Genomic DNA, 53,103 nt, shown 5'->3' with positions numbered 1-53,103 from the left:
ACAACGAAGGACGCGTCAAGCTCGACGACAAGTCCCTCATCAGCAACAACGACCCCACCAACTGCGCCAACACCGTCGAGGACTGCTTCAACTGACCTGACGGTCCGGGGTATGCGACCGGCCCCCCGCCACTGTGACGTGGCGGGGGGCCGGTCGGCCGTACGGTCAGCTCTGGACGAACACCGCGACGCTGCGCGCGGGCACCGTGAACGTGCCGGCGCCCCTGTCGAACGACGCGGTACGCAGCTCCGGGTCGGCCGAGTTCCGCAGCACCGGGTGCAGCGCCACGTTCGCCCCACGCAGCCCGGTGACTGTCTGCTTCGCCGTCTCCGGGGTGGCGTTGAAGACGACTGTCACCGACTTCCACTTCCCGTCCAGTCCGCGCGCGTCGAGCGTCATGGTGAGCACGCCCGGCGTCTCCTTCGTGCCGGACAGCGGGAACGCCACCCGCTTCTGCACCTGCTCGGCGGTGTCGAGGCCGAACACCGGCGAGGACCGGCGGATGCGCAGCAGCTCCGCGTACCGGGCGTCGGCCAGGTCGATCGCCGCGCAGTCCGGCACCAGCGACGGATCGGCCAGCAGCGGCTTCGCGTACGACCACTTGTCCTTGTTGTCGGCCTCCGGTGGCAGACCGGCGCCGAACCCGTTGCCCTGGGCGCAGTCCCACCGGATCTGGTTGAACCAGTCACCGGAGTTGTACGAGTTGCGGTCCAGCGACTTCGAGCGCAACCGCTCCGAGCCGGTGGTGACGAACCCGGCGCCCTGCCCGAGCGCGGTGGTCGACAGCGCGAGCACCTGCATCCGGGCCCGATCCTGCGCCGAGGTCCCCTGCGGCAGCTTGTACGCCAGCGCGTCGTAAAGGATCTCGTTGTCGTGGGCGTCGACGTAGGTGACCGCCTCGCCCGGCGCGGCGGTGTACCCGGCCGGAGCGCCGTTGTAGTCGACCTGCGCGCCGGTGACCCGCTTGCCGGTGGAGTCGGTGAACCGGTAGCCGCGCAGGTTACCGGTCAGCCCCACCTTGATCAGGTCGTGCTGGTGCAGCAGCCGGGCCCGCTGCTCGGCGGCCGAGCCGTTCACCTCGTCACCGTTCGGGTCGGTGTAGAGGCCGGAGGCGAAGCCCTGCACCCGCGGGTTGGCGTCGAACGGGCCGCCGCCGCGAACCGCGTCGCGGAGCCGGTCGTTGAACGTGCCGATGCCGGTGCCGGCCATGTTGGCCTGGGTGGCCTGGGTGAACCGGGCGTCGTCGGCGACCTCGCCGAAGTTCCAGCCCTCGCCGTAGAGCAGGATCCTCCGCCCGTCCACGCCGTCGCGGGCGAGCGTGAGCTTGTCCAGCGCGGCCCGTACGGCCAGGATGTTCGCCTTCGGGTGGTGGCCCATCAGGTCGAACCGGAAACCGTCGACCTTGTACGCCTTGGCCCAGGTGACCAGCGAGTCCACCACGAGCTTGCCCATCATGGCGTGCTCCGGGGCGGTGTTGGCGCAGCAGGTGGAGTTGGCGACGGTCCCGTCCTCCAGCAACCGGTGGTAGTAGCCCGGCACCACCTGGTCGAGCACCGACTTCGGGTCGGCGCCGGCGGCCGAGGTGTGGTTGTAGACCACGTCCATGACCACCCGCAGGCCGGCCTTGTTCACTCCGGCGACCATCTGGCGGAACTCGGTGGTGCGCTTCGCGCCGTTCGGGTCGGTGGCGTACCCGCCCTCGGGCACCGTGTAGTGCAGCGGGTCGTACCCCCAGTTGTAGCCGTCGGTGCCGGCGACCGCCGCGACGCACTTCTGCTGCTTGTCGGAGTCCGGCGGCAGCGCGGCCAGGTCGCAGTCCGGCCGGGCCTGGTCGGCCCGCTTCTCCGGGATGGTGGCGAAGTCGAAGGCCGGCAGCAGGTGCAGGTGGTTGACCCCGGCGTCGCCGAGCTTGCGCAGGTGCTTCATGCCGGCGGTGTCCGGGTCGGTGAACGCCAGGTAGGTGCCCCGCCGGTCGGCCGGGACGGTGGTGTCGGCGATGGAGAAGTCCCGCACCGACAGCTCGGAGATCTGCACCTTCGCCGCCGGCGGCGCGGCCGGTTTGCGCAGGTCGGCCCAGCCGGCCGGCGCGAGCGCCGGGTCGGTCAGGTCGACGATCTGGCTGTGTGTGGAGTCCGGCGCGAGCGCCACGGAGTACGGGTCGGTCACCGACGCGGTGACCATCTTCTGCGTGGCCGGCTGCCACGCCTGCACCCGGTAGCGGTAGTAGCGGCCGTTCCACGCCTTCGTGCCGCGCACCGACCAGACGCCGGTGCGGTCGTCGCGGCGCATCGCCACGGTGGCCGGCTGCGCCGTGGGCGAGTCGAACAGTTCCAGCGACACCGTGCGCGCGGTCGGCGCCCACACCGCCAGCGTGGGCACCCGTCCGGCGAACGTCGGGCCGAGCTTCGCGCCGGTCGCCGCCGCGTAGACGTCGTCGAGCACGCCGGGGATCTGCACGCCGGTGGCGGCGAGCAGCGCGCCCTCGGCGTCCCGCTCGGTGACCACGATCTGGCCGCGCAGCGCCGCCGGCACCTTGCCCAGGTCGGCGCGGTCCAGCGAGAAGGCGCGATAGGCCCAGAGATGGGGGTACGCCTGCCGTTGCGCCTCGGTCAACCCGTTGCGCTGCGCCCGCAGCGGGATCGTGGTGTACGTGCCGGTCAGCTCGCCGTCGGCGAGGCCGATCCCACCGGCCGGGGCGACGGCCAGCGCGTACCGCCTGCCGTCGGTCGGCCCGGTGGCCCAGGCGACTGTGGACCTGTCGATCCACTGCGCCTTCTGCTTGGTCAGGTCGAGATCCTTGGCGGCGCCGGACGTGGTGGTCGGCAGCAGCCGCCCCTTCACGCCGGCGAGCAGCCACACCTCGCGTCCGGCGGAGGCGAAGTCGAGCCGCTGGTCCTCGGGCTGGTCCTTCTCGTCGCCGGAATGAATGATGTAGCTCAGCCCGGTCGCCCCGGCGGCGAGGGGCACCCGGAACACCGCGCCGTACGCGTCGATCTTCTCCGGCTTGAGCGGGGCGGCCCAGTCGGTCGGGTTCGCCGCGCCGTCCCACAGGTGCAGGCCCCAGCCGTCGTACTTCCCGTCGGCCTTGCGCCAGTGGATCAGCGCGGTGTCCTGGGCGACGGGCGGGTCGGGTTCGCCGGTGGCGGCCTGCCTCGTCGGGTAGACCGCCGGGTCGCCCTGCTTGACCCAGACCTCGCCGGTGGCAGTCACGTCGATGGTGCGGTCGTTCGCCACGTCCTTGTTGCCGTCGCCGTCGATCACGAGGAAACCGACCGACTTCGCGCCGGGCTTGAGCTTTACCCAGGCGAACCGGCCGTAGGAGTCCTCACCGGCGAACGGCTGCCCGGCGGGCCACTGCGTCACGTACGCCGGGTCGATGTCGCCCCAGGCGTAGAGCCGCCAGTCGTCGTACCCGCCGGCCGGGCGCTGGTAGTGCACGATCGCCCAGTCCCGCGACGCGCCCTGCGCCGGGGTGCCGACCGTGCCGGTGGCGCGGGCGGTGGCGGTGCGGCCCTTGCCGTCGCGGACCACCGCCTTGTACTCCACCCGGGTGCCGCCGGGCAGGCCGGTCAGGTCGTGGTGCACGGTGTACGGCGCGCGGTGCGCGCTGCCGAGCAGCGTCCACTTCCCGCCCGCGACCCGGGCGGCGAACGTGACCGAGGCGAGCGGGTCGCCGGTGACCTGGGCGGTGACGGCGACCTTGCCGGGGACCGGGTCGCCGCCCGGCTCGGTAATCGTGATCTTCGGGGCCCCGGCCTGCGGGATCGCCCGGTCGGCCTTGAGCACCAGCGCCGACATGGCCGGCACGGTGACGCTCAGCTTGCCGTCCGTGCCGGCCGTCGCGCCCGCGGCGCCGCCGTACACGCCGGTGAAGCGGGCGCCGGCCGACCAGGTGTCCACTGTGACAGTCTGCGGTGTCGCGGCGTTGTTCACCGCCGCCACGTACTCGATCCGGTCGGCGGGCAGCACGCGGGAGAACGCGAAGACGCCCGGTCCGTCAGCCGCGTACCGGGTCACCTGCACGCCGTCGCGCAGCGCCGGGTGCGCCGCCCGCAGCTCGCCCAGCTCGGCGATCGTCCGGTAGAGCGGGTGGCGGGTGTCGTACTGGTCGGCGGCGTGGGTGCGGGTGGTGCCGATCAGGTCGTCGTCGAGGTAGTCGGCGGTCCGCGAGGCGAACATGTCCTGCCGGGCGTCCTTGTCGCCGCCCGGCCCGGTGAAGCCCTGCTCGTCACCGGAGTAGACGACCGGCTGGCCGCGGGTGAGGAACATGAGCTGGTGGGCGAGCCGGCTGCGGCTCAACTGGGTGGCGTCGTCACCGCCGGCGGCGGCGACGAACGAGCCGATCCGGCCCATGTCGTGGTTGCCCAGGAACGTGGTGAGCCGGTTGGCGTTCGTGTCCCGCGCCGAGTACAGGTCGTCCTTGGCGTAGACGTCGGCGAGCGTCCTGGCCGAGCCGTCGGCGGCGGCGTACCCGCGTGCCGCCTCCTGGAAGGAGAAGTCGAGCGTGGCGGGCAGCCCGCCCTGCCGTACGTACGTCGACTGGATCTCCTGCTCGGCGCTGTAGACCTCGCCGAACATGAAGAAGTCCTTCTTGCCGGCCTTCTTCGCGGCGGCGTCGATTCCGCCGGCGAACTGCGGCCAGAAGTCGAGGTTGGTGTGCTTGACGGTGTCGAGGCGGAAACCGTCCACGCCGACCTTGCCGATCCACTGGGCGTAGATGTCGGTCATGCCGCGAACCACCTCGGGACGCTCGGTCCACAGGTCGTCAAGGCCGAAGAAGTCGCCGTACTCGCTGTTCTCCCCGGCGAAGGTGGAGTCACCGCGGTTGTGGTACATGGTCGGGTCGTTGAGCCACGCCGGCACCTTGACCTTCGCGTCGGCCGGGGTGGCGAACACCGGGGTGTACGGGAACGACTTGTCGTTCACCGCCGGGAACCTGCGCGTACCGTCGGCGTAGTTGCGGTCCTCGAAGGGGCGCCCCTGCGCGTCGCGGTAGGGGGCGGTCTTCTTGTCCACGTAACCGTACTTGTCCTCGGCGTACCGGATCACGTCGGCGGTGTGGTTGACGATGATGTCCAGGTAGACCTTGATGCCCCGCCGGTGGGCCAGGTCGACCAGCTTCTTCAACTCGGCGTTGGTGCCGAAGTGCGGGTCGACCTGGGTGAAGTCGGTGATCCAGTAGCCGTGGTAGCCGGCCGAGACGTCCGCGCCGGTGCCCTGCACCGGCCGGTTCTTGAAGATCGGGGCGAGCCAGATGGCGGTGGTGCCGAGACCCTGGATGTAGTCCATCCGGTCGATCAGGCCCTTGAGGTCGCCGCCGTGGTAGAAGCCCTTGTCGGCCGGGTCGAGGCCGGTGGTGAGCCGGCCGCCGGTCAGGCCGCCGGTGTCGTTGCGCCTGTCGCCGTTGGCGAAGCGGTCGGGCAGGACGAAGTAGAACTGCTCGGCCTTCGCCGTGTTGGTGGCGGCCTTGAGGAGTGCGTCAGGGGACGGCTCGCGGTTCCACTGGGGAGCGTTGCCGGCGGCCAGGACGTCGGGGGTGGCGGCCGGTCCGGCGGCGTCGGCGCCGAGCTGGTGGAGGGCCACCGGGACGCCGACGAGAGTGAGCACGAGGGAGGTGACCAGGGCGAGCAGCGCCTTGGGGGATATCGGCGGGGGTTTCATCGACGGCCTTTCTCTGGTCGCTGATTCGCCCGCACGCTAGCCCTTGCCGAAACATTCTGCAATACCTTGCAAACCATGCCGCAACAAAGCAGTTACCTTGCAAGGGAGGCGCATATGCCGGCCCCGCCCCGGGGTGCCGGACCTACCGCTCGGCGCAGGGCGTGCCGTCAACGGTGCAGCTCGCCGGCCGCGTGCCGGCACGCTCGATGTGGAAGCGCACCGGCAACGACTGCCCGGGGGCCAGGTCAAATCCGCTGCGGTAGGTGAACACGCCGTCGGCGAAGCCGAAGACGCCCTGCTCGGCGCCCTCGACCCAGGCGGTGACCAGCCGGCCACCGGGGAAGACCGCCCGCACCGTCCAGCCGTGCGGCGTACGCGCGGTGTTGACGAGCAGCACCTCAGAGATGAAACCGCCGTCGAAGGAGCTCATCACGCTGTACCGGCCGGCCACCGCCGAGGAGGGCGCGGGCGGCGAGGGCGGAGGCGGCGGGGGCAGCACCGGCCGGGCCACGCCCCGCGGGCTCGGCGGCGGCGCGGCGGGCGTCGGCCGTGCGGGCAGCATCGTGGACCGGGGTGACAGGCCCGGCACCGGCGCGGTGGCGGCGACCGGCGAGGGGCCGGTGGCGCTGACCGCCGTGGGCGTCAGCGGCATGCCGGGCAGCGACATCACCGGATCGGCCGGTCCGGCCGACGGGAACGTGCTGCGGCCCCGCACCGAACCGAGCGCCACCACCAGCAGGACCACCATCACGAGCACCCCGGCGGCGACGAGGATCCAGGGGGACGAGGTCATGGCGGCCCCGGGCTGCGGTCCGGGACGACGCGTGCGGGACATGGTCCTCCTGTCGGGGTCCGGGCCAGAGTAGCCACCCGGACCGGGTCGCGGCGAGCATCGCTGTCGAGCCCTGCCGCACGGCACCGCACACCTGATACCTTGCACGCCGATCAATGACCACAATGGCTCGTCGAGCCGGTAGGACGGTTGGCCAGTGACTGAGTGGCAGGGCAGTATCCGGCGGGCGTCCGCGGCCGACGCCGCCGCCGTGACAGCGATTCTCGCCGAGGCGTTCATGCGGGATCCGGTGAGCGGCTGGGTCTTCCCCGACGACGACCACCGCGCGCGGGTCCATGCCGCCTTCTTCGGACCGTTCGTCGCGCTGGCGCTGCGCACCGGTGAGGTGTACGTCGCCGGTGACGGGCTGGGGGCCACGCTGTGGCTGCCCACCGGCGAGGGCCACGACGCCGAGGACAGCGGCGAGTTCGACGGGATGGAGGCCGCGATCGGCGCGGAGGCCATGAAGCGGTTCGCCGTGCTGGACGAGATGATGAGCGCCCGGCACCCGGGTGAGCCGCACTGGTACCTGCCCTTCATCGGCGTGCACCCGGACCATCACGGCAAGGGCGTCGGGTCGGCACTGCTGCGTAACAGGCTGGCCGAGCTGGATCAGGCCGGCACGGCGGCGTACCTGGAGGCCAGTTCGCCGCGCAACGCCGCGCTCTACGAGCGGCTCGGGTTCCGGCGCCGCCCGGTCACGCTCGACCTGCCGGAGGGCCCCAGCCTCTACCCGATGTGGCGCGACCCGGCCTGACCGGTGCCGTCCCGCCCCGGCTCGGCCCGGGGCGGGACGTCATCGCCGTACCGTGGTGGTGCTGACGTCGAGCGCGCCCACGACGGCGGCCAGCAGCCCGTCGAGCTGCGCCGGCAGGAACCGGCGGCAGTCGCGCATCCGCGTGGCCACCTGCGGGTCGAAGATGTGCGCGGCCAGCCCGACCGCCTCGGCGAGCGTCGCCAGCAGCAGCGTGCCCGGGTCCAGCTCGGCCGGGGACGAGTGCATCAGCATCGCGGTCAGCCGCACCCGCGGTGAGGCCGCCTGGTTCGGGTCGTTGGCCGGCCAGCGCACCGCGCGGCCGATCAGCTTGCCCTGCTCGCGGCGGAGCACGCCGGCGGTGACCAGCCGGGTGCCCACCCGTTCGTTGATGTTGAGCTGGGTCCGCAGGTAGCGGATCCACAGCCGGGCCGGATGCGCTCCCTCGCGGCGCAGGATCTCGGTGATCAGCAGGTCGGTGAGCGGCTCCTGCCACAGCCGCGGATCCACCGCGGCGATCCCCCCTCCGTCGAGGGCGATCCGGCCCTCGAACATCAGCTCGGCGAGCGCGGCGCCGGCCAGCCCGCACTCCAGCCGGTCGACGGCGACGTGTGGCTTGCCGGTGAACTCGTCATGTCCGATAAGGAACAGCGCATCCGCAAGCCGGTAAGTGGCCTGCGCCCCGGGGTAGGTCATGGTCCATCCTCGAACGGTGGCCGTGATCGTCGACACGGGACGGTACGGCATGACCACGCACAGCTCAATTCCGCCGGATCACGCGCACCCCAATCGATATCGAAGCGGGGTTGTCACAATACGTGATCACCAATACCCTGCTTCAGGTTGTTCCGAAGTAGACACCTCAATCCCCTTACCCCCTCCCCTGGAGAAGCCTTGTCCTCCGATCCGTTCTTCTCCGACGGTGGGCTGCGCCGCGGTCGTCTCGGCACCGCTCACCTCGTCTTCTTCACCGTCGCGGCGTCCGCCCCGCTGACCGTTCTCGGCGGTGGTGTGACCACCATGTACGCGGTCAGCGGCAACATCGGCGCCGCGCTCGGATACGTGCTGCTCGCCGCCGTGCTCGCCGTCTTCGCCACCGGCTACGCCGCGATGAGCCGGTACGTCGCAAACGCGGGCGCGTTCTACGCGTACATCGCCAACGGCCTCGGCCGGGCCGGCGGGGTGGCCGGCTCGGCGGTCGCGCTGGCCGCGTACAACGCGATCCAGATCGGTCTGTACGGCCTGCTCGGCGCGATCCTGGGCGACTTCATGGACGCCAAGACCGGCATCAGCCTCGACTGGTGGGTCTGGGCGCTGCTGGCCTGGGTGTTCATCGGCGCGCTCGGTGTGCTGCGCATCGACCTCAACGCCACGGTGCTCGCGGTGCTGCTCATCCTCGAGTGCGTGGCCGTGCTGATCTTCGACCTGGTGGCCTTCGCCAACCCGGACGGCGGTGCCGTGACCACCGCGGGCATCAGCCCCGGCCACCTGTTCGGCGCCGGCTTCGGCGCGGTGCTCGCGTTCACCATCGCCTCCTTCACCGGATTCGAGAGCGGCGCCATCTACAGCGAGGAGGTCAAGGACCCGCGGCGCACCGTGGCCCGGGCCACCTACATCGCTGTCGCGTTCACCGGCCTGTTCTACGCCTTCTCCGCCTGGGCGCTCACAGTGCTCACCGGCCCGGAGAACGCACCGGCGGCGAGCGCCGAGGCCGGTCCGGGCATCATCTTCGGCGCGCTCGACCAGTACACCGGCGCCGTCGTCGCGGACATCGCCAACGTCCTGTTCATCACCAGCGTGCTGGCCGCCCTGCTGTCGTTCCACAACGGCGTGGCGCGCTACCTGTTCGCGCTCGGCCGGGAGCGGGTCCTGCCGCGCTTCCTCGGCGCCACCTCCAGCCGCAGCGGCGCGCCGGTCGCGGGCTCGGTGGTCCAGAGCGTCCTGGCGGTGGTGGTGTTCCTGGCGTTCGCGATGACCGGCCGTGACCCGGTCATCGACCTGTTCACCTGGCTGTCCGGCGCGGCCGCTGTGGGTGTCGTGCTGCTGATGACGCTCACCTCGGCCGCCGTCGTCGGCTTCTTCCGCGGCCGTCCCGGCCCGGAGAGCGCGTGGCAGCGGTCGATCGCTCCGGCGCTCGGCACGATCCTGCTCACCGCCGTGCTGCTGGTGCTGCTGTTCAACTTCGACGCGCTGCTCGCCCCCGACACCGCGAGCTACCTGAAGTGGCTGCTGCCGGCGATCCCGGTGGCGGCGGGCGTGCTCGGCCTGCTGTGGGGCGTGGTGCTGCGCACCAGCCGGCCGGAGACGTACCGCCGGATCGGCCAGGTCACCGAGGAGGGCCTGCACGAGCCCGGCCTGCACCCGGCCCCCGAGGCCGAGCGCTGGGCCGGCGCCCACCACCGCTGAGACCGCTGTGGCGGCCGGCCCGCGCGGCCGGCCGCCACAGCGGCACGATCAGGCGGTACGGATGACGGTGCAGATCATCGGGCCGTCGTCGGTGGCCCGCAGCAGGTAGCGGTAGCGCTCGCCGGGCACCGCGCCGCCCTGGCTGTCCAGGAACTCCCAGCGCACCGCCACCTCGGTGAGCAGCGCCGAGATCTGCTGTACGTCCTCGATCTGCGCGTTGGCGGCGACGAGTTCCCGCTCCTGGTAGTCGGGGGCGGCGCCGACGAAGCTGAGTGCCACCGCCGCGGGCGAGGTGAACGAGAAGCTGTAGGTGTCGGCGACCACCAGCCCGGGCAGGGCGTAGCAGCCGGCGATGGCCGGCACGTCGGCGGTGGTCAGCGCCACGCCGTACCGGTCGAAGAAGTCGGTGAGCGTGTCGAGGTCGGTGGAAGCCGTCACGACGCTCCTCATTACCGGCCCGCGCCGGCGGCAAACCTTCCTCAGCGCGACGGGACCCGCACCTCGATCTCGGCGCCGAGGTGCGCGCCGCCGCTGAGGCCCAGGTCGTCGCCGCTCCAGAACCGGCCCGGGTCGTACCAGTTGGGCCGCCGGCCGGCGGGCAGCAGACCCATCGCCTCGTAGGTCACCGCCACCACCTCGGCGCAGTACGCCGTCTCCAGCGCGTTGTCGCTGTTCCTACCCCCGTCCGCGGTCTCGCCCCCGTCCACACTTCCGCCTCCGTCACCGGTGCGGCCCCGGTCGCCGATCCTTCCCGTGACGGCACCGAGGTTCAGGCGGCGCGGATCCGGCAGCCGGCCCCGGGCCCACCGCCAGGCGAGCTGCGCGGTGGACGGGAACGGCGTCCCGTCCAGCCGTGCCACGGTACGCAGCACCGCCTCCTCCATCGCGGTGTCGGCCGGCGGTTCGAGCTGGCGCAGCCAGCCCCGCTGGCCGTACCGGTTGGCCCAGACGCAGACCGCGTCCCGCAGGTCGTGCAACTGCACCCCGCGCTGGTGGGTGCCGGTCCACATGTCCGGCAGCGTTCGGCCCAGCTCGGCGTGCCACATCAGCGGCGGCATGTCGTCGAGCACCACGGCCATGCCCACGTGGTTCACCGGGCTGTTCGTGGTGAACTGGATGGCCCGGTCGGGCACGCTGCGTCCGCGGAACACCCACAGATCGCCGGTGCGGGTCAGCTCCACGGCCTCGTCCAGGCTGATGCTCATGGAGGACTACCCTATGCGGATGCGGCAACGGATGCGGTGGTGGAAGGTACTCGGTCTCGCGGGTCTCGCCGGCGTCGCGGCGACCGGAGTGGTGGTGGCCCGGGCGGAACGGCGACGCCGGGCGTACACGCCGGAGGAGATCCGGGACCGGCTGCGCGAGCGGCACGCCAAGGCCTCCTCGTCCTGATCGGACGGTCGGATTCTCCTACCATCGCAACGATGGAGACCGTTTTCTGGGAGAGTCCGTTCGTCCTCGATCCCCCACCGGCCGCCGTGGAGCGGCACGGCGACGTCGACCTGCACGTGCCCACCGGCGACGGCCGGCATCCCGCGGTGGTCGTCGTGCACGGCGTACCGGGCCCGCCCGACGCCCCCGACGCGCGGGACTGGCCGCTCTACCGGGGTTACGGCGCGTTGCTCGCCGAGGCCGGCGTGCTGGCCGCGATCCCCCGGCTCACCGTGGCGAGCCCGGACGACATGTACGCGGTCGCCGCGCGGGTGGCCGACGCCGCCGCGCAGCTCCGCGCCGATCCGCGCGTCGATCCCGACCGGCTCGGCCTCTGGTTCTTCTCCGGCGCCGGCCTGCTGCTCGGTGACTGGCTCCGCGACCCGCCCGCCTGGCTGCGCGGCGTGGCCGCGACCTATCCGCTGCTGGCCCCGCTGCCCGGATGGCCGCCGGTCGACCCGCGCTTCCGCCCGATCGACGCCCTCGACCCGCCCGCCGACGCGGTCGTCGACGCCGCACGGGCGGAGGGCGCGGCGCGGCCGGCGGAGGGCGCGGCGCGATCGGCGGAGGGCGCGACGCGGCCGGCGCTCGTGCTGACCCGGGCCGGGCGGGAGCGGCCCGAGGTCGCCCCCACCATCGAGGCGTTCACCGCAGTCGCGCGGCGGCGCGGCATCCCGCTGCACGTGGTGGACGTGCCGAACGGGCAGCACGGCTTCGACGCGCTCGATCACACAGAGGAGTCCCGCGCCGCCGTCCGCACCGCCCGAGACACCCTGCTGACCCTCCTCACCACCCCCTGACCCCACCCCGCCCCCGTCCCGAGCGCAGGCCGCACAAGATCTTGGTACGAAACGGCCCCTCTGAGAGCCCCCGGGAGGGCCGTTTCGTACCAAGATCTCCACCGACTCACCGCTCTGCCTCGGTGATCATGAAGTTGACTGCGGTCTCTGTCTGATTTGTCGCCGCCAACTTCATGATCACCGGGCCGAGGGCGGGGGAGGGCGGAGGGCAAGGGCAGGGACGGGGGTAGGCGATCGGTCGGCGTCAGGGATCGCGCGCACCCCGCGCCACCCGGCGCACTCCGACCGGCCGGGCCCCGCCCGCGCTCCATCCCGCTCTCCTCCCCTGTCTCCCGCCCTCATCGCCATCGGTAATCAAGGAGTTTGGGTCACTGCGAGAGCCGCCGCAGGACGCGAACTCCTTGATCAACCGGGAAGGGCACCCCCCTGGGGGGCGAGGGCGGGAGGGGGGCGGGGTGGGTCAGCGGTCGGCTGCGCGGAGGGGGGTGGGCTCCTCGGGGGTCTCCACCGGCTCCAGGCGCTTGGCGCGGCGGCGCAGCCACGCGGTGCTGGCCACGCCAGCCAGCACCGCCAGCACCAGCCCGGCCCAGGAGATGTCCTTGAGCCAGTGCTCGGCGGCCTGCCCGACGTAGAACAACAGGTAGGTGGTGCCGAACGCCCAGACCAGCCCGCCTGCCGCGTTCGCGACCAGGAACCGGCGGTACGGCACGCGCAGCGCCCCGGCGAGCGGCCCGGCGAGGATGCGCAGCAGCGCGACGAACCGCCCGAAGAACACGGCCCAGACGCCGTGCCGGGCGAAGCTCAGCTCGGCGCGGGCCAGGTGTGCCGGGCCGAGGTGTTTCGGGAAGCGCCGGCCGAGCCGTTCCAGCAGGGGACGACCACCGCGCCGGCCCACCGCGTACCCGATGGAGTCGCCGACGATGGCGCCGGTGGCCGCGGCGGCGGCCACCCACTCGGGCCCGACCGCCCCGGTGGCGGCGAGCAGAGCGGCGCTGACCAGCACGATCTCGCCGGGGAGCGGGATACCCATGCTCTCCACGCCGATCACGCCGCCCACGAGCAGGCAGATCAGGGCCGGCGGGAGCGCGGCGAGCCAGTGCTGAACGTCGACCACCAGTCGACCCTACCCGCGCCGGGTCAGCCCGCGGGGGCCAGGAACTCCAGCCGGTTGCCGTGCGGGTCGTACGTGTGGAACCGCCGCATGCCGGGAATCTCGTCGTCGCCCCAGGTCACGGCGTGCCCGGCGGCGTCCAGGCGGGCGGCCAGTTCGTCCAGGTCGGTGCGCACGAGCGCGGGGTGCGCCTTGCGGGCGGGACGGAAGTCGTCCTCGACGCCCAGGTGCAGTTCGGCGTCGTACCCGGTGAACCAGCAACCACCGCGGGCGGCGAGGGCCGGGGGTTTGGGCTTCTCGGTGAGGCCGAGCAGGCCGGTGTAGAAGGAGCGGGACGCGTCCTCGGAGCCGCGGGGGCAGGCGAGCAGGACGTGATGGATCATGGTGGCACCTCCTCGTCCCGCAGCGTGGCACGAGGTTGCGTGAATAGCAAGACGGACGTACGGTTTTGTAGAGACCGACGCAGGTAAGTGTTGCCTAAGCAGGGCAGCGCCCCGGTCGGTGCGACAAACTGCTCAGGACTACTCACGGTCGCTGGTGTGAAGGAGTACGACGTGGCGAGCCTCGACACCTTCGGTGCGAAGACCCAGCTACGCGTCGGAGACGCGAGCTACGAGATTTTCAGGATCGACAAGGTGGAGGGCCACGAGCGGCTGCCCTACAGCTTGAAGATCCTGCTGGAGAACCTGCTGCGGACCGAGGACGGCGCGAACATCACCGCCGACCACATCCAGCAGCTCGGCGCGTGGGATGCCACCGCCGACCCGAGCGTGGAGATCCAGTTCACCCCGGCCCGGGTGCTGATGCAGGACTTCACCGGCGTGCCCTGCGTGGTCGACCTGGCCACCATGCGCGAGGCGGTACGTGACCTGGGCGGCGACGCCACAAAGGTCAACCCGCTGGCCCCGGCCGAGCTGGTCATCGACCACTCGGTCATCGCCGACCTGTTCGGCCGCGAGGACGCCTTCGAGCGCAACGTCGAGCTGGAGTACGAGCGCAACAAGGAGCGCTACCAGTTCCTGCGCTGGGGCCAGACCGCGTTCAACGAGTTCAAGGTCGTCCCGCCGGGCACCGGCATCGTGCACCAGGTCAACATCGAGTACCTGGCTCGTACGATCATGGAGCGCAACGGCCAGGCGTACCCGGACACGGTCGTCGGCACCGACTCGCACACCACCATGGTCAACGGCCTGGGCGTGCTGGGCTGGGGCGTCGGCGGCATCGAGGCCGAGGCCGCGATGCTCGGCCAGCCGGTCAGCATGCTGATCCCCCGGGTCGTCGGCTTCAAGCTCTCCGGCGAGATGCCGGCCGGCACCACCGCCACCGACCTGGTGCTGACCATCACCGAGATGCTGCGCAAGCACGGCGTGGTCGGCAAGTTCGTCGAGTTCTACGGCCCGGGCGTGAGCGCGGTGCCGCTGGCGAACCGCGCCACCATCGGCAACATGTCGCCGGAGTACGGCTCGACCGTGGCGATCTTCCCGATCGACGCCGAGACCATCCGCTACCTGGAGCTGACCGGCCGCGACGCACAGCAGGTCGCGCTGGTCGAGGCGTACGCCAAGGAGCAGGGCCTCTGGCACGACCCGGAGCGCGAGCCGGAGTACTCCGAGCGCCTGGAGCTGGACCTCGGCACCATCGAGCCGTCGCTCGCCGGCCCGAAGCGCCCGCAGGACCGGGTGCCCCTGGGCAGCGCCAAGACGCTGTTCCGCGCCGCGCTCAGCGACTACGTGGCAGCCGACGAGACCGGCGGCGACCCGGGCCGCAAGCCGGGCGTGCCGCAGCAGGAGAAGCCGTTCGGCACCGACGGCCCGGCCGACGAGGCGTCGGCCGAGTCCTTCCCGGCCAGCGACTCCCCCGCCAACGGCGTGAACGACCCGGCGGACGCGCCGCGCGACCTGGAGACCGCCGCGGTCGGCGCGGGCGGCCGGGCCAGCAATCCGGTACGCGTGACCGGCGCCGACGGCGTCGAGTACGAGCTGGACCACGGCGCCGTGGTGATCGCCGCGATCACCTCCTGCACCAACACCTCGAACCCGCAGGTCATGATCGGTGCCGCGCTGCTGGCCCGCAACGCGGTGGAGAAGGGCCTGGCCCGCAAGCCGTGGGTGAAGACCACCCTGGCGCCGGGCTCGAAGGTCGTCATGGACTACTACGACCGCGCCGGCCTGACCCCGTACCTGGAGAAGCTCGGCTTCAACCTGGTCGGCTACGGCTGCACCACCTGCATCGGCAACTCCGGCCCGCTGCCGGAGGAGGTCTCCGCCGCCGTCAACGACGGTGACCTGGCCGTCGTGTCGGTGCTGTCCGGCAACCGGAACTTCGAGGGCCGGATCAACCCGGACGTCAAGATGAACTACCTGGCGTCCCCGCCGCTGGTGGTCGCGTACGCGCTGGCCGGCACCATGGACATCGACCTGGCGAACGAGCCGATCGGTGAGGACGCCCAGGGCAACCCGGTGTTCCTGCGCGAGATCTGGCCGAACAGCGCCGAGATCCAGGACGTCATCGCCTCGGCGATCGGCGCGACCGGCTTCAGCGCCGCGTACGCCGACGTGTTCGCCGGTGACGAGCGCTGGCAGTCGCTGCCGACCCCGACCGGTGACACGTTCTCCTGGGACGGCGAGTCGACGTACGTGCGCAAGCCCCCGTACTTCGAGGGCATGCGGCAGGAGCCGACCCCGGTGCAGGACATCGCCGACGCGCGGGTGCTGGCCAAGCTGGGCGACTCGGTGACCACCGACCACATCTCCCCGGCCGGTTCGATCAAGGCGGACTCCCCCGCCGGCAAGTACCTGGCCGAGCACGGCGTGGCCCGGCACGAGTTCAACTCGTACGGCTCCCGCCGGGGCAACCACGAGGTGATGATCCGGGGCACGTTCGCCAACATCCGGCTGCGCAACCAGCTCGTCCCGGGTGTCGAGGGCGGCTTCACGGTCAACCACCTGACCGGCGAGCAGACCTCGATCTACGACGCCTCGATGGCCTACCAGGAGGCGGGCGTCCCGCTGGTCATCCTGGCAGGCAAGGAGTACGGCTCGGGTTCGTCGCGCGACTGGGCGGCAAAGGGCACGATGCTGCTGGGCGTGAAGGCGGTCATCGCCGAGTCGTACGAGCGGATCCACCGCTCGAACCTGATCGGCATGGGCGTGCTGCCGCTGCAGTTCCCGGGCGGCGAGACCGCCGAGTCGCTGGGCCTGACCGGCACGGAGACGTTCTCGATCAGCGGCGTCACCGCACTGAACGACGGCGACACCCCGCGCACCGTCAAGGTCACCACCGACAGCGGCGTGGAGTTCGACGCCGTGGTCCGCATCGACACCCCGGGTGAGGCGGACTACTACCGGCACGGCGGCATCCTGCAGTACGTGCTGCGCCGCATGATCGCGAGCTGAACCCGCGGGGTCAGGGACCACGCCGTGGTCCCTGACCCCGCGGCGGCGAAGCCGCCCGGAGGGATTCCTCCGGGCGGCTTTTGCGCTGTTCGCGTCCTCGCACGGGAGGTGCGAGGAGCGGTTCTGTCGGCTACGAGGTGTAGTTGTTGTCCCGGAAGTCCGCCGCGCACTTCAGCGAGTCGCCGAGATCGACGCATACCTTCACCCCGGCCGCGTGCACCCGGTTCGTGACGTCGACTCGCCGCTGAGCCCGGTCAGGCCAGGCGCGCGGCGTACACGTGCGCCGGATCCCCCGATTCGGACGTGGTCGCACGCTCGAAGCTCAGCCCGATCCGCTCCGCGACCCGCTTGGAGGGCGTGTTGTCCGGGTGGATGATCGCGACGAGGCGGTCGACGCCCAGCCGGTCGCGCGCGTGGTCGCGACACGCGGCCGCCGCCTCCGTGGCGAATCCGCGACCCCGCACCCGCCCGCAGGCGGTAACCGCGATTATGTCGAAATTGCAATTCGATGATGCCCCTCGCCCCCGATCGCACATCCGACACTGCAAACAATCGACGCCCATGATTCGTTGACACGCTCCGAATTCCGTCGATACGTTGCCGACATCGCGATGAACAACGGGGCGCTCCAGTTTCGATCCGAGAATCGAACACTGGGAAGGATTTCATGAAGACGACGATCAGACTTCTGGCCCTGCCGGCCCTGATCCTGCCGGCGATCCTCGCCGGCACGCCGGCACTGGCCGGCACCGGCACCGCCGCAGGCACGGCCGCTCCGGCCGCTGTCACGTCGATCGAGCGAAAGGCGGGGTCGTCCTCGCAGGCCAGGGCCTACTGGACGGCCGAGCGCATGGCGGCGGCCACTCCCGCCGACGAGGTGGAGAAGCCCGCCGGCCCGGTCACCCAGAGCCCTGCGGCGGAGCGGGTGCGGCGCTTCGCGGAGGCGGTGGCGCCGAAGGACGGCAGCGGCTTCGGCACCCAGCTCAACGAGTCGATCACGGTGGGGAAGATCTTCTACACCAGCTCCACCGACGGCCTGGGCCACTACTGCTCGGCGAGCGTGGTGAACAGCCCGGCGCGCAACATGGTCTTCACCGCCGCGCACTGCGTGCACGACGGGCCGGGCCGGGACTGGCACACCGCGAACTGGATGTTCGTGCCGTCGTACCGCAACGGCGCGCAGCCGTACGGCACCTGGGACTGGTCCACGCTCGCGGTGCCCAGCGGCTGGATCAGCACGCGTGAGCGGCAGTACGACGTGGCCGTCGCGCTCGTCTACGGCAGCCGGTCGATCGTGGACGCGGTCGGCGCGAACGGGCTGCTCACCGGCGGTGGCCGGGAGTACCACTACGACATCTTCGGCTACCCGAGCAACAAGGACAGCGGCGAGATCCAGTGGGTCTGCTCGGGCACGTCGAGGGACGCGGGCAGCAACCGGATCGAGATGAACTGCGGCTTCGGGGGCGGTTCGAGCGGCGGCCCGTGGTACTACAGCTACGACAACACCACCAGACGTGGTGACGTGCACGGGGTGATGAGCTACTCGAGCGGCTCGAACACGAACGGCTCGCCGTATTTCTCCGCCGCCGTGGTGGGGACGCTCTACAACACGTACGCGAACGACACCTGGTGACCGGCGGTCCGCCTGGTGTGCCACCCGGCGCGCCAGGCGGACCGGCACCCGGCGGACCGGCACCCGGCCCTGGAGGAGGCGACATGTCCCATCGTGTGCTGCTCGGCGCGGCCGCCGTCGCGGCGCTCGCCGTCGCCGCGGCCGTCGTGGTCCTCGCGACGCGCGACGGCGACGCAGGGCGACCCGCGCCGCCCGGCCCGGTGGTCGCGACGCACAATCCGAGCCCCGGCGCCACCGACCCCGCCGAATACTGGACCAGGGAAAGAATGCGGGACGCCATCGGCGACTGAATCACCGAATTGCGTCCGCCGGATTTGCGTTCGCCGGCTCGAATGCCGGCGCACCGGGCCGCAGAATCCCTTCCCACTCACGATAACCCGCCGAGCTCGAGGCGCAATTCCCATTCCCGCGCGGCGTGAGTGCCGACGAGTCCTCACGAAACGGTGTCGGAGTAGACCTCGACGTCGTAGAGCAGTCGCACGTTGCGGCGGCCGTTGGTGATGCCGACGAAGACCGGGTCACCGGCCGGGGTGCGGCCCTGGCGCCACACCTGTTCCCGGGCCGCTTCCCGCGACTCGTGATGGACGCCGCCCTCGCGATGCAGGTGGAGGACGCGGCGGGCGGTGGTGGGGTCGCTGTCGAGGTGGATCCGCAGCAGGGGCACGGCACGCCCTTCTTGCCCACTGTCGAGACCGGACTTTCGTCTGTTCAATCAGCTTACCGTTGTTAAGCTACCTGTCCAGTGAACTAGAGTGGCTCCATGACCACGACCGAGCCCGGTGCGGCGACGACACCGGTGTGGCTGCGGTCAGAGCAGCCGCGGGCGCGGCGTAAGCCGCCGCTGACCCTCGAGCGCATCGTGGAACGCGCGGTGACAACGCTGGACGAACACGGCGTCGAGGGCCTGACGATGCGCCACCTCGCCCAGCGACTCGACGTGACTGCCACCGCGCTCTACTGGCACGTGAAGACGAAGGACGACGTCCTGGATCTGGCCGTCGACCGCATCTTCGGCGACGTGCCGATTCCGGACGCCGGCGACGACTGGATGGAGGACATCCGCGTCCTCGTCCGGGCATGGCGCGACGCGATGCTGCGCCATCCTTGGGCGCCCGGGCTGGTCGGACGTCCGATGCTCGGGCCCAACGTCCTGGCCCGTACCGAGTTCCTGCAGTCGGCGCTCGTGCGGGGCGGCTGTCACGGTCTGCACCTCGCGGTCGCCACGAGAATGCTGGCCAACTACGTCATCGGCGCCTCACTCACGGAGGCCACGTGGCGCCGGAGCGCGGACCCGGGCGCGAGAGCCGCAGCCCGCGACCACATCGCCGCGAGCGCCGACACCTACCCGACCCTCAGCGCCTCCGGCCATCTCGACGACACCCGTTGGGACGACGACCTGCTGTTCGAGGAGGGCCTCGACGTCGTCGTCCGGGCGGCAGCACGGACGGGGACGCCGGAACGACAACGGGCGCCGATCAGCCGGCGGCGCTCTCCAGCACGGCCTTGAGCCGGGCCAGGTCCGCCTCGACCAGCGCGGTGTCCCGGTCGAAGTCCGCGTCGCTCATGCCGGACGACCGCCGCAGGCTGAACACCACCTCGGTCGCGTCGCCGTCGGCGATGGCGCGCAGCGGCACGTACACCGTCTCGCCGGACGGCGTCAGCACCTCGTGGTCGAGCACGCCGTACTCGTTCGCGGGAGCGAACGTCAGCCGCGCCCGCCCTTCGGGAGTGTCCACGAACCACTGACCGCCGACCCGGGCCACCGAGCCGCCGAGGCCCGGCGCCCAGCGGGGCAGGTTCGCCGGGTCGGCGGCGAAGGCGTAGACCTCCGCCACCGGACGGTCGATGTGGACGCTGAGATGCCGGGATTCACTCACCACCCGCCGATGATGGCACGGGTGTCCGACGCGCACGCTAAGCTGCCGCGAATCGCGACAGACCACCCCTGGGAGACGACCACATGGGCATGGTGTTCACCGCACGCCGGCTGTCCGGCGAGCAACTGGCGACGGTGCTGGCCGACCCGGAGACGGTCGGCACACTGCTCGACGGCGGCCCCGACGAACTCGACCTCGACAAGGCGTGGCACGGCTTGCACTACCTGCTCAACGGCACCACGTACGAGGTCCGCGGCGACGCCGGGCCGGCGATCGTCGGCGGCGACCCGATCGGGCCGGACCTCGGCATGGGCCCGGCCCGGCTGCTCATGCCCGACGCCGTGCGCACCGTGGCCGCCGGGCTCGACGCGGTGGACGACGCGACGCTGCGGGCCCGCTTCGACCCGGCGGCCATGTCCGAGGCCGAGATCTACCCGCACATCTGGGACGACGGCGACGACGAGTTCGACAGCTACCTGCTGCCGAACTTCGCCGCGCTGTGCACCTTCTACCGCGACGCGGCGGCGCGCGGAGAGGCCGTGCTGCTCGCCATCACCTGAGCCGCCGGAAACCGGTAGCGTGCCGGCGTGGGGCTCGACGCGTACGTTTCCTGCCGCTGCTGGCAGGACGGCCTCGCCGCGCCCTGCCCGATCGGGCCGGTCGGATACGACGAGAACGGCGTGCTCACGCTGTTGCGGCCGTGGGAGGGCAACGAGGCCGCACACGACACGTTCCTCGCCTGGGTGGACAGCGCCTGTCCGCACGAGACCATGGGTCTGGTGAACGAGCACGTGTCCAACTGGTCCGGCGTACGCCTGTTCCAGCAGGCGTTGCGCGCGGCGGGCGAGCATCGCTTCCCGACGCTCGCCGCCGCGCTGCCGGACGTCGGCGACGGCCCCCTGCCGGCCGACCGGGCGGCGGTCGCGCTCGCCGAGCTGGACGCGTTCGTGCGCACCGACCGGGTCATCGACGAGGTGGAGCTCGTCGACGAGGCGACCGGCCGGGTGCTCATGCCGTACGTCGAGGTCTACCGCGGGGTGTTCATGTACGGCCCGGGCTTCCAGGCCGGCGTCGATCCGGACGGCTTCTTCGTACAGGACCGCGCCGACCCGCCGGTGACGCTGTTCCGGGCCGTGCGGTGCGGGCAGCGGCCGCTACCCGGCGACCGGGTGGAGTTCTCGGTCGGCGGTACGCGGACGGTGGTGGCGATGCGGCCGGTGAGCGATTACGGTGAGCCGCCGCCCGAGCGGCTCGCGGTCCGGACCCGCAGCCGGTCGGGCGACGACTTCGCCTACGTCGTGGAGCCGCTGCGCCGGCTCTGCGCGGCGTCGGTCGCGACCGGCAACCCGGTCATGTGGTGCTGACGAGCCGCGCTCACCACGGGATGACGCCCGCGTCCTCGAAGTAGCCGCCGGTCGGCCCGTCGTCCGGCAGCGTCGCGAGCCGGATTCCGATCGCCGCGCCCTGCTGCGGCGTCCGCACGCCCCGGAAGCCGTTCAGGTCGGTCGCGGTGAACCCCGGGCAGGCGGCGTTGATCAGGATGTTCGTGCCGGCGAGCGCCCGCGCGTACTGAATGGTCACCGCGTTGAGCATGCTCTTCGACGGCGAGTACGCCACCGACAGCGGGCCGGTCTGCTCCTCTCCGGTGGAGGCGCTCTGCCGGGTCAGCGAGCCGACGCCGCTGGACATGTTGACGATCCGCGGCGACGCCGAGCGGCGCAGCAGGGGCAGCATCGCCTCGGTCACCCGGACCACCCCGATCACGTTCACCTCGACGGCGGTCCGGATGGTCGCGAGGTCGACGTCACCCGGGTGCTGCGGCACGCCACCTGTCACGCCCGCGTTGTTGACCAGCACGTCCAGACCGCCGGCCTCCGTCTCCAGCAGCCGGGCGGCGGCGGTCACGCTCGCGTCGTCGGTCACGTCCAGCGGTACGCCGAACGCGTCCACACCGCCCGCGCGCAGCTTCGCGACCGCCTCGGCGAGCCGCTGCTCGTCCCGGGCGCCGACGCCCACCCGCCAGCCGAGCGCCCCCAGGCCGGCCGCGATCTCGTACCCGATTCCCTTGTTCGCGCCGGTCACCAGCGCGATCGTCCGTTCGCTCATGGTCTCGATCCTGTCCGCGCGGCGGCCGGGCCTCCAACACCACTTCGGTAGCGGGCGATACCCGGCGGGTATCGATCCGGCGGTACGGTGGCGGGATGGAGACGCGGGAGCTTCGCTACTTCGTCGCGGTCGCCGAGGAACTGCACTTCGGCCGCGCCGCGCGCCGCATCGGCATCGCCCAGCCGCCGCTGTCCCGGGCGATCCGTCAGCTCGAACGGCGCCTCGGCGTGACGCTGCTGGAACGGGACAGCCGCCGTGTCGCGCTCACCGCGGCCGGGTCGGTGCTGCTCCGCGAGGGCCGGGCGGCCCTGGACGCGGTGGACGCCGCCGACCGCCGCACCCGCCGTGCCGGCGAGGCCGCGCACGGCGGCGCCGGGCTGGTGCTGGTCACGAAGGCGGGGGCGTCGAGCGAACTGCTGCCGAAACTGCTCGACGCGTACGCCGCCGAGCCGGACTCGGTACGGGTGGAGGTGCTGCTGTCCGGCATCGGCGAGCAGGAACGGCTGCTGCGCGACGGGCGGGCCGACGTGGCGTTGCTGCACCTGCCGTTCGACTCGATCACCGGGTTGGACACCGAGGAGCTGGTGACCGAACAGCAGGTCATGGTGCTACCGGCGACGCACCCGCTGGCCGGTCGGGCCCAGCTGCGGATGGCCGACGTCGAGGCGCTGCCCGACCTGCCGCTGCCGCGCTGGCCGCTGCACGACGGCACCTACCCCGACGGGCCGGGCCCCGAGGTCCGGGACCACTCCCAGTTGCTCCAACTGGTGGCGCTCGGGCGTACCGCTGTGGTGCTGCCGGAGTCGTGCCGGTCGTTGCTGTGGCCGGACATGGTCGCCGTGCCGGTGCCGGACGCCCCGACGGTCACCACGGTCATCGCGTGGCCGCCGCACAGCCGGTCGCGGGCGCTGGCCGCGCTGGTCCGCACCGCCACCCGCCTGTAGGAACCGGCGCTACGACAGGTCCTTGCGCATCTGCTGGGTGACCACCCGGTAGCCGGACGTCTCGTACAGCCCGCGTGCCGTCTCGTTGGTGCCGAAGACGTTCAGCTCCAGCGCCCGGGCGCCGTGCTCCCGGGCCGCCCGCTCGCCGGCCGCGAGCAGCGCCCGCCCGAGGCCCCGGCCCCGGTGCCCGGCGGCGACCTCGATGTCGTAGAGGAACGCGCAGCCGGCGACACCGCGCGGGTGGGTCAGGCCGATCCACAGCCAGCCGGCCGGTGAGCCGTCAGGCAGCTCGCCGACCAGGAACAGCATGCCGGGCGTGGCCATGCCCTGCGGCAGGAAGCCGGCGGTGGCCTCCCGGGCCCGGTCGAGCGCCTCCTCGGCCGTCCAGTTGCCGGCCGTGACGTGCTCTCGCGCGTACCCGGCGGCCAGCTCCTCCTGCCAGCTGTCGAACTCGTCCGGAGTCATCGCCCGGACGGTCACCTCGGTCATCGCCACTCCCCCGTCGATGTGTGACCGGTCAGTCCTCGGCGGCGCGGCGGCGTGCCTCGCGCAGCTTCATGGCGTGCTCCAGCAGCGTGATCAGCACCTCCTTGGCCGACTCCCGCTTGCGCGCGTCGCACAGCACCACCGGTACGCCCGGGTCCAGATCCAGCGCGGCCTGCACCTCGTCGAGACGGAACTGCTTGGCGCCCTCGAAGCAGTTGACCGCCACCACGAACGGCGTGCCGCGTCCCTCGAAGTAGTCGATCGACGGGAAGCAGTCGGCCAGCCGGCGGGTGTCGGCGAGCACCACCGCGCCGAGCGCGCCGAGCGCCAGCTCGTCCCAGACGAACCAGAAGCGGTCCTGCCCGGGCGTGCCGAACAGGTAGAGCACCAGGTCGTCGCTGATGGTGATGCGGCCGAAGTCCATCGCCACGGTGGTGGTCGACTTCTCCTCGATGCCGGACAGGTCGTCGATGCCGATGCCGGTCTCGGTCAGCACCTCCTCGGTGCGCAGCGGCTTGGTCTCGCTCACCGCGCCGACCATTGTGGTCTTGCCGACGCCGAACCCGCCCGCGATCAGGATCTTGATCGCGGTGGGCAGCGGCGCGGCGCCCGCCGGCCGCTCAGAGCGCCCGTAGTCCATTGATAACCGCCTCGAAAACATGCTCGTCGGGAAGGCCGGCGGGGGTCGCGCGCGGCTCGCGTACCTGTACCAGGCTGCGGGCGGCCAGGTCTCCGAGGAGGACCCGGACCGTGCCCACCGGCAGGTCGAGATGGGCGGCGATCTCGGCCACGGAGAGGATCCGCTGGCAGAGGCCGACTATCGCCACGTGCTCCGGGCCCAGCCCGGACTCCGACCCGACATCGGTGCGGGTCGAGGTGACCAGCGAGATCAGGTCGAACGTGCCGGTGACCGGGCGGGCCCGGCCTCCGGTCACCGCGTACGGGCGCACCACCGGGCCGGCGTGGTCGTCGACCCACTCCTGCTCCGCGGAGTCCCTCCGGCCGGTCATCGTGCCGCGTTCTCGCCGAGGGGCTGTTCCCGGGTGGGTGACGCGACGAACCGGCCGACCCGGGTGACGAGCATGGCCATCTCGTACGCGATCAGGCCCACGTCCGCGTCCTCCGTGGCCAGCACCGCCAGGCAGGCGTTACGCCCGGCCGCTGTGACGAACAGGAAGGAGGACTGCATCTCGATGATGGTCTGCTGTACGTGCCCGCCACCGAACCGTTTGCCCGCACCACGGGCCAGGCTCTGGATGCCCGCCGCCATGGCCGCCAGGTGCTCACCGTCGTCGCGGCTCAATCCGCGGGACGAGGCCATCAACAGTCCGTCGGTGGAGAGCGCCACGGCGTGCTCCGCCTGCTTGACCCGGCCGACCAGGTCATCCAGCAGCCACGTCAGATCCGCGCTCGAAGCCGTCTTCTGCGCCACTCGTCGTCCTCATCTTCCCGGCTGTGTGCCGTCAGCTTCCGGTCCCGTCGCGTCGACGTCCCGGTCAGGTAACCTGCTCGTCCGCGTCGGCCGGCGCACCGCCGGCCTCCCGCGCTCCGCCGAGCAAGCGCGCGGCATCGGTACGGCCGCGTCGCGTGCCGCTCTGGTAGGAACTCATCATCCGGCGCACCTGCTCCGGTGCACGCGCCGTGTCGTCGGCGTCGTCGTCGTCCGCCCCGGTCTGGTCGTGCCGCAGCTCCGGCACGATGCTGGCCTGGCGTACCCGGACCGGCAGCCCCACATCGGTGACGGGCGCCGACTCCGGCTCGGATGCCGGCTCCTGCGCCTGCGCCGGGGAAGGCTCGGCCACGTCCGTCGGGGCGGCGGACCGGCGTTCCACCACCGCCAGCTCCGTGGTGGGCGCCGCCACCGCGGACTGCCGCTTGCGGGTACGCGCCGGCAGCCCGGAGGGGGTCAACCGGGGCGCCTGCGCCACCGGATCCGGCACCTGCGGGGCGGGTTCGGACGGCTGCTCCGGCTCGGGGCCGCCGTCCGGGCCGGACGGGGTCGCCGGCTCGGACACGTCGCCGGGCGGCGTGCCTCCCGCCGGATCCGGCACCGGCGTCACCGGCAGGGGCGTCCCGGGGGCGGGCAGGTCGTCGGGCGCGCCGGCGGCCGCGATCAGCTCACGCGGGATCAGCACCACAGCTGTCGTCCCGCCGTACGCGGACTCCTTGAGCTGCACCTTGACGCCGTGCCGCTCGGTGAGCCGGCTGACCACGAACAGGCCGAGCCGGGCCGCGTCGGCCAGGTTCAGCTCGGAGCGGTCGACGATGCGCGCGTTGGCGGCGGCCAGCTCGTCGGCGCTCATCCCGAGGCCGCGGTCCTCGATCTCGATGGCGAAGCCGTTCGCCACGAGCTGACCCCGGACCTCCACGGTGGTCTGCGGCGGCGAGAAGGAGAGTCCGTTCTCGATCAGCTCGGCCAGCAGGTGGATCACGTCACCGACGGCGCGGCCGGTCAGCGACACGTCGCCGAGCGGGCGCACGGTGACCCGGGTGTAGTCCTCGACCTCGGCGACCGCGCCGCGCACCACGTCGACCATCGGCACGTTGCGCCGCCAGGCCCGGCCCGGCGTCGAGCCGGAGAGCACGATCAGGTTCTCCGCGTTGCGCCGCATCCGGGTGGCCAGGTGGTCGACCCGGAACAGGTCCTCCAGTTCCTCGGCGTCGTGTTCCCGCCGCTCCATCGCGTCCAGCAGCGTGAGCTGCCGGTGCACGAGCGCCTGGGTGCGCCGGGCCAGGCTGAGGAACACGTCGCGTACGCTGCGGCGCAGTTCGGCCTGCTCGACCGCGGTGCGGACGGCGGTCTCCTGCACGACGTTGAACGCCTTGCCCACCTGGCCGATCTCGTCGTCGCCGAACTGCAAGGGTGGCGCCTCGCGGGCGACGTCCACCTCCTCGCCGCGGCCCAGCCGTTCCACCACGCTCGGCAGCCGCTCGTGGGCCAGCTTGAAGGCGGCCTCGCGGAGCCGTTCGAGCTGGCGTACGAGCGCCCGCGCCGTGGTGATCGAGACGACCACGGAGGCGATGACGGCGATCAGACCGAGTCCGGCGGCGAGCACCAGCCGCACGATGACGCCGATCGCGACGGGCATGGCCCGGGAGACGATGTCCTCACCGCCGGCCAGGATCACCTCGCGCAGGTCGGCCATCGCCTTCTCGGCGGCGGCCTGCCACGCCGCGACGGTCACCGGCGGGCGCACCTCGGCGCCCTTGGCCGCGAGCACCTGGTCCTGAAGTGTGCGGAGCTGCTGGAACGCCTCGCCCTCGACCATCCGTTCGAAGCGGACGCGGTCGCCGGGGGCGAGTTCCCGGGCGGTGCGGTCGGCCAGGAACCACTGCGCGCCGACCAGGCGGGCGAACGCGGTCTGCTCGCCCACCGTGATCCGGTTGGCCGCTATCGCGCCGGTGAGCAGGGCGTCCTGTTGGGACAGCAGTTCCCGGGACCGGTTGAGGTCGATGAGCGCCGCGGTGCCCTTGGCGATCTCGTCGTCGTCGAGGCCGCCGAGTGCGTCGAAGACCGCGAAGATCCCGTCGACCGCCTCGTCGTACGCGATGAGCGTGCTGGTCCGGTCGATGGTCTTGCGGCTGACGTCGGCGCGCACCTGACCGAGCTGGTCCAGTTCGGTCTTCAGCTCGTCGAGCCGCCGCATCAGCTCCTCGCTGGCCGGGATCTCGGTGCGCCAGTCCCGTACCGAGCGCCACAGGGCGGTGGCGGTCTCGTCGGTGCGGGCCCGCTGGGCCTCCAGCTCCCGCAGCCGGCTCGGGTCGGACTCACCGAGGTAGCGCAGCGACAGCCGGCGCTCGGCCTGCAGCTCCTGCAGCAGCGGGTCGCTCGGCTCGAACACGCGCGCGTTGAGCGTCTGCACGCCGAGCAGGTTGAACCCGTCCCGTACGGTCACCCACGCGGCGAACGCCCAGAGCGCGGTCAGCGACAGCAGCAGCGCGATGATCTTCGTACGGAGATTCGTACTGCGGGAACCCATCACACCGTCCTGGCCCGGTCTTCGGTCGGTCCGAAATCCGATCGACTCCGGCGCACGCTAGCAGCCGTCGTGAACCTCATTCAAGCGATCCTGATCATGGTGGGTGCGGCCTCCGTCCGGGCCGCCCCGGCGCGGCCGGAGGCCGCCAGCACCGCGGCGCGGACGATCCGCGTCGGGCGGTAGCGGTCCTTGTCGTGCCATAGTGCCGGTTCACCGTCGGATCCGTCCAGCTCGGACAGTCGACGGCGTCCCCGCGCCAGCGCCGACGTGACCCGGGCGTCGCCGGGCCGGCCCGCGTCGGCCAGCGCGAGCACCGCGTACGCGGTCTCCTCGGCGGTACCGTCCCACCGTCCCCAGGAGCCGTCCCGGCGCTGCGTGGCCAGCAGCCAGGCCACGCCCCGATCGACGGCGGTACGCGCCGCGCCGTCCGGCGCGTGGTCGGCCAGCGCCAGCAGCACCGCGTAGGTGGCGTAGTACGGCGAGGCGTGCCAGCGGTCCTCCCACCGCCCGTCCGGCTCCTGCCGGTCCAGCAGCCACTCGGTGACCCGGCGGCGGGCGCCGGTGACGCCGGGCCCGCTCGGGTGCTCGCCGAGCGCGTCGAGCACGTGCGCGTTCGTGGTCAGCGACGCCCCGTCCTCCCCCGGCCAGGTGCAGAAGTGCCGTCCGGTGTCGAACCCGGCCAGCGGTGAGACGCCCGGCGCGCGGCCCAGCCGGGCCAGGGCGTAGAGCGTGACAGCTGTGGTGTCCGCGTCGGCGGGCAGGCCGGGCGCGGTGGCCGCGCCGGACGGCCCGACCGCGGCGCGCAGCTCGGTCAGCACCGGCTCGGGCGTGCCGACCGGCACGCCGGCCCGGACCAGGATGCCGAGCACCCAGGCCCGCTCGAACACGGTGATCGGGCTCGCGCAGGGCACCGGGCCATGCCGGGCGACAGCGTTCAGGTAGTCAAGCGCGGGTCCGGGCTCCGGCCCGCCCAGCCAGGCGGCGGTGGCGGCCGGTGAGGCGCCGACCGCGCCGCTGGCCGACTGACGCACCCCGGGCGCGCGGTACGCCAGCTCGCCCGCCACCTCCAGCGCGTGCGCCAGCTTCTCCGGCACCGGCCGCCCGGTGGCGAGCAGTCCGCGTACCCGGGTCAGCCGGGCCGGGTCGAGACCGGCCGGCAGCGGCAGGCGGGGCCGGCCGGCCCACTCGGCCAGGCCGGGGGGCGGCCCGGCCGGACCGTCGAGGTGCCGGTCCACGGCGGCCAGCAACGCCGGCACGATCAGGTCGGTGGCCGGCAGGTCCGGCGGGGCGCCCGCGCGCAACGCGCCGGCCAGGTAGGCCAGCCCCCGGTGCGCGGCGGCGGCGGGCGCGGCGGCCGGCCCGTCGCGGTGCAGCACGGCCAGCAACGCCTCCACCGCGCTCAGCGTCGGCACCAGCGCGTAGCCGCCGGGGCCGCCCCAGCCGCCGTCCGGACGCTGCCGGTCCAGCAGCCAGGCCAGGCGCCGGTCGTGGCCGTCGAGCCAGGGCGCGAGCGCGATCAGCCGTCCGGTCTCGTAGACCGACGGTGAGGTCTGCCCCTCCGGCTCGCCGCCGAGCGCGGCGATCAGGTCGCGCGCGGTCCCGGGCCGGGTGGCGTGCACCGGTCCGGCGGTCAGCGTCACCGCACGCCCCAGAAGTCGGTGTTCCGGTAGAAGCCGGTGGTGAAACCGAGCTGCCGGGACAGGAAGTCGGCCTCCCGCGGCACCTCGCCGGCCAGCTTCGCCAGCAGGACGCGGCAGTGGTCGACCTGCTCGGCGAAGTGCCGCTCCACCTCGGCCGGGTCGTCCACCAGCAGCAGCGCGTTGAGGTCGCCGGACTCGGCGTCGCGGCGGTGGGTGCCGAGGTCGTTCACCAGGCGCAGGGCCCGCTGGACCTCGTCACCGACCTCGATCAGCCGCGCCAGCGTGCCGGCCTCGGACACCGATCCGGTGTGGATCCAGTGCGCGACGTTGACGACAGTCGCGGCGAGGTTGTCGGCGTTTGCCAGGTAGTCGGCGAGCGTGGGGCGGCCGGTGCGCCGCCAGTCCCACTCGCGGGCCATCGCGTCGAGCGTACGGGCCATCGTGTCCCGCCAGTGGTCGCGCAGCGCCGGATAGGCCGGCGCGGCGGCGACGTCGTCGCGCAGCTCGGCGAGGAACCGGCCCAGCGGGTCGGCGGAGTCGGCGCCGTCGAGCACGTCCAGGCAGACGCCGGCGATCCGGTCCACCTCGGCCCGGCTGGTGGCCTGGTGGTCGACCAGCCAGTCCACGGCGAAGCCCCACAGCACCGCGCGGTTGGTCACGGCGAGCTCGGCGGCGCTGTGCCAGGGGGCGCTGAACGCCATCGCCTGCGCGATGCTGCTGAACAGCGTCGCGTCGAACGGGTCGCCGGGGAACAGCTCGGGGTGCGCGGCGGCGGCTCTGCGCAGGCCACGCTGGCCCTGCGCGGCCAGCGCGCAGACCCGGCCCTGTTCGGCGGCGACGACGAGCGGATCCGGTGTCGCGCCGTCGGTCATGCCCCCTCCGTCCGCCCGGCGGCGACGAGTGTCAGCTCCACCCGTTCGCGCGGCCGCAGCGCCGCGGCCAGCCGCAACCCGGGTACGCCGGGGCGGTGCAGCCGGAACCGGTAGCGGCTGAGCATGGTGGCGAGGATGAGCTGGGCCTCCAGATAGAACAGGTACATGCCCAGGCACTGGTGCGGCCCGCCGCCGAACGGGAAGTGGGCGTAGCGGTGCCGGGCGCGGACCCGCTCGGGGCGGAAGCGTTCCGGGTCGAACTCGTCCGGGCGATCCCAGAACTGCCGCATCCGCTGGGTGATCAGCGGGCTGACCGCCATCGTCGCGCCGGGCTCGATCGGCACACCGTCGATGACGTCCCCGGCGACCGCGCGGCGCGGGATGATCCACCCGATCGGGTAGAGCCGCAGCAGCTCGTCCAGCACCATCCGGGTGTACGTGAGCCGGCTCAGGTGCTCGCGGCGTACCGGCTCGCCGCCGACCACCTCGTCGATCTCGGCGTAGAGGCGCTCGGCCACCTCGGGATGCTGGTCCAGGTGGGGCCAGGCCCAGGTCAGCACGTTGATGGTGGTCTCCGTGGTGGCGGCGAACATCGCCACCGTGTCGTTGCGGACCTGCCGCTCGTCGAGCTGCCGCCCGTCGTCGGTGCGGGCCTGCCAGAGCGTCGAGATGACGTCGTCGCCCTGCTCGGCGGACTCCCGTGTCTCGCGGACGATCGGCACCAGCACGTCGTCGACGACGCGTACGGCGCGGGCGAACGTGCGGTCGCCCGGCATCGGCAGCGACAGCGGCGCGAACGGCACGATGATGCGCGGGATGACGGCGGTCGCGATCCGGTCCTGCGCCTCGATCACCCGCATCGCGTCCGGCACCGAGATCCGGTCGGCGAAGAGCACCTTCATGATCGCCCGGCTGACGATGCGCGCCTGCTCCACGCCGATGTCGACCGGCTGCCCGGCACGGGCCGGCTCGTCCAGTTCAGCGACCGCGTCACGGATCGCGTCGGCCATCCCGTCGACGAGCGCCTCCACCCGCTTCGCGGTGAACATCGGCTGGAGCATGCGCCGGCTGGCCGACCAGATCTGCCCCTCGCCGAGGATCCCCTCGCCGAACAGCCGCTTCACCGGGCGCCAGAACAGCCCGTCACCGGCGCGGTCGTAGTTGTCCGCCCGGTCGCGCAGGACGTGCTGCACGTGCTTGGGGTGGGTGACCAGGTAGGGGCGGAAGGAGCCGAGGTTGAGCCGGACCAGTTCGCCTTCGGTACGGTTACCGATGTCGATGAGGGCCCGGGCGGGGTCGCGCAGCACCGCGGGCAGGATCTGCCGCAGTGGCACGATTCGGGGTCGGCCGGTGGGCCTCGGTGTGTCCGTCGTTTCGGGCACCTGAACGCTCCCTCGGTTGACTCAGGGTCGCGACCCCGTACCGACCCGTGATGTTGCCCGCGAGCATGCCATCACGAGCCGCAGATCAAAAGGCAGGTCGGAGGATATTTCACGTAACAACAATCTCTTTGTCGAGAATGGAAGCCGTGGGACGTGCGTCACTCGCGTACACAGTGGCCGCCGCGGAGCGCGAGGACGGCTCACCTATCCGGTGCCGCGGGCGCGGCACCGTCCGCTGTGCCAAGCTTCGGGCATGGACGACAAGACCATCCTGAGCCGGATCTCGGAACTCGTCGACGAGGAGCACCGGCTGCGTGCCGGCGCGCAGCAGAACGAGGCCGGCACCGACGACGAGGCGCGGGAGCGGCTGCGCGCGCTGGAGGAGTCCCTGGACCAGTGCTGGGACCTGCTGCGTCGCCGCCGGGCCGCCCGCCAGGCCCACGGCGACCCGGACGCCCAGGGCGAGCGCCCGGTGCCGGAGGTCGAGCGCTACCTCCAGTGATCCGGTCCGGCGTCCCGGGCGGTCTCCCGCCTGGGACGCCGGCCGGTCAGCGGATGCCCGCCTCCCGCAGCAGCGCCTCGGTCAGCGCCGCCGGGTCGGTCACCGTCGCCGGCATCCCACGGGCGGTGAACCAGGCGGCCACCACCCGCACGTCGCGGGCCAGGAACTCGGCCCCCTGCGGGTTCGCCACCACGTCGACCACCTGCGGCAGGTCGATCAGCACCAGCCGGCCCGCGTGCACCAGCAGGTTGTACGGGGACAGGTCGCCGTGCGCGTACCCGGCCCGGGCGAGCACCGTCAGCGCCTCGACGAGCTGGTCCCACAGGTCGCGCAGCTCGTCGTCGTCGGGCCGGACCTGGGCCAGCCGCGGCGCGGCCTCCCCCGCCCCGGCGTCGCCGACGAACTCCAGCATCAGCTCGGTGCCGAGCAGCTGCACCGGGTAGGGCACCGCGATCCGCCCGGAGGCGGCCCCGATCTCCCAGAGCCGGGACAACGCGGCGAACTCGGCCGCCGCCCACTGCCCGGCGATCATCTGCCGGCCGAACGCGGTGCGGCCGGTCATCGCCCGCATCTCGCGGGACCGGCGTACCCGGCGGCCCTCCAGGTAACCGGCGTCGCGGTGGAACAGCCGGTGCTGGGCGTCGCGGTAGCGCTTCACCGCCAGCAGGCAGCCGCGGTCGGTACCCGGCACCGCGCGGCGGACCAGGTGGACGTCCGCCTCCTTGCCGGTCTTGAGCACCCCGAGCTCGGTGTCCCGGGCGGCCAGTTCGGTGACCAGCCACTCCGGATGCGGCTCGGGGCCGTGGACGGCCTGGTCCCAGGAGGACCAGGCGTCCTCCACGTCGGGCTCGGCGTCCGGGTCGGCGAGGGCCGGCGTGCGCCGCCCCCGCTTCAGGAAGTCGGGTTCGTCGTCGTCGAAGCGGCTCTTGCCGCGGCCACGGCGCTGCGGCGCCGGGAAGTCGTGATCGCGCACGGGTGGATCTGTCCTTCGATCGAGGCTGGTGGAGGCAGGTGGAACGACCCTGCGAAGACGGCCATGACCGACCTCCTCTCCTCGACCGGGCGACCCCCGGCTGCGCACTCGCGCGGCACCATGCTCGTGCCCCGTCCGGCTCGGGTCAACGGATTTACCGCGCCGCCGCCGGCCCGCCGCGCCGCTGCCGCCGTCAGCCGGCCAGCACGGCCGCCACGGCCGCGATCAGCCCGTCCTCGATCCGGGTCGGCGCGTACCTCGGGTCGGACCAGCGGCGTCCCCGGTGCAGCCAGACGCTGGGCAGGCCCACCGCCGTCGCCCCGCCGATGTCCGCCTCCGGGCTGTCGCCGATCACCCACGCGCCGCGCAGCGGCATCCGGGCCCGCTGGGCGGCGAGCGCGAAGATCCTCGGGTTCGGCTTGCTGACGCCCGCCTCCTCGGAGATCACCCAGTCGGCGACGTACCGGTCCAGGCCGGTCGTACGGATCTTGGCGTCCTGCTGGCGGGCCGCGCCGTTCGTGACCACCACCGGCACCCAGCCCGCGTCCGCCGCGATCCGCAACGCGCACGCGACAAGCGGATCCAGCCGCATGTGCGCCACCACGCCGTCGTGCAGCTCGTCTACCAGGTCGATCGAGGGGATGCGCAGCGCGTACCGCTCGCGGATCGCGTCCGCCACGTCCCAGCGGTTGGTCAGCCCGTCCGCGTCCACGGACACCAACCAGTCGAGGTCGGCCGGCGGCGCGCCGATGCCCGCCAGGAAGCGTTCTCCCCAGACACGGAACGGCCCGTCGCGGTCCAGCAGGGTGTTGTCCAGATCGAGCAGGAGCAACGGCACCTGGGCACCCTACGGGACACACCGGAGCACCGACAGGGCCGAGGGCCCCGGCGCGGCGCTCAGGCGACGAGCACGGCGCGGGCCGCCCCGGCGTCGAGCGGGCGGTCCCGCAGCATCGTGTGTGCCGCGCGGGTGGCGGCCAGCGCGTCCGGGTCCAGCGTGGCCACCAGCACGTCCTCGCCGGTGTCGGCGCCCCGGGCCAGCGGCCGGCCCTCCGGGTCGTACACCGCCGCGCCGCCGTTGAACCGCCATGGATCGGCGCCGTCGACCGAGTTGGCGAACACCACGTACATCGTGTTGTCCAGCGCGCGGGCGGCGTAGTAGAGGTCGCGGCGGTGCGCCGAGCCGGCCAGGTAGCCGCTCGGGCAGAGGTAGCCGTGCGCGCCGTCGCCGGCGGCGGCCCGCGCGTGCTCCGGGAAACAGCCGTCATAGCAGACGCCCAGACCCAGCCGCCACGTGTCGACCTCGATCGTGGCGCCCCGGACGCCGGCGTCGAACAGCTCCCGCTCGCCGCTCCAGAGCTGCTGCTTGTCGTACGCGGCGGTGACCGCGCCGGCCGGGTCCACCACGAGCGAGGAGATCGTGCGCCGCCGGTCGGGGTGGCGCACGGCGGCGCCGATCACCACCGCGGCGCCCGCTTCGACGGCGGCGGCGCGCAGCGGGTCCAGCCGGGCGTCGGTCACCCGGCCGTCGGCGTCGGCGGCCACGTCCGTGGCGTCCGGATCCGCGCCGAGCGTCGGCGGGTGGTACGCCGGCAGGAACAGCTCGGGCAGCACGACGACGCGGGCGCCCTCGGCCCGGCCCACGAGACGGGCGGCGGTGCGGGCGTTGCCGGCCACGTCGCCCGGGACGGGCTGGGCCTGGACGGCGGCGACGGTGAGCGGGCGCGCGGGGAGGGCGGTCACCCGCCGATGGTAACCACCCCGGCGACGACAGATGATCATCCGTCACCGGATCTCAAGCCGTACGTACGGTTTGCATCGGACGGTTCCACCTGCGACGATCCGTTCGTGCCCAGAGTAAGTCAGGACCAGCTCGACGCGCGCCGGCAGGAGATCCTCGCGGCGGCGCGGGCGTGTTTCGCCCGGCACGGCTACGAGGGCGCCACCGTGCGGCGGCTGGAGGAGGCCACCGGCCTGTCCCGGGGCGCGATCTTCCACCACTTCCGGGACAAGGACTCCCTCTTCCTCGCCGTGGCCGAGGACGACGCCGCCGCCATGGTGGAGACCGTCGCCCGCAACGGCCTGGTGCAGGTGATGCGCGACCTGCTGGCCCGGGCCGTCTCGCCGGACACCACCGGCTGGCTCGGCAGCCAGCTGGAGGTCTCCCGCCGGCTGCGCACCGACCCCGCCTTCGCCAAGCGCTGGGCGGAACGTTCCGAGGCCATCGCCGCGGCCACCCGGGAACGCCTGCTGCGCCAGCGCGAGGCCGGCGTGCTCCGCGACGACGTGCCGATCGACGTGCTCGCCCAGTTCCTGGAGCTGGCCTACGACGGGCTGGTACTGCACCTGGCGATGGGCCGGCCGGCCGGCGACCTGGCCCGCGTGCTCGACCTGGTCGAGGAGGCCGTCCGCCGGCACTGAACCGTGCCGGTCTCGGTCCGGTAACTACCCCGCCCGAGGAGATCGACTCTGGCGCGCCTGCTCCACAATGAGCCGCGACCCCTCCTCGCGACAGGAGCAGACGATGACCCCCTCCGACACCTGGGGCATCCCCGGCCCCGTATTCCTGCGCTGGTACCTCCTGCTCGCCGTCGTCCTGGTCGTCGGTGCGATCGTGTACCGACGGCGCATGCTCGCGGGCACGCCGGTGAGCGTTCACGGCAACCTGGGGCCGCAGCAGGTCGCCTACCTCAACGGTGGTGACCAGCTCGCCGTCTGGGCCGCGCTGGGCGGGCTGCGCCACGCGGGTGCGGTCGGCGTACGGCCGGACCGGCGGCTCACCACCGGCGGTCCGCTGCCGGCCGGGGCCACCCCGCTGGACCAGGCGGTCCACCACGCGGCGAGCCGAGGTCTGCGGACCCGGGAGCTGGCCGCCGACGAGTGGGTGCGGCGTGCGCTCGACGAGCTGCGCGACGGCCTGGTACGCCGGGGCCTGGCCCTGGACCAGGAGCGGCGCCGGACGCTGCGGCGCGGCGCGCTGCTGATCGGGTTCCTGCTGGTGATCGGCATCGTGCGCGCGGTCTCCGGGCTGCTCAACGACCGGCCCACGGGCTGGCTGCTGCTCAGCCTGTTCCCGCTCGGCCTCGCGTTCGTGCTGCTCAACCGCGTGCCGTGGCGCACCCGGGCGGCCACCGCGGCGCTCGACGACATGCGCCGCCGGCACGCCTGGCTGCGCCCGGCCGCCGGACCCGCGTACACCACGTACGGCCCGGCCGAGGTGGCGCTGGGCGTGGCGCTGTTCGGCACCGCGACGCTCTGGACCATGGACCCCGGCTTCGCCGAGCAGGCCGAGATCCAGCGGCAGGCGATGGGCAGCACCGGCGCCGCCAGCTCCGGCACCTCCTGCGGCGGAGGGGCGACTGCCGGCGGCAGTTCGTGCGGCGGCGGCAGCTCCTGCGGCGGAGGCGGTGGCTGCGGCGGAGGCGGGTGCGGCGGATGACCGGCCCGTCCGGCGTCGGCATCGGCTGGCGCCCCGAGATCGCCGGCTTCGTCGCCGGGCTGCCGGGGCTGCGCTTCGTCGAGGTGGTCGCGGAGGCGGTCGCACCGGCCGGGCCGCTCCCGGACGGGCTCGCCGAGCTGCGCGGACGCGGCGTCGACGTCGTACCCCACGGGGTGCGGCTGTCCCTCGGCGGCGCGGAACCGGTGGACCCGGCCCGGGTGGCGCACCTGGCCGCTGTGGCCGCGGCCCTGGACGCGCCGCTGGTGAGCGAGCACATCGCGTTCGTGCGGGCCGGCGGCCTGGAGGCCGGTCACCTGCTGCCGCTGCCGCGCACCCGCGAGGCGGTCGCGGCGGTGGTGGCGAACGTCCGGCGGACGCAGGCGGAGCTGCCGGTGCCGCTGGCCCTGGAGCCGATCGCCGCGCTCTTCGACTGGCCCGACGACGAGCTGGACGAGGCGGACTTCCTCACCGAGATCCTCGACGCCACCGGCGCGCTGCTGCTGCTCGACATCGCGAACGTGCACGCCAACGCCCGCAACCGGGGCGGCGACCCGGCGGCGCTGCTGAACCGGCTGCCGCTGGAGCGCATCGCCTACGCGCACGTGGCGGGCGGCGCCGAACACGGCGGCTTCTACCACGACACGCACACCGACCCGGTGCCCGCCGCCGTGCTGGACCTGGTCCGCGAGCTGTGCGCCCGGCGCCGGCCGCCCGCGCTGCTGCTGGAACGCGACGGGCACTATCCGCCCGCCGCCGAGCTGCGCGGCGAGCTGGACGCGCTGGCCGCCGCGTCCGGCCACCCGGTGGTCACGTGAGCGGCGACCTCGCGGCCCGGCAGGCCGAGCTGGTCGCCGCGCTCGTCGCCGGTGGGCCGCTGCCGCCCGGCTTCGCCCCGGCCCCGGTCGAGGCGGCCCGCCGGGCGCTGCTGCGCAAGCGGGCCGGCGACGTGGCCCGGCACTGGCCGCTGCTCGCCGCCGGGCTCGGGCCCGGCTGGCCGGCCACGTTCACCGCGTGGGCCGACGGCCGTCCCACCAACGGTTCGCTGCGCGACGGCTGGGACCTGGCCCGCGACCTGCGCGAGCGGGACGCGTTGCCGCCGCTGGGCGCGGACGAGCTGGCCGAGCGGGAGGCCGCGAGCCGCTACGACGGCCACCACCCGCCCCGGCCTCGCCGGTGGCCGGCCCTCGCCCGGGCCGGCGGCGCCGTCGCGGTTCAGGTCGCCGGCCGGGTACGCCTGGTGCGGCCCGCCCCGCGCTGACAGGCACCCGCCGGTACGGCAGGATCGGGGTATGGATCTCGGACTCGCCGATCGGGTGTACGTGCTCACCGGCGCCTCCGCCGGCCTCGGCCTCGCCACCGCCGAGCAACTCGTCGCCGACGGCGCCCGGGTGGTCATCTCGGCGCGTACCCCGGAACGGGTGGCCGCCGCGATCGAGGCGCTCGGCGATCCACGGCAGGCGATCGGGCTGACCGCCGACCTCACCGACCCCGCCACGCCGCAGCGGCTCGTCGCGGCCGCCCGCGAACACTTCGGCCGTCTCGACGGCGCGCTGATCTCGGTCGGCGGCCCGCCTCCCGGCACCGCCGCCTCCGTCACCGACGAGCAGTGGCGCGAGTCGTTCGAGACGGTCTTCCTGGGCAGCGTCCGGCTCGCCCGGACGGTGGCCGGCGCGCTCACCGACGGCGGCGCGATCGGGCTGGTGCTGTCCACCTCGGTACGCGGACCGCTGGCCGGCCTCGGCATCTCCAACGGTTTGCGGCCGGGCCTCGCCGGCGTGGCGAAGGACATGGCCGACGAGTTCGGCCCGCGCGGCGTACGCGTGATCAGCCTGCTGCCGGGACGGATCATGACCGACCGCAACCGGGAGCTGCTGGCCGGCTCCGGCGATCCGGAGCGGGCCCGCGCGCAGGCCGAGGCGGCGATCCCGCTCGGGCGCATCGGCGACCCGGCGGAGTTCGGCAGGGTGGCCGCGTTCCTGCTCTCCCCCGCCGCCGGGTACGTCACCGGGGTGACCGTGCCGGTCGACGGCGGCGCGCTGCGCGGGCTGTGACGGTGGGCGCGGTGGCTGGGCTTCCCGTGGCGGCTGCTCTGGTGAGCCGGGTGCGGGTGGTCGCGGCGGGCCGGGCACCCGGGGCGGAGGGACGGTGAGCGATCGACGGCGTCCGGCCGGTGGGCGGCCCGAGGCCGCGCCCGGCCCGGGCACACCCGCCCGAAGCCACCCCCGGCCCAGCCGGGAACAGCTCGCCGCGGCGGCCGACCGGCTGCTGCCCGACGTGATCGCGCCCGGCCTGGACGTGCTGTTCGTCGGCATCAACCCGGGCCTGTGGTCGGCGGCCACCGGCTGGCACTTCGCCCGCCCCGGCAACCGCTTCTGGCCCGCCCTGCACCGGGGCGGCTTCACGCCGCGCCTGCTGCACCCCAGCGAGCAGGACACGCTCCCGGCGCTGGGCCTCGGCATCACCAACATGGTGGCCCGGGCCAGCGCCCGCGCCGACGAACTCACCCCCGCGGAACTCGTCGACGGCGCCGCCACGCTCACCGCCAAGGTCGAGGGCTACCGGCCGCGCTGGGTGGCGGTGGTCGGGGTGACCGCGTACCGGATCGGGTTCGCCCGGCCGAAGGCCGGATTCGGGCCGCAGCCGGAAACGCTGGCGGCGGCCCGGCTCTGGGTGCTGCCCAACCCGAGCGGCCTGAACGCCCACTTCACCCCGGAGACGCTTGGTGCCGCCTTCGCCGAGCTGCGTGCCGCTGTCGTCGCGGGCTAGTTGGCCGCGGCCGGGGGCATGGCCTCGTGGGCGACGTAGGTGCCCATCGGCACCGTGGTCACCACGGGCTCGGGCTGCTCGGCCTCGGCGTGCGGCGCGGGCGAGTCGGTGATCGCGAACTGGGTGCGGTACAGCTCGGCGTACAGGCCGCCGACGGCCACCAGCTCGTCGTGCCGGCCGCGCTCCACGATCCGGCCCTCGTCGAGCACGAGAATCTGGTCGGCGTCGCGCACCGTGGAGAGCCGGTGCGCGATGACCAGCGCGGTACGCCCGGTCAGCGCCACCGACAGCGCCCGCTGCACTGCTGCCTCGCTCTCCGAGTCCAGATGCGCGGTGGCCTCGTCGAGGATCACGATCGACGGGGCCTTGAGCAGCAGGCGGGCGATGGCGATGCGCTGCTTCTCGCCGCCGGAGAAGCGGTAGCCCCGCTCACCGACAGTCGTGTCGAGCCCGTCCGGCAGAGCCCGGACCAGGTCGGCGACCTGTGCGCCGGCCAGCGCCGCCCAGATCTCGTCGTCGGTGGCGTCCGGCTTGGCGTAGCGCAGGTTCTCCCGGATCGTCTCGTGGAACAGGTGCGAGTCCTGGGTGACCACGCCGATCTCGTCGCGCAGCGAGGCGAGCGTGGCGTCCCGTACGTCGACGCCACCGACAAGCACCTGGCCGTCGCTGACGTCGTAGATCCGGGAGATCAGCATGGACAGCGTCGACTTGCCCGCGCCGGAGGGGCCGACCAGGGCCACCATCTGCCCCGGCTCGACGGCGAACGACACGCCCTTGAGCACCGGCTCGTTGACCGTCCGGTCGAGCGTCGACACCTCCTCCAGGGAGGCCAGCGACACCTCCGCGGCGCTCGGGTAGCGGAAGCGTACGTCGCGGAACTCGACCCGGCCGCTGCCCCGCGGCACCGGCACCGCCTCGGGCTTCTCGGCGATGGTCGGGCGCAGGTCGAGCACCTCGAAGACCCGGTCGAACGAGACGAGCGCGCTCATCACGTCGACCCGGACGTTCGACAGCGCGGTCAGCGGGCCGTAGAGGCGGGTCAGCAGCAGCGCCAGCTTGACCACTGTGCCGGCGCTGACCGCGCCGGTGACCGCCAGCCAGCCGCCGACGCCGTACGTCAGGGCCTGGGCCAGGGACGCGACGAGCAGCATCGCGACGAAGAACGTCCGCGAGTACATCGCGGACTGGATGCCGATGTCGCGCACCCGCTCGGCCCGGCGGGCGAACCGGTCGGCCTCCACCTCCGGTGCGCCGAACAGCTTGACCAGGAGCGCGCCCGCCACACCGAAGCGCTCGGTCATCGTCGCGTTCATCTTGGCGTCGAGGTTGTACGACTCGCGGGTGATCTCGGCCAGCCGCCGGCCGACCCGGCGGGCCGGGATGATGAAGATCGGCAGCAGCACCAGCGCCAGCACGGTGATCTGCCAGGACAGCACGAGCATCGCCCCGGCGGTCAGCACGAGCTGGATGACGTTGCTGACCACGCCGGACAGCGTCGAGGTGAACGCGCGCTGGGCGCCGAGCACGTCGTTGTTGAGCCGGCTGACCAGCGCGCCGGTCTGGGTGCGGGTGAAGAACTGCAACGGCATCCGCTGGACGTGGTCGTACACCCGGGTGCGCAGGTCGAGGATGATGCCCTCGCCGATGCGGGCCGAATACCACCGCTGGACCAGGGAGAACAGGGCGTCGGCCACAGCCAGCGCGGCGATGATCAGGGCGAGCCGCACGACTGTCGAGCGGGCGTCCGGGCCGGCGCCGGCGATCGCGTCGATGACGTCACCGGCGAGGAGCGGCGTGGCCACACCGATCACCGCGGCGACGATCACGGTGATCAGGAAGACGATGATGTCGCGCCGGTAGGGCTGGGCGAACGCGACGATCCGCCGGGCGGTGCCGCGCTTGAGCTCGTGGGCGGAGACCTCGTCACGGTTGCGCAGCGACCGGAGCATGCTCCAGCCGCCCATGCCGCCGCCGGCCATCGGGTGGGACACTCGTCACCTCCGGGTCGTCAGGGCAGCAGGAACCGTCGGAGTCCATTCTCCCGACGCCTGTGACAACCTCGCGAGTAACCCAGATCTTCCCGAACGGTCCTTACGAAATCGCCGTACCGGCTATTCGCCCCGCCCGGCCAGGTCCCGGATCCGCCGGGTCTGCGCCTCCCGCTCGGCGCGCTGCTGCTCGGCATGCGAGCGCCCGGCCGCGCCCGCGAGCAGCGCCTTGATCTCGATGATCGCGTCCCGGTTGTTCGCCAGCAGCCCGGCGGACAGGTCACGCACGGCGCCGTCCAGCTCGTCGTTCGGCACCACGAGCGTGGCCAGGCCGATACGGTCCGCCTCGGTGGCGTCCATCCGCCGGCCGGTGGCGCAGATCTCCAGCGCCCGGGAGTAGCCGACCAGCTCGACCAGGCGGCGCGTACCAGCCAGGTCGGGGACCAGCCCGAGCGTCACCTCGGCCATGGAGAGCCTGGCGTCGGCGGCGAGGACCCGCATGTCGCAGGCGAGAGCCAGCTGGAAGCCGGCGCCGATGGCGTGGCCCTGCACCGCGGCGATCGACACCACGTCCGGCCGGTGCAGCCAGGTGAAACCGCCCTGGTACTCGGCGATCCGGTCGGCGCACTCGGCCGCCGGCATCGCGGCCAGCTCGGCGAAGGAGCCCGGCCCGGTCGCGCCGGCGACCGCCAGGTCCAGGCCTGCGGAGAAGGCACGCCCCTCCCCGCGTACGACGACGACGCGCACGTCGCCCGGCAGGTCGCGGGAGAAGTCGCTCATCGCGCGCCACATCGCGGGAGTCTGGGCGTTCAGCACGTCGGGCCGGCACAACGTCACCGTCGCGACCGGCCCGTCGCAGTCGAAGCGCACTCCGGTCGTCTCGGCGGTCACCGGACGCCCCGGAACGCGCGGGTGGACGACGCTGGGGGGCGGATCACGCCTTCTTCCGGCGCCGGGCGCCGCCGCGCTGCCGCAGCTGCACCCCGGATTCGGTGAGCACCCGGTGGATGAACCCGTAGGAACGGCCGGTCGAGGCCGCCAGAGCACGAATGCTCTCTCCGCCGGTGTACCGCTTTACCAGGTCTTTGGCGAGCGTCTGACGCTCGGCCCCGACGATCCGGCGACCCTTCTCAGTGCTGGTGGCTGTGCCAGTGGCTGCCATGCTGATTCCTCACGTCCCAGACTGTGCGGTTCGGATACGGTCCCACCTATTAGACCGCCTCGGACGATCATGCGCCAGATATCAACTATTCGCCAACCGACACGCTACGCAATGTCAGCTTCCCGATAGAGTGATCCTTCCGGCCGGCTGATCCGTACCGGCCCGCCGGACGAGCCCGTCGCCCCAGGTTCGGCAAGGTGGCGGCATCTCAGTGGATGGACGGGCCAACGCCCTCTCCGTGGTCGGCCCGTCCATGCCGGCGAGAGCACGAGAGGCGCCGCCAATCGGTCCGTCGATCGACTGACGACGATTCGTTCCGCGCCGGTTCGACGAACTGGCGGCATCCTCCCGCCTGATCGGCACCACTTTCGACGGGACCGCCTCGCCGCGCTCCGGACGCCTGCGCGTCGGCGCGCCGGCATGGATCATGCCGGCGGTGGGTGCGCGGGTGCGACGGGCCGTATCGTGCCCGGGGTGATTGACATGATCACGGCCGCGGCGGGTGCCGCAGGCGTCTTCGCCGCCACCAACCTCGACGACATCGTCGTGCTCACGGTGCTGTTCGTGGCCGCCCGGCACACCGGGCGTCCCCGGCCGTGGCAGATCGTCGCCGGGCAGTACGCGGGCATCGGCGCGCTCGTCGCGATCGCGGCGGTGGCCGCCGCCGGGCTGCTCGTGGTGCCCGACCCGTGGCCGGGTCTGCTCCGCCTGCTGCCGATCGGGCTGGGCGCCCGGGCGCTGTCGGCCCGGCGCGACGACGACGAGCCGCCGGCGGTGGTCGGCAGCCTGGCCGGCGTCGCCGGGGTCACAGTGGCCAACGGCGCCGACAACATCGCCGTCTACGTGCCGGTCTTCCGCGCCCTCGACCCGCTCACCGGGCTGATCTGGCTGCTGGTGTTCGCCGTGCTGGTGGCCGTGTGGTGCGCGGTCGCCGCCGCGCTCGGCGGGCACCCCCGGGTGGTGGCGCTGGTCGGCCGCGCCGGCCACTGGCTGGTCCCGGCGATCTTCATCGCCATCGGCGCGACCATCCTGCTCACCTCCGGCGTCCTCCCCCACCTGGCCGCCCTCCTGGCCTGACCGCCCCCGCCCGTCTTCTCCGTCGATCATGAAGTTGACGGCGATCTGGATCTCAAAGAGTGCCGTCAACTTCATGATCAACCGGCAAGGGGCGCGGGCAGGCGGCGCGGGAAGGGGTCAGGCGAGCTCGACCAGCTCCAGCAGGTCGTCGGACCAGGCGTCCTCGTCGCCGTCGGGCAGCAGGATGGCGCGATCCGGCTTGAGCGCGGTGACCGCGCCCGGGTCGTGCGTGACCAGCACGATCGCGCCCGGGTAGCGGGCGATCGCGTCGAGCACCTGCTCGCGGCTCACCGGGTCGAGGTTGTTCGTCGGCTCGTCCAGCAGCAGCACGTTGGCGCCCGAGCAGACCAGCGTGGCCAGCGCCAGCCGGGTCTTCTCGCCGCCGGAGAGCACACCGGCCGGCTTGTCCACGTCCTCGCCGGAGAACAGGAACGCGCCGAGGATCTTGCGCAGGTCGGTGTCGGTCTGGTCGGACGCGGCGCTGCGCATGTGCTCCAGGATCGTGCGGTCCACGTCGAGCGTCTCGTGCTCCTGGGCGTAGTAGCCCAGCCGCAGCCCGTGGCCGGGACGCACCTCGCCGGTGTCCGGCTCCAGCAGCCCGCCGAGCATCCGCAGCAGCGTGGTCTTGCCGGCGCCGTTGAGGCCGAGGATGGCCACCCGGGAGCCCCGGTCCACAGCCACGTTGACGTCGGTGAAGATCTCCAGCGACCCGTACGACTTGGACAGGCCGGTCGCGGTCAGCGGCGTCTTGCCGCACGGCGCGGGGCTCGGGAACCGTACCTTGGCGACCTTGTCCGCGACGCGGACCTCGTCCAGGCCGGAGAGCAGCCGCTCGGCGCGGCGGGCCATGTTCTGCGCGGCGACGGTCTTGGTGGCCTTGGCCCGCATCTTGTCCGCCTGCGCCATCAGCGCGCCGGCCTTCTTCTCGGCGTTTGCGCGCTCCCGGCGGCGGCGCCGCTCGTCGGTCTCCCGCGCCTCCAGGTACGCCTTCCAGCCCAGGTTGTAGGTGTCGACCACGGACCGGGTGGCGTCCAGGAACCAGACCTTGTTGACCACCGCCTCCAGCAGCGAGGCGTCGTGGGAGATCACGATCAGGCCGCCCTTGTGGTTGCCGAGGAAGCCGCGCAGCCAGGTGATCGAGTCGGCGTCGAGGTGGTTGGTGGGCTCGTCGAGCAGCAGGATGCCGCCGCCGTTCTCCCCGGCGTCGCGGAACAGGATCCGGGCCAGCTCGATGCGGCGGCGCTGGCCGCCGGAGAGCGTGCCGATGGTCTGCGCCAGGGCCCGGTCGGGCAGGCCGAGGTTGGCGCAGATCCGGGCCGCCTCGGCCTCGGCCGCGTAGCCGCCGAGCGAGGCGAACTGGTCCTCCAGCGCGCCGTAGCGGCGGACCAGCCGCTCGTCGTCGGCGCCCTCGGCGAGCTTGTTCTCCAGCTCCTTCATCTGCGCCATGAGCACGTCCAGCCCGCGGGCGGAGAGCACCCGGTCCCGGCCGGTGACGTCCAGGTCACCGGTACGCGGGTCCTGCGGCAGGTAGCCGATGGCGCTGCGCCGGTCGATCTGGCCGGCGTACGGCTGGCCCTCACCGGCGAGCACCTTGAGTGTGGTGGTCTTGCCGGCGCCGTTGCGGCCGACCAGGCCGATCCGGTCCCCCGGCTGCACCCGCAGGGTGGTGTCGGACAGCAGGATCCGGGAACCGGCACGCAGTTCCAGGCCGGTGGCAGTGATCATTTCGGAGTACTCGCTCTCGGGTCCGGAAGGGCTGACTCAGGGCACGCGAAAGCGCCGGCGGGTGGTGATTTCCCGTCGGCGCGGGGCCGTTCAGCCTTCGCAGCGCAGCACGGGGGCAAGTGTACCGGGCCCCACGGACCCGCTCCCCCGGATTACCGTGCAAGATCATCGGGTACGGAAACCGCCGTCCGGACCCGGTCCGGTACCGCAACCACCACATACGGACACATCGGTGATCGGGGTCAACATGGAGCTGAACGAGAACGCGCGGGTCGACACCAGCCAGGTGGACGACCGGCGAGGGTCCGGCGGAGGCGGCGGGATGGGCATTCCGATCCCGATCGGCGGCGGCCGGGGCGGGATCGTGGGCATCATCATCGCCGTACTCGTCGCCCTGGTGGGCGGCGGCTTCGGCCTCAACGCCGCCACCAACGGCGGCGGTTCCGAGCAGGGCGACAACACCTCGCTGGAGCAGAAGTGCTCGGCGCAGGACGCGCTGAAGCAGCTCGACTGCCGCAACGCGCTCTACGTCAACTCGATCCAGGCGTACTGGCGCACCGCCATGCCGGAGGCGTTCGGCGAGCAGTACAAGCCGTCGAAGACGGTGTTCTTCAGCCAGAACGTCAGCACGGCCTGCGGCGCGGCCGACTCCGGCGTCGGCCCGTTCTACTGCCCGGCCGACGACCTGGTCTACATCGACCTCAGCTTCTACAAGCTGCTGGCCGACCAGCTCGGCGCCGAGGGCGAGTTCGCCCAGCCGTACGTGCTTGCCCACGAGTACGGCCACCACGTGCAGGACCTGCTCGGCACCGAGGCGCAGATGCGCCGCCAGCAGCAGCGCGACCCGCAGAGCGCGAACGCGCTCTCGGTGAAGCTGGAGCTGCAGGCCGACTGCTACGCCGGGGCCTGGGCGAAGAACGCCACCGGCACCGCCGACGAGCAGGGCCAGAAGATCTTCAAGAGCATCACCGAGCAGGACATCTCGCAGGCCATCGACACGGCCGAGAAGATCGGCGACGACGCCATCCAGCAGCGCTCCGGCCGGCCGGTGAACCCGGACGAGTTCACCCACGGCAGCTCCGAGCAGCGCAAGCAGTGGTTCACCAAGGGCTTCACCACCGGCGACCCGAAGTCCTGTGACACCTTCGGTTCGGGGGCCTGAGCCGATCCGCGCATCGGCCCGCACCACCGCAGACGGTGGTGCGGGCCGATGTCGTTTCCGGGGCCGGTCAGGCCGGCAGTGTCACCTGAGCCGGAGTGGACCGGTTGACAGTCGTCCCGTCACCGAGCTGACCACCGCTGTTGTCGCCCCAGCACCACAGGCCGCCGTCGGTACGGATGCCGCAGCCGTGGTCGGTCACCGCTACCTCGCCGGTCCAGGTGGTGGCCGTGCCGGCCTGGGCGGGCGCGGACCGGTGGGTGGTGCTGCCGTCGCCCACCTGCCCGGCCGAGTTCTTGCCCCAGCACCACAGGGTGCCGTCGGTACGCGACGCGCACGTCGTGTCGCTGCTCGCGGCGATCCGGTTCCAGGTGGTGGCGGTGCCGATCTGCACCGGCGCGGTCCGGTAGGTGCCGCTCACGCCGAGCTGGCCGTATCCGTTCTCACCCCAGCACCACAGCGCGCCGGAGCGGATCCCGCAGGTGTGGGCGTATCCGGCCGCCACGCCGGTCCACCCGGTGGCGGTGCCGACCTGCGCGGGCGCGGTCTGGGGTGCCAGGTTGCCGAGCCCGAGCTGGCCGTCCGAGCTGGACCCCCAGCACCAGAGCGTGCCGCCGGTGCGGACACCGCAGGTGTGCCCGTAGCCGGTCGAGACGCTCACCCAGTCGGTGGCCGTGCCGACCTGCAGCGGGGTGTTCGCGACGTACGGCGAGGCGCCGACGCCCAGCTGGGTGGTCCGGTTGAAGCCCCAGCACCAGAGCGTGCCGTCGGTGCGGATCGCGCAGGTGTGCTGGGGGCCGGCGTCGACCCGGGCCCAGGTGGTAGCGGTGCCGACCTGCACCGGGGCGCTGCGGCTGGTGGTGGTGCCGTCGCCGAGCTGGCCCCGGAAGTTCGAGCCCCAGCACCAGAGCGTCCCGTCCGTGCGTACCGCGCAGGTGTGCCCGGAGCCGCCGTCGACACCGGTCCAGGTGGCGGTGCCGACCCGCGCCGGGGCGCTGCGGTTGGTGGTGGTGCCGTCGCCGAGCTGGCCGGCGTAGTTGGAGCCCCAGCACCACAGTCCCCCGTCGGTGCTGATCGCGCAGGTGTGCGCGCCGCCCGCGGTGACGCTGGTGACAGTGGGCGCGGCGAGCGCGGCGCCCCGCGCCGGAGCCGCGTTGGCCGTGCCGGCTGTCAGCGTGGCGGTGAGCACGAGGCTTCCGGCGCTCATCGCCGCCGCCGCGACGAGGAGCCTCGTCGCACGGCGCCACCGGGCCCGCAGCCGGCCGTCCTGATATCCGCTCATGAAGTTGTTCTCTCCCAACGATGTCGGCGCGTGATGGCGGAGGCGAAGCTGCCCTGCGGGTCGCCCGGAGACCCGGCTTCGTGACACCGACGATAGGCATCGAGTCGATTCGATGCACCATCGGGGAACGGGATTGCGCCGTCTTGAGGTGATCTTTCCTGTTCAGCGGACCAGGATGTGGACCGCCCGGGCGGCGGCGACCGCGGCCACCAGCACCGCGTGCCGGGGCTCCGGCACGTCCAGCAGGCGCGGCGCGCGCAGCGCCGTCAGCGGGGCCAGCCGCCGGTCGGCAAGCACCGTGTCCACCGCGCGCCGGTCACCTCCGCACACCAGCGCCGCGAGCGTGCCCACCTCCGGCAACAGCAGACGCACTGCCAGCTCCGCCGCGTCGCCCAGGGCGGCCTTGGCCTGGTTGTCCCGCCGCCGGGCGAACCGCTGCTGGGACCAGCCACCCGCCGCGGTACGGCCCTGCACGTACCGGGTGTCCACCTTGGAGACCACCAGGTCGGCGCCGTCGGCGACGCCGAGGGCGACCGCGCCCTTGCGGGCCAGCAGCAGACCGAGCCGGCGGGCCGCCGTGGCGGAGGCGACGAATCCGGGTACGTCCGCCGACGCGCTCGCGCCGGGCGGGGTGTGCAGCTCGGCGGTGGCGCCGTCCGGGGCGGTGAGCAGCAGCCCGTACTCCTGGACTGTCGTGGTCGGCGGGCCGTGCCGGTCGGTGAAGCCCTCGACCCAGCGGGCGACGCGGCCGGGGTCGACCTCGACCCACCGGCCGCCCCCGGCGGCGGGTCGGCTGCTCATGGCCCGACGGTACGCCATCGACGGGCCGGGAGACGCGACGCGGGAGGACACCGTGCCGGCGCCCTCCCGCGTCTACCGCGTGGATCAGTGGACGGTGAGGTTGCCGCCCTTCAGCTTGACCTCGGCGGTCGCGCCGCCCGTCCAGTCCGACGACAGGAGCAGGGCGCCACCCTTCCACAGGGTGAGCCCGACGCTGTCGTTCCTACCGGGGGCGCCCCGGTCGGTCACCGTCACGGCCAGGGTCAGGCCGGAGGACACCAGCTTGCCCTTGCTGTCGTACAGGGCGGCCTGGTAGCGCACCTGGGCGACCTTGCCCGCCGAGGTGACGCCGAGCGCGTCGACAGTGTCGGCCTTGACCGTGTACGACTTCCCACCGGAGCGGAACTCGACCTCGGCCTTGCCCGACGGGGCCTTGTTCGCCTTGCCCGGCTTCGCGTTCAGCTCCACCTCGACAGTGGAGTTCACGTCGGCCGGGTAGCTTCCCGCCGAGCGGGTGGCGGTGAACTCCCCGCCGCCGGTGAGGAATCCACCGTCGGAGACGGCCACTGTCACCTGGGCGGTGGTGCTGCCCGTGTAGTTGCCGCCCACTGTCGCGGTGACGGTGTGCGTGCCCTTCGACAGGGTGGCCTCACACGCCGCGGACGCGCTGGTGGTGGCCGTGCCGAGCAGGGCCGGCGCGGCGGTGCAGAGCGTCACGCCGTCCTTGGTGAAGGTGACGGTGGCGGTACGGATGTCGCCCGCCGTGGTGTCCGTGGCACCGGGCAGCACCGAGCCGTCCCGGACCACGGCCCGCAGCAGCGCCGTGCCGGACGCGCCGCCGGTCGCGGTGTTCACCAGCGTGTCACCGGCCCAGCTGACCGCCGCGTCCTCGGCGGCGACGGTGACGGTGAACGAGGTGCTGCCGGTCAGCCCGGAGCCGTCGGACACAATCACGGTGACCGGGTAGTCACCCGGTGCCGCCGTGGTGGTGCCGGCGACCGTCCAGGTACGCGTACCCGGGCGGGCGTCGGTCGCGGAGGTGTTCGTGACGGCCAGGGACAGGCCGGCGGGCAGCCCGGTGGCCGCAGCGCTCAGGTCCGCGCCGGCGGTGTCGCCGTCGTCGGCGGTGACGGTGACGGCCGGCGAGAGCGCGTCGCTGTACTGCACGCTCACACCACCGTCGGGGGCGGTGCTGGTGACGACCGGGGCGGACCGGATCGTGAAGTCGGCGTCGTTGACGTCGAAGAAGACGTTACCGACCGCCTCGATCTTGATCCGGGCCTTCTCGGTGGCCACGTTCGGCAGCGACACGGTCGCGGTGCCGGTGTTGGCGGTCTGCTCGGCCAGCACGTACGGGAAGGTCTGCCCGCCGTCGGCGGACAGCGAGATCTTCACCTGCGCGGCGTTCACCGGCGCCACGTCGGTGCCGGCGACGTCCCACGTCACGGTCTGGGTCGAGCCGCCGTCCAGGACGGCGGCGGTGTCCTGCGAGGTCACCAGGAACGGGCCCGCGTCCGGCGCCAGCACCACGGCGACGTCGGCGCTGCCGATGCCGCCGCCACCCAGCCGCCCGTCCCGGGCGGTGAGCTTGAAGTGCAGGGTCCGGTCGCCGGCCATGCCGACCCAGTCGCGGGTGGGCAGGAACTCGGAGTAGCAGTCCACCAGCTCGGCCGGCACGTTCGACGCGCCACCCGTGGCCGGGGGCGCCGGAGCGGCCGGGCAGGCGCCGGTCGCGGCGTTGGTGTTGCCGGCCAGGATCTGCCGCATGTCCGGGAAGACCCGGGTCGAGTCGGTGGTGACCGAGTTCAGGCCCGGCGAGTGGTACTTCAGCGTGTCGGTCGGCGACACGATCGCCGCCTCGCCGAACACCCGGAACAGCGGACCGTTCACCTTCGTGTTGTTCACCAGCGCGGTGCCGGCCGAGGCGCCCCTGTCGTTCTGCTCCCACAGGTACGTCACGGTGTCGCCGTCGGCGTCGGTGGCGCTGCCGGTCAGCGCGAACGGCGTACGCACCGGGATGGTGACGGTGTCCGGCACGGTGACCACCGGGGCGTGGTTGCCGGTCTCCTCGACCAGCCAGCCGCCGTTGTCGATGGCGCCGCCCTTGGCCGTCTCGCCGACGAAGCCGGAGGCGCCGGAGACGTTCGTCAGCTCCAGCGACGCCACGTTCGTGGTCGCCAGCGTGCCGCCGAAGGTCACCTGGAAGCCGTTGTCGTTGAGCGCGCCGCTGCCACCGAACGCGGCCACCGTGACGGTCGCGCCGGCCGGCCAGCCGGCGATGCCCTCGACGGCCGCCTTGATGCCGGCGGTGGTGTAGTTGACGCCCCGCACGATCGGCGCCGAGTCGTTGCCCGCGTAGCTGATGGTGAAGGACTCACCGTCGGCGTCGAACCCGTACAGCGAGACGGTCTGCACCTCGTTGATCGCCGGGCGGTTCGAGGTCACGTAGTTGGTGATCTCGGTGTAGCTGCGGTGCGACCAGTACGGGTCGCTGTGCGGCTGGAGGTTGTCCTGCTGGCAGATACCCGCGTACGCCATGATCGACGAGCCGCTGCCCGGCTCGTACGAGTTGGCCGCGCTGCGGTTGCCGCCCGAGCAGTTGTACTGGGTGCCGTTGAAGGTGTGGTTGCCGGCGAACTGGTGACCCATCTCGTGCGAGACGTAGTCGACCGCGTAGAAGTCGCCGACCGGCGTCGGCAGGCCGGTGCAGCCCTGCGCCTTGCCGTTGCCGCCGATCACGCCGAGGCTGGCCACGCCGCCGCCGTTGACGCCAAGGCCAATGTGGCCCACGTCGTAGTTGCTCGCGCCGACCAGCTGGCCGAGCACGATCCGGTTACGGCTGAGCGTGCCGCTTCCGCACGAGGTGAGCTGCGTCGGCGTGAAGCAGGCCGCCGCGCCGCACGGGCCGTTCGGCTCGGTGGCCAGGGCCGGCGTGTTCAGGTTCGTCTTGTCGGTGTCGTTGATCAGCACGAGCCGGATCGCGGTCTCGTCCTCGTAGATCTGGGTGACCCGGTTCATCAGCGTCACCTTCGCGGCGGTGACGTTCTCCGCGCCGAAGTAGGTGGCGTACGACGGGTCGGTCACCAGCGCCACCCGGTAGGTGCGCAGCTTCACCAGCGGCCCGGCCGGGACCTCCGCCTCGGCGATCTCCCCGGCCAGCGCGTGCGCCTCCTGCGTGACGTCCTCACGCTCGACGAACTCGCCCTCCGGGTGCTCCAGGTCGCGGGCGAAGTAGCTCGCGTAGAGGCTCTGGTCGCGCTGGTAGTACGGGTCGATGTACCAGTTGCCCTTGGCCGACCGGACCGACGCGTGGAACCCGAGCGGGGTGAGGTCCGCGCGGATGGTCGCCGCCGGGTCGTCCAGACCCTTGCCGGCGTACGTGGTGATCTCCGGGTGCTTGGCGGCCAGGCCGGCCTCCATGACCGGTGAGTCGACCAGCTCGAAACGCTGGAACGTGCCGTCCGGAGCGGGCAGCGACACGACCTGCTTCGCCACGCGGGCCACCGCCACGCGCTTCTCGGCGGGCGCCTTGTCGAGCAGGCCCTTCATGGTGCCGCGGTCCAGCTTGTACGCGGCCAGCCGCTTGGCCTTGACGGCGGCCTTGCGCCCCGCCTTGGTGGCGGCCAGCTTGCCGTCCACCTTCTGCCACGGTCCGTGGACGCCGGGTGCGGCGGAGGCGGGCGCGGGCGCCGCGAGAACGGGAAGCGTCGCCGCGGCGAGCGCGGCGACGAGGAGGGCAGCGGTCCGTCCGCGCCGAGGCCGACCGGCGAGTTGCCGGTCGCGCGGCGGACGCCACAGGGTGATCCTCAAGTCTTCTCCCTGCTGGGTCGAGTATGGACTGCCGTACGACCGGCGGGGATGACCGGACGTACGTGTACGGCCCACGGATTGTTCCGTGACCCTAGGACCACCCGCGACCGCGGACATCACCCGGAAGGTGGATGCGGTTCTACCTGGACGGTGATCCGCGTCGTCCCGGCACGCGGGATCCGCGCTTCCGAGGACAGAGCCGGCCGACCTGACGGCCGAGAACACCTTTGGTCGGATGCGGGACCATCAATGGATCTTTCCGCCGTCCGGAACTGCCGTCTCGGCCGATCCCCCGGTAACGGATCATGAACCGGTCCGCAATCCGGCTGACACACGGGCATGTCCACGCCGGTCACACACCGAGCAGCGTGGCGACCGCGAGGCCCGCGACGATGACGCTGGACAGCAGCGCGGTGACCCGCCGCGCGCGGGGCCCGGTGAGGGCCCGGCCGATCAGCGAGCCGCCCCCGGCGATCAGCAACTGCCAACTGGCCGAGGCCAGGAACACCCCGGCCGTGAAGACGGCCGCGCCCACCGGACCGGGGCCGAGCACGTCGCCCCGGCCGAGGACGAGCGCCACGAAGTAGACCACTGTGGCCGGGTTGAGCATGGTCAACGCGAGCACCGCGCCGAACGCCCGCACCGGCGTGTCCAGGCCACCCCGCACGCTCGGCTCGGGGGTCGTGACCGGCGGGCGCAGGGCGCGCCAGGCGGTGAGGCCGGCGAGGACCAGCAGCACGCCCGCGGCGAGCAATCGCAGCGGACCCGCGAACGGCGCGAGGCCGCTCGCCACCGCGGTGCCGCCGAGAGCCGCGACCGCCGCGTAGAGACCGTCGGCGCTCGCCACGCCGAGCGCCGCCCCCGCGCCGACGCGGAACGAGGTACGGGCGCTGAGCCCGAGGATGAGGATCGCGATCGCACCGACCGGGATGGCGACGCCGTAACCAGCGACCAGGCCGGCCAGGAACGCCCCGGTCACGACGACGGAAGGTGCGGCGAGGCGACCGGCGGTAGGGTGCGCTGTCGGCGCACGGCGGTGGCCGCACGGACAGGAGCCTGCTTCGGGTACGCCTCGATCACCGGCCCATCCTGCGCCCCGCTCCCCCACCCCCGCCACCCGTTTCCCGGGC

The 53,103-nt window shown here is 72.8% G+C and carries 50 protein-coding genes; 20 read left to right on the top strand and 30 right to left on the bottom strand.

Going from position 1 to position 53,103, the window contains the following annotated elements:
* Positions 1 to 165: 165 nt before the first annotated feature.
* Both pulA and AB0D28_RS01880 read right to left on the bottom strand, forming a co-directional pair.
* Complete coding sequence (gene pulA / locus AB0D28_RS01885) at positions 166 to 5,661, bottom strand: pullulanase-type alpha-1,6-glucosidase (RefSeq protein WP_357381141.1); 5,496 nt, start codon at positions 5,659 to 5,661, stop codon at positions 166 to 168.
* Positions 5,662 to 5,803: 142 nt separating this feature from the next.
* On the bottom strand, positions 5,804 to 6,496 hold the full coding sequence (locus AB0D28_RS01880; RefSeq protein WP_357381139.1) for a cellulose binding domain-containing protein: 693 nt from the start codon (positions 6,494 to 6,496) through the stop codon (positions 5,804 to 5,806).
* Between the two features lie 154 nt (positions 6,497 to 6,650).
* On the opposite strand from AB0D28_RS01880, the gene AB0D28_RS01875 reads away from it, so the two are divergent.
* Complete coding sequence (locus AB0D28_RS01875) at positions 6,651 to 7,250, top strand: GNAT family N-acetyltransferase (protein ID WP_357381136.1); 600 nt, start codon at positions 6,651 to 6,653, stop codon at positions 7,248 to 7,250.
* 39 nt (positions 7,251 to 7,289) lie between these two features.
* Here the strand turns inward: AB0D28_RS01875 and AB0D28_RS01870 are convergent, their stop codons facing one another.
* Positions 7,290 to 7,943, bottom strand: coding sequence for a GPP34 family phosphoprotein (locus AB0D28_RS01870; protein WP_357381134.1), 654 nt, complete (start codon positions 7,941 to 7,943; stop codon positions 7,290 to 7,292).
* Between the two features lie 198 nt (positions 7,944 to 8,141).
* Here AB0D28_RS01870 and AB0D28_RS01865 point away from each other — a divergent pair, with 198 nt between their 5' ends.
* Positions 8,142 to 9,653, top strand: a complete 1,512-nt coding sequence (locus AB0D28_RS01865) for an APC family permease (RefSeq protein WP_357381132.1) — start codon at positions 8,142 to 8,144, stop codon at positions 9,651 to 9,653.
* A gap of 48 nt (positions 9,654 to 9,701) precedes the next feature.
* Here the strand turns inward: AB0D28_RS01865 and AB0D28_RS01860 are convergent, their stop codons facing one another.
* Complete coding sequence (locus AB0D28_RS01860; RefSeq protein WP_357381130.1) at positions 9,702 to 10,091, bottom strand: hypothetical protein; 390 nt, start codon at positions 10,089 to 10,091, stop codon at positions 9,702 to 9,704.
* A gap of 41 nt (positions 10,092 to 10,132) precedes the next feature.
* Positions 10,133 to 10,858 (bottom strand): hypothetical protein, encoded by a 726-nt coding sequence (locus AB0D28_RS01855; RefSeq protein WP_357381128.1) that lies wholly within the window; start codon positions 10,856 to 10,858, stop codon positions 10,133 to 10,135.
* Here AB0D28_RS01855 and AB0D28_RS01850 point away from each other — a divergent pair.
* Together AB0D28_RS01850 and AB0D28_RS01845 are read left to right on the top strand one after the other, a co-directional pair.
* Positions 10,857 to 11,045: a hypothetical protein gene (locus AB0D28_RS01850; RefSeq protein ID WP_141708223.1), complete on the top strand. Its 189-nt coding sequence runs from the start codon at positions 10,857 to 10,859 to the stop codon at positions 11,043 to 11,045. The two genes, AB0D28_RS01855 and AB0D28_RS01850, sit on opposite strands and share 2 nt — an antisense overlap.
* 32 nt (positions 11,046 to 11,077) lie before the next feature.
* The gene (locus AB0D28_RS01845) at positions 11,078 to 11,884 is read left to right on the top strand and encodes a hypothetical protein (protein ID WP_357381126.1); all 807 of its coding nucleotides are present in this window, start codon (positions 11,078 to 11,080) and stop codon (positions 11,882 to 11,884) included.
* 460 nt (positions 11,885 to 12,344) lie between these two features.
* Here AB0D28_RS01845 and AB0D28_RS01840 read toward each other — a convergent pair whose 3' ends face one another.
* Together AB0D28_RS01840 and AB0D28_RS01835 are read right to left on the bottom strand one after the other, a co-directional pair.
* Positions 12,345 to 12,998 (bottom strand): DedA family protein, encoded by a 654-nt coding sequence (locus tag AB0D28_RS01840; RefSeq protein WP_357381124.1) that lies wholly within the window; start codon positions 12,996 to 12,998, stop codon positions 12,345 to 12,347.
* Positions 12,999 to 13,021: 23 nt separating this feature from the next.
* The gene (locus tag AB0D28_RS01835) at positions 13,022 to 13,378 is read right to left on the bottom strand and encodes a VOC family protein (RefSeq protein ID WP_357381122.1); all 357 of its coding nucleotides are present in this window, start codon (positions 13,376 to 13,378) and stop codon (positions 13,022 to 13,024) included.
* 156 nt (positions 13,379 to 13,534) lie between these two features.
* Between AB0D28_RS01835 and AB0D28_RS01830 the strand changes: the two genes are divergently transcribed.
* A complete protein-coding gene (locus tag AB0D28_RS01830; protein WP_357381120.1) occupies positions 13,535 to 16,390 on the top strand; it encodes an aconitate hydratase in 2,856 nt (951 codons plus the stop codon).
* 254 nt (positions 16,391 to 16,644) lie between these two features.
* Here the strand turns inward: AB0D28_RS01830 and AB0D28_RS01825 are convergent, their stop codons facing one another.
* On the bottom strand, positions 16,645 to 16,854 hold the full coding sequence (locus AB0D28_RS01825) for a GNAT family N-acetyltransferase (RefSeq protein WP_357381117.1): 210 nt from the start codon (positions 16,852 to 16,854) through the stop codon (positions 16,645 to 16,647).
* A 203-nt stretch (positions 16,855 to 17,057) separates the two neighbouring features.
* On the opposite strand from AB0D28_RS01825, the gene AB0D28_RS01820 reads away from it, so the two are divergent.
* Both AB0D28_RS01820 and AB0D28_RS01815 read left to right on the top strand, forming a co-directional pair.
* Entirely contained in the window at positions 17,058 to 18,023 is a 966-nt protein-coding gene (locus AB0D28_RS01820; protein WP_357381115.1) for a hypothetical protein, read from the top strand.
* Between the two features lie 83 nt (positions 18,024 to 18,106).
* On the top strand, positions 18,107 to 18,313 hold the full coding sequence (locus tag AB0D28_RS01815; RefSeq protein ID WP_357381113.1) for a hypothetical protein: 207 nt from the start codon (positions 18,107 to 18,109) through the stop codon (positions 18,311 to 18,313).
* A gap of 143 nt (positions 18,314 to 18,456) precedes the next feature.
* Here the strand turns inward: AB0D28_RS01815 and AB0D28_RS01810 are convergent, their stop codons facing one another.
* Positions 18,457 to 18,687, bottom strand: a complete 231-nt coding sequence (locus AB0D28_RS01810) for a hypothetical protein (protein ID WP_357381111.1) — start codon at positions 18,685 to 18,687, stop codon at positions 18,457 to 18,459.
* A 96-nt stretch (positions 18,688 to 18,783) separates the two neighbouring features.
* Here AB0D28_RS01810 and AB0D28_RS01805 point away from each other — a divergent pair, with 96 nt between their 5' ends.
* The gene (locus AB0D28_RS01805) at positions 18,784 to 19,530 is read left to right on the top strand and encodes a TetR/AcrR family transcriptional regulator C-terminal domain-containing protein (protein WP_357381109.1); all 747 of its coding nucleotides are present in this window, start codon (positions 18,784 to 18,786) and stop codon (positions 19,528 to 19,530) included.
* Here AB0D28_RS01805 and AB0D28_RS01800 read toward each other — a convergent pair.
* Positions 19,499 to 19,903 carry an SRPBCC family protein gene (locus tag AB0D28_RS01800; protein WP_357381107.1) on the bottom strand — a complete coding sequence of 135 codons (405 nt, stop codon included), beginning with the start codon at positions 19,901 to 19,903 and terminating at the stop codon, positions 19,499 to 19,501. The genes AB0D28_RS01805 and AB0D28_RS01800 overlap by 32 nt on opposite strands.
* Positions 19,904 to 19,983: 80 nt before the next feature.
* Here AB0D28_RS01800 and AB0D28_RS01795 point away from each other — a divergent pair, with 80 nt between their 5' ends.
* Complete coding sequence (locus AB0D28_RS01795; protein ID WP_357381105.1) at positions 19,984 to 20,460, top strand: YfbM family protein; 477 nt, start codon at positions 19,984 to 19,986, stop codon at positions 20,458 to 20,460.
* A 27-nt stretch (positions 20,461 to 20,487) separates the two neighbouring features.
* Positions 20,488 to 21,264, top strand: coding sequence for a hypothetical protein (locus tag AB0D28_RS01790; protein ID WP_357381103.1), 777 nt, complete (start codon positions 20,488 to 20,490; stop codon positions 21,262 to 21,264).
* 10 nt (positions 21,265 to 21,274) lie between these two features.
* Here AB0D28_RS01790 and AB0D28_RS01785 read toward each other — a convergent pair whose 3' ends face one another.
* The gene (locus tag AB0D28_RS01785; protein WP_357381101.1) at positions 21,275 to 22,006 is read right to left on the bottom strand and encodes an SDR family oxidoreductase; all 732 of its coding nucleotides are present in this window, start codon (positions 22,004 to 22,006) and stop codon (positions 21,275 to 21,277) included.
* Between the two features lie 95 nt (positions 22,007 to 22,101).
* Between AB0D28_RS01785 and AB0D28_RS01780 the strand changes: the two genes are divergently transcribed.
* Positions 22,102 to 22,950, top strand: coding sequence for a LysR family transcriptional regulator (locus tag AB0D28_RS01780; protein ID WP_357381099.1), 849 nt, complete (start codon positions 22,102 to 22,104; stop codon positions 22,948 to 22,950).
* A gap of 9 nt (positions 22,951 to 22,959) precedes the next feature.
* Here the strand turns inward: AB0D28_RS01780 and AB0D28_RS01775 are convergent, their stop codons facing one another.
* From AB0D28_RS01775 to AB0D28_RS01740, 8 genes are all read right to left on the bottom strand, one after another.
* Positions 22,960 to 23,439, bottom strand: coding sequence for a GNAT family N-acetyltransferase (locus AB0D28_RS01775; protein ID WP_357381097.1), 480 nt, complete (start codon positions 23,437 to 23,439; stop codon positions 22,960 to 22,962).
* A 28-nt stretch (positions 23,440 to 23,467) separates the two neighbouring features.
* Positions 23,468 to 24,076 carry an ATP/GTP-binding protein gene (locus tag AB0D28_RS01770; RefSeq protein ID WP_357381096.1) on the bottom strand — a complete coding sequence of 203 codons (609 nt, stop codon included), beginning with the start codon at positions 24,074 to 24,076 and terminating at the stop codon, positions 23,468 to 23,470.
* Positions 24,057 to 24,446: a DUF742 domain-containing protein gene (locus tag AB0D28_RS01765; RefSeq protein WP_357381094.1), complete on the bottom strand. Its 390-nt coding sequence runs from the start codon at positions 24,444 to 24,446 to the stop codon at positions 24,057 to 24,059. The genes AB0D28_RS01770 and AB0D28_RS01765 overlap by 20 nt, the downstream gene beginning before the upstream one ends.
* Entirely contained in the window at positions 24,443 to 24,868 is a 426-nt protein-coding gene (locus AB0D28_RS01760; protein ID WP_357381092.1) for a roadblock/LC7 domain-containing protein, read from the bottom strand. Before AB0D28_RS01760 ends, AB0D28_RS01765 begins: the two co-directional genes overlap by 4 nt.
* A 64-nt stretch (positions 24,869 to 24,932) precedes the next feature.
* Positions 24,933 to 27,416 carry a nitrate- and nitrite sensing domain-containing protein gene (locus tag AB0D28_RS01755; protein ID WP_357381090.1) on the bottom strand — a complete coding sequence of 828 codons (2,484 nt, stop codon included), beginning with the start codon at positions 27,414 to 27,416 and terminating at the stop codon, positions 24,933 to 24,935.
* Positions 27,417 to 27,496: 80 nt separating this feature from the next.
* Positions 27,497 to 29,056 (bottom strand): prenyltransferase/squalene oxidase repeat-containing protein, encoded by a 1,560-nt coding sequence (locus AB0D28_RS01750; RefSeq protein ID WP_357381087.1) that lies wholly within the window; start codon positions 29,054 to 29,056, stop codon positions 27,497 to 27,499.
* Entirely contained in the window at positions 29,053 to 29,928 is an 876-nt protein-coding gene (locus AB0D28_RS01745; RefSeq protein WP_357381086.1) for a terpene synthase family protein, read from the bottom strand. The genes AB0D28_RS01750 and AB0D28_RS01745 overlap by 4 nt, the downstream gene beginning before the upstream one ends.
* Positions 29,925 to 31,262: a cytochrome P450 gene (locus AB0D28_RS01740; RefSeq protein ID WP_357381189.1), complete on the bottom strand. Its 1,338-nt coding sequence runs from the start codon at positions 31,260 to 31,262 to the stop codon at positions 29,925 to 29,927. Before AB0D28_RS01740 ends, AB0D28_RS01745 begins: the two co-directional genes overlap by 4 nt.
* 301 nt (positions 31,263 to 31,563) lie before the next feature.
* On the opposite strand from AB0D28_RS01740, the gene AB0D28_RS01735 reads away from it, so the two are divergent.
* Entirely contained in the window at positions 31,564 to 31,812 is a 249-nt protein-coding gene (locus AB0D28_RS01735) for a DUF2630 family protein (protein WP_357381084.1), read from the top strand.
* A 46-nt stretch (positions 31,813 to 31,858) separates the two neighbouring features.
* Here AB0D28_RS01735 and AB0D28_RS01730 read toward each other — a convergent pair whose 3' ends face one another.
* From AB0D28_RS01730 to AB0D28_RS01720, 3 genes are all read right to left on the bottom strand, one after another.
* Entirely contained in the window at positions 31,859 to 32,785 is a 927-nt protein-coding gene (locus tag AB0D28_RS01730) for an RIO1 family regulatory kinase/ATPase (RefSeq protein WP_357381082.1), read from the bottom strand.
* 193 nt (positions 32,786 to 32,978) lie between these two features.
* On the bottom strand, positions 32,979 to 33,623 hold the full coding sequence (locus tag AB0D28_RS01725; RefSeq protein ID WP_357381080.1) for an HAD family hydrolase: 645 nt from the start codon (positions 33,621 to 33,623) through the stop codon (positions 32,979 to 32,981).
* Positions 33,624 to 33,682: 59 nt separating this feature from the next.
* Entirely contained in the window at positions 33,683 to 34,528 is an 846-nt protein-coding gene (locus tag AB0D28_RS01720) for a carbon-nitrogen hydrolase family protein (RefSeq protein ID WP_357381078.1), read from the bottom strand.
* 105 nt (positions 34,529 to 34,633) lie between these two features.
* Here AB0D28_RS01720 and AB0D28_RS01715 point away from each other — a divergent pair, with 105 nt between their 5' ends.
* The 6 genes from AB0D28_RS01715 (at position 34,634) to mug (ending at position 38,990) form a co-directional block, all read left to right on the top strand.
* Positions 34,634 to 35,206 carry a TetR/AcrR family transcriptional regulator gene (locus AB0D28_RS01715; protein ID WP_194803152.1) on the top strand — a complete coding sequence of 191 codons (573 nt, stop codon included), beginning with the start codon at positions 34,634 to 34,636 and terminating at the stop codon, positions 35,204 to 35,206.
* A gap of 103 nt (positions 35,207 to 35,309) precedes the next feature.
* Complete coding sequence (locus AB0D28_RS01710; RefSeq protein ID WP_357381075.1) at positions 35,310 to 36,224, top strand: TIGR04222 domain-containing membrane protein; 915 nt, start codon at positions 35,310 to 35,312, stop codon at positions 36,222 to 36,224.
* The gene (locus AB0D28_RS01705; RefSeq protein ID WP_357381073.1) at positions 36,221 to 37,039 is read left to right on the top strand and encodes a DUF692 domain-containing protein; all 819 of its coding nucleotides are present in this window, start codon (positions 36,221 to 36,223) and stop codon (positions 37,037 to 37,039) included. The genes AB0D28_RS01710 and AB0D28_RS01705 overlap by 4 nt, the downstream gene beginning before the upstream one ends.
* Positions 37,036 to 37,482: a hypothetical protein gene (locus AB0D28_RS01700; protein WP_357381071.1), complete on the top strand. Its 447-nt coding sequence runs from the start codon at positions 37,036 to 37,038 to the stop codon at positions 37,480 to 37,482. Before AB0D28_RS01705 ends, AB0D28_RS01700 begins: the two co-directional genes overlap by 4 nt.
* A 31-nt stretch (positions 37,483 to 37,513) precedes the next feature.
* Positions 37,514 to 38,275 (top strand): SDR family oxidoreductase, encoded by a 762-nt coding sequence (locus AB0D28_RS01695; protein ID WP_357381069.1) that lies wholly within the window; start codon positions 37,514 to 37,516, stop codon positions 38,273 to 38,275.
* A 94-nt stretch (positions 38,276 to 38,369) separates the two neighbouring features.
* On the top strand, positions 38,370 to 38,990 hold the full coding sequence (mug, locus tag AB0D28_RS01690; RefSeq protein ID WP_357381067.1) for a G/U mismatch-specific DNA glycosylase: 621 nt from the start codon (positions 38,370 to 38,372) through the stop codon (positions 38,988 to 38,990).
* On the opposite strand, the gene AB0D28_RS01685 is transcribed toward mug, so the two are convergent.
* The 3 genes from AB0D28_RS01685 to AB0D28_RS01675 form a co-directional block, all read right to left on the bottom strand.
* Complete coding sequence (locus tag AB0D28_RS01685; RefSeq protein ID WP_357381187.1) at positions 38,987 to 40,969, bottom strand: ABC transporter ATP-binding protein; 1,983 nt, start codon at positions 40,967 to 40,969, stop codon at positions 38,987 to 38,989. The genes mug and AB0D28_RS01685 overlap by 4 nt on opposite strands.
* Positions 40,970 to 41,101: 132 nt before the next feature.
* The gene (locus AB0D28_RS01680; protein WP_357381065.1) at positions 41,102 to 41,869 is read right to left on the bottom strand and encodes an enoyl-CoA hydratase/isomerase family protein; all 768 of its coding nucleotides are present in this window, start codon (positions 41,867 to 41,869) and stop codon (positions 41,102 to 41,104) included.
* Positions 41,870 to 41,912: 43 nt separating this feature from the next.
* Positions 41,913 to 42,140, bottom strand: coding sequence for a helix-turn-helix domain-containing protein (locus tag AB0D28_RS01675; protein ID WP_007072022.1), 228 nt, complete (start codon positions 42,138 to 42,140; stop codon positions 41,913 to 41,915).
* A gap of 483 nt (positions 42,141 to 42,623) precedes the next feature.
* Between AB0D28_RS01675 and AB0D28_RS01670 the strand changes: the two genes are divergently transcribed.
* Positions 42,624 to 43,217 carry a cadmium resistance transporter gene (locus tag AB0D28_RS01670; protein ID WP_357381063.1) on the top strand — a complete coding sequence of 198 codons (594 nt, stop codon included), beginning with the start codon at positions 42,624 to 42,626 and terminating at the stop codon, positions 43,215 to 43,217.
* A 117-nt stretch (positions 43,218 to 43,334) separates the two neighbouring features.
* Here the strand turns inward: AB0D28_RS01670 and AB0D28_RS01665 are convergent, their stop codons facing one another.
* Positions 43,335 to 44,942: an ABC-F family ATP-binding cassette domain-containing protein gene (locus AB0D28_RS01665; RefSeq protein ID WP_357381061.1), complete on the bottom strand. Its 1,608-nt coding sequence runs from the start codon at positions 44,940 to 44,942 to the stop codon at positions 43,335 to 43,337.
* 247 nt (positions 44,943 to 45,189) lie between these two features.
* Between AB0D28_RS01665 and AB0D28_RS01660 the strand changes: the two genes are divergently transcribed.
* Complete coding sequence (locus AB0D28_RS01660) at positions 45,190 to 46,104, top strand: neutral zinc metallopeptidase (RefSeq protein WP_357381185.1); 915 nt, start codon at positions 45,190 to 45,192, stop codon at positions 46,102 to 46,104.
* A 67-nt stretch (positions 46,105 to 46,171) separates the two neighbouring features.
* On the opposite strand, the gene AB0D28_RS01655 is transcribed toward AB0D28_RS01660, so the two are convergent.
* From AB0D28_RS01655 to AB0D28_RS01640, 4 genes are all read right to left on the bottom strand, one after another.
* Entirely contained in the window at positions 46,172 to 47,383 is a 1,212-nt protein-coding gene (locus tag AB0D28_RS01655; RefSeq protein ID WP_357381059.1) for a hypothetical protein, read from the bottom strand.
* 162 nt (positions 47,384 to 47,545) lie between these two features.
* Positions 47,546 to 48,184, bottom strand: coding sequence for an acVLRF1 family peptidyl-tRNA hydrolase (locus tag AB0D28_RS01650; protein ID WP_357381057.1), 639 nt, complete (start codon positions 48,182 to 48,184; stop codon positions 47,546 to 47,548).
* Positions 48,185 to 48,268: 84 nt separating this feature from the next.
* Positions 48,269 to 51,973: a M12 family metallo-peptidase gene (locus AB0D28_RS01645; protein ID WP_357381055.1), complete on the bottom strand. Its 3,705-nt coding sequence runs from the start codon at positions 51,971 to 51,973 to the stop codon at positions 48,269 to 48,271.
* Positions 51,974 to 52,325: 352 nt separating this feature from the next.
* Positions 52,326 to 52,952 carry a LysE family transporter gene (locus AB0D28_RS01640; RefSeq protein ID WP_357381053.1) on the bottom strand — a complete coding sequence of 209 codons (627 nt, stop codon included), beginning with the start codon at positions 52,950 to 52,952 and terminating at the stop codon, positions 52,326 to 52,328.
* Between the last annotated feature and the right edge of the window lie 151 nt (positions 52,953 to 53,103).

The organism is Micromonospora sp. NPDC048169, assembly GCF_040652815.1.
Classification (GTDB): domain Bacteria; phylum Actinomycetota; class Actinomycetes; order Mycobacteriales; family Micromonosporaceae; genus Micromonospora.
The sequence above is the reverse complement of the archived record's forward strand: the minus strand, read 5'-3'. Positions and strand labels throughout refer to the sequence as shown.

What these genes read in the sequence shown, in the direction of transcription:
- AB0D28_RS01785 (WP_357381101.1), bottom strand. Translation starts at nt 22,006, where the DNA reads ATGAGCGAACGGACGATCGCGCTGGTGACCGGCGCGAACAAGGGAATC.
- AB0D28_RS01685 (WP_357381187.1), bottom strand. Translation starts at nt 40,969, where the DNA reads ATGGCCGGCGGCGGCATGGGCGGCTGGAGCATGCTCCGGTCGCTGCGC.
- AB0D28_RS01650 (WP_357381057.1), bottom strand. Translation starts at nt 48,184, where the DNA reads ATGAGCAGCCGACCCGCCGCCGGGGGCGGCCGGTGGGTCGAGGTCGAC.
- AB0D28_RS01845 (WP_357381126.1), top strand. Translation starts at nt 11,078, where the DNA reads ATGGAGACCGTTTTCTGGGAGAGTCCGTTCGTCCTCGATCCCCCACCG.
- AB0D28_RS01805 (WP_357381109.1), top strand. Translation starts at nt 18,784, where the DNA reads ATGACCACGACCGAGCCCGGTGCGGCGACGACACCGGTGTGGCTGCGG.
- AB0D28_RS01665 (WP_357381061.1), bottom strand. Translation starts at nt 44,942, where the DNA reads ATGATCACTGCCACCGGCCTGGAACTGCGTGCCGGTTCCCGGATCCTG.
- AB0D28_RS01735 (WP_357381084.1), top strand. Translation starts at nt 31,564, where the DNA reads ATGGACGACAAGACCATCCTGAGCCGGATCTCGGAACTCGTCGACGAG.
- AB0D28_RS01670 (WP_357381063.1), top strand. Translation starts at nt 42,624, where the DNA reads ATGATCACGGCCGCGGCGGGTGCCGCAGGCGTCTTCGCCGCCACCAAC.
- AB0D28_RS01815 (WP_357381113.1), top strand. Translation starts at nt 18,107, where the DNA reads ATGTCCCATCGTGTGCTGCTCGGCGCGGCCGCCGTCGCGGCGCTCGCC.
- AB0D28_RS01755 (WP_357381090.1), bottom strand. Translation starts at nt 27,416, where the DNA reads ATGGGTTCCCGCAGTACGAATCTCCGTACGAAGATCATCGCGCTGCTG.
- AB0D28_RS01655 (WP_357381059.1), bottom strand. Translation starts at nt 47,383, where the DNA reads ATGAGCGGATATCAGGACGGCCGGCTGCGGGCCCGGTGGCGCCGTGCG.
- AB0D28_RS01770 (WP_357381096.1), bottom strand. Translation starts at nt 24,076, where the DNA reads ATGGACTACGGGCGCTCTGAGCGGCCGGCGGGCGCCGCGCCGCTGCCC.
- AB0D28_RS01850 (WP_141708223.1), top strand. Translation starts at nt 10,857, where the DNA reads ATGGAGGACTACCCTATGCGGATGCGGCAACGGATGCGGTGGTGGAAG.
- AB0D28_RS01675 (WP_007072022.1), bottom strand. Translation starts at nt 42,140, where the DNA reads ATGGCAGCCACTGGCACAGCCACCAGCACTGAGAAGGGTCGCCGGATC.
- AB0D28_RS01855 (WP_357381128.1), bottom strand. Translation starts at nt 10,858, where the DNA reads ATGAGCATCAGCCTGGACGAGGCCGTGGAGCTGACCCGCACCGGCGAT.
- AB0D28_RS01695 (WP_357381069.1), top strand. Translation starts at nt 37,514, where the DNA reads ATGGATCTCGGACTCGCCGATCGGGTGTACGTGCTCACCGGCGCCTCC.
- AB0D28_RS01705 (WP_357381073.1), top strand. Translation starts at nt 36,221, where the DNA reads ATGACCGGCCCGTCCGGCGTCGGCATCGGCTGGCGCCCCGAGATCGCC.
- AB0D28_RS01870 (WP_357381134.1), bottom strand. Translation starts at nt 7,943, where the DNA reads ATGACCTACCCCGGGGCGCAGGCCACTTACCGGCTTGCGGATGCGCTG.
- AB0D28_RS01660 (WP_357381185.1), top strand. Translation starts at nt 45,190, where the DNA reads ATGGAGCTGAACGAGAACGCGCGGGTCGACACCAGCCAGGTGGACGAC.
- AB0D28_RS01765 (WP_357381094.1), bottom strand. Translation starts at nt 24,446, where the DNA reads ATGACCGGCCGGAGGGACTCCGCGGAGCAGGAGTGGGTCGACGACCAC.
- AB0D28_RS01745 (WP_357381086.1), bottom strand. Translation starts at nt 29,928, where the DNA reads ATGACCGACGGCGCGACACCGGATCCGCTCGTCGTCGCCGCCGAACAG.
- AB0D28_RS01880 (WP_357381139.1), bottom strand. Translation starts at nt 6,496, where the DNA reads ATGTCCCGCACGCGTCGTCCCGGACCGCAGCCCGGGGCCGCCATGACC.
- AB0D28_RS01820 (WP_357381115.1), top strand. Translation starts at nt 17,058, where the DNA reads ATGAAGACGACGATCAGACTTCTGGCCCTGCCGGCCCTGATCCTGCCG.
- AB0D28_RS01775 (WP_357381097.1), bottom strand. Translation starts at nt 23,439, where the DNA reads ATGACCGAGGTGACCGTCCGGGCGATGACTCCGGACGAGTTCGACAGC.
- AB0D28_RS01780 (WP_357381099.1), top strand. Translation starts at nt 22,102, where the DNA reads ATGGAGACGCGGGAGCTTCGCTACTTCGTCGCGGTCGCCGAGGAACTG.
- pulA (WP_357381141.1), bottom strand. Translation starts at nt 5,661, where the DNA reads ATGAAACCCCCGCCGATATCCCCCAAGGCGCTGCTCGCCCTGGTCACC.
- AB0D28_RS01835 (WP_357381122.1), bottom strand. Translation starts at nt 13,378, where the DNA reads ATGATCCATCACGTCCTGCTCGCCTGCCCCCGCGGCTCCGAGGACGCG.
- AB0D28_RS01795 (WP_357381105.1), top strand. Translation starts at nt 19,984, where the DNA reads ATGGGCATGGTGTTCACCGCACGCCGGCTGTCCGGCGAGCAACTGGCG.
- AB0D28_RS01710 (WP_357381075.1), top strand. Translation starts at nt 35,310, where the DNA reads ATGACCCCCTCCGACACCTGGGGCATCCCCGGCCCCGTATTCCTGCGC.